53 protein-coding genes and 1 tRNA gene (1 of these 54 only partly in view) are annotated in these 56,937 nt (G+C 60.1%); 12 read left to right on the top strand and 42 right to left on the bottom strand.

Annotated features, from left to right (window positions below; translation table 11 throughout):
- Nucleotides 1–522: the 3' end of an arylsulfatase gene (locus tag GVL50_RS05010; protein ID WP_159811968.1), read on the top strand. 1,089 nt of this gene lie to the left of the window's left edge; only the last 522 of its 1,611 coding nucleotides appear in the window; its start codon lies beyond the left edge, outside the window; its stop codon occupies nucleotides 520–522.
- Nucleotides 523–721: 199 nt separating this feature from the next.
- Here GVL50_RS05010 and GVL50_RS05005 read toward each other — a convergent pair whose 3' ends face one another.
- Complete coding sequence (locus GVL50_RS05005) at nucleotides 722–1,792, bottom strand: fatty acid desaturase (protein WP_159811967.1); 1,071 nt, start codon at nucleotides 1,790–1,792, stop codon at nucleotides 722–724.
- Between the two features lie 100 nt (nucleotides 1,793–1,892).
- On the opposite strand from GVL50_RS05005, the gene GVL50_RS05000 reads away from it, so the two are divergent.
- Entirely contained in the window at nucleotides 1,893–2,897 is a 1,005-nt protein-coding gene (locus GVL50_RS05000) for an AraC family transcriptional regulator (RefSeq protein WP_159811966.1), read from the top strand.
- A 3-nt stretch (nucleotides 2,898–2,900) separates the two neighbouring features.
- On the opposite strand, the gene GVL50_RS04995 is transcribed toward GVL50_RS05000, so the two are convergent.
- The 4 genes from GVL50_RS04995 to GVL50_RS04980 form a co-directional block, all read right to left on the bottom strand.
- Nucleotides 2,901–4,124: a type II toxin-antitoxin system HipA family toxin gene (locus tag GVL50_RS04995; RefSeq protein WP_159811965.1), complete on the bottom strand. Its 1,224-nt coding sequence runs from the start codon at nucleotides 4,122–4,124 to the stop codon at nucleotides 2,901–2,903.
- Nucleotides 4,117–4,365: a helix-turn-helix domain-containing protein gene (locus GVL50_RS04990; RefSeq protein ID WP_159811964.1), complete on the bottom strand. Its 249-nt coding sequence runs from the start codon at nucleotides 4,363–4,365 to the stop codon at nucleotides 4,117–4,119. The genes GVL50_RS04995 and GVL50_RS04990 overlap by 8 nt, the downstream gene beginning before the upstream one ends.
- Nucleotides 4,366–4,475: 110 nt before the next feature.
- Nucleotides 4,476–5,864: a heavy metal sensor histidine kinase gene (locus GVL50_RS04985; protein WP_159811963.1), complete on the bottom strand. Its 1,389-nt coding sequence runs from the start codon at nucleotides 5,862–5,864 to the stop codon at nucleotides 4,476–4,478.
- Complete coding sequence (locus GVL50_RS04980; RefSeq protein WP_159811962.1) at nucleotides 5,854–6,534, bottom strand: heavy metal response regulator transcription factor; 681 nt, start codon at nucleotides 6,532–6,534, stop codon at nucleotides 5,854–5,856. Before GVL50_RS04980 ends, GVL50_RS04985 begins: the two co-directional genes overlap by 11 nt.
- Before the next feature lie 135 nt (nucleotides 6,535–6,669).
- Here GVL50_RS04980 and GVL50_RS04975 point away from each other — a divergent pair, with 135 nt between their 5' ends.
- Both GVL50_RS04975 and uraH read left to right on the top strand, forming a co-directional pair.
- Complete coding sequence (locus tag GVL50_RS04975; RefSeq protein WP_159811961.1) at nucleotides 6,670–7,155, top strand: heme-binding protein; 486 nt, start codon at nucleotides 6,670–6,672, stop codon at nucleotides 7,153–7,155.
- Nucleotides 7,156–7,167: 12 nt separating this feature from the next.
- Nucleotides 7,168–7,578 carry a hydroxyisourate hydrolase gene (gene uraH, locus GVL50_RS04970; protein ID WP_016987599.1) on the top strand — a complete coding sequence of 137 codons (411 nt, stop codon included), beginning with the start codon at nucleotides 7,168–7,170 and terminating at the stop codon, nucleotides 7,576–7,578.
- Between the two features lie 159 nt (nucleotides 7,579–7,737).
- Here uraH and GVL50_RS04965 read toward each other — a convergent pair whose 3' ends face one another.
- On the bottom strand, nucleotides 7,738–8,415 hold the full coding sequence (locus GVL50_RS04965; protein ID WP_159811960.1) for a Crp/Fnr family transcriptional regulator: 678 nt from the start codon (nucleotides 8,413–8,415) through the stop codon (nucleotides 7,738–7,740).
- Between the two features lie 84 nt (nucleotides 8,416–8,499).
- On the opposite strand from GVL50_RS04965, the gene GVL50_RS04960 reads away from it, so the two are divergent.
- Nucleotides 8,500–9,024, top strand: coding sequence for a DUF962 domain-containing protein (locus GVL50_RS04960; protein ID WP_159811959.1), 525 nt, complete (start codon nucleotides 8,500–8,502; stop codon nucleotides 9,022–9,024).
- A 153-nt stretch (nucleotides 9,025–9,177) separates the two neighbouring features.
- On the opposite strand, the gene GVL50_RS04955 is transcribed toward GVL50_RS04960, so the two are convergent.
- The 6 genes from GVL50_RS04955 to dibA form a co-directional block, all read right to left on the bottom strand.
- Nucleotides 9,178–10,167 (bottom strand): sulfate/molybdate ABC transporter ATP-binding protein, encoded by a 990-nt coding sequence (locus GVL50_RS04955; protein ID WP_159811958.1) that lies wholly within the window; start codon nucleotides 10,165–10,167, stop codon nucleotides 9,178–9,180.
- A 3-nt stretch (nucleotides 10,168–10,170) separates the two neighbouring features.
- Nucleotides 10,171–11,043 carry a sulfate ABC transporter permease subunit CysW gene (cysW, locus tag GVL50_RS04950; protein WP_108224225.1) on the bottom strand — a complete coding sequence of 291 codons (873 nt, stop codon included), beginning with the start codon at nucleotides 11,041–11,043 and terminating at the stop codon, nucleotides 10,171–10,173.
- Nucleotides 11,044–11,056: 13 nt separating this feature from the next.
- A complete protein-coding gene (cysT, locus tag GVL50_RS04945) occupies nucleotides 11,057–11,875 on the bottom strand; it encodes a sulfate ABC transporter permease subunit CysT (protein ID WP_008080019.1) in 819 nt (272 codons plus the stop codon).
- Nucleotides 11,876–12,124: 249 nt separating this feature from the next.
- Nucleotides 12,125–13,138: a sulfate ABC transporter substrate-binding protein gene (locus GVL50_RS04940; protein ID WP_008080017.1), complete on the bottom strand. Its 1,014-nt coding sequence runs from the start codon at nucleotides 13,136–13,138 to the stop codon at nucleotides 12,125–12,127.
- A gap of 145 nt (nucleotides 13,139–13,283) precedes the next feature.
- Nucleotides 13,284–13,466, bottom strand: a complete 183-nt coding sequence (gene oscA, locus GVL50_RS04935; protein WP_034151822.1) for a sulfur starvation response protein OscA — start codon at nucleotides 13,464–13,466, stop codon at nucleotides 13,284–13,286.
- Nucleotides 13,467–13,789: 323 nt separating this feature from the next.
- Nucleotides 13,790–15,709, bottom strand: coding sequence for a phosphodiesterase DibA (gene dibA / locus GVL50_RS04930; protein WP_159811957.1), 1,920 nt, complete (start codon nucleotides 15,707–15,709; stop codon nucleotides 13,790–13,792).
- A gap of 146 nt (nucleotides 15,710–15,855) precedes the next feature.
- Between dibA and desA the strand changes: the two genes are divergently transcribed.
- The 3 genes from desA to GVL50_RS04915 all read left to right on the top strand — a co-directional run bounded on the left by desA (nucleotide 15,856) and on the right by GVL50_RS04915 (nucleotide 18,591).
- A complete protein-coding gene (desA, locus tag GVL50_RS04925) occupies nucleotides 15,856–17,037 on the top strand; it encodes a delta-9 fatty acid desaturase DesA (protein WP_159811956.1) in 1,182 nt (393 codons plus the stop codon).
- 243 nt (nucleotides 17,038–17,280) lie between these two features.
- On the top strand, nucleotides 17,281–18,270 hold the full coding sequence (locus GVL50_RS04920; RefSeq protein ID WP_159811955.1) for a sensor domain-containing diguanylate cyclase: 990 nt from the start codon (nucleotides 17,281–17,283) through the stop codon (nucleotides 18,268–18,270).
- Nucleotides 18,271–18,387: 117 nt separating this feature from the next.
- Nucleotides 18,388–18,591, top strand: coding sequence for a hypothetical protein (locus GVL50_RS04915; protein WP_159811954.1), 204 nt, complete (start codon nucleotides 18,388–18,390; stop codon nucleotides 18,589–18,591).
- A 164-nt stretch (nucleotides 18,592–18,755) separates the two neighbouring features.
- On the opposite strand, the gene GVL50_RS04910 is transcribed toward GVL50_RS04915, so the two are convergent.
- The 3 genes from GVL50_RS04910 to gabD all read right to left on the bottom strand — a co-directional run bounded on the left by GVL50_RS04910 (nucleotide 18,756) and on the right by gabD (nucleotide 23,010).
- The gene (locus GVL50_RS04910; protein ID WP_053116467.1) at nucleotides 18,756–19,967 is read right to left on the bottom strand and encodes a response regulator; all 1,212 of its coding nucleotides are present in this window, start codon (nucleotides 19,965–19,967) and stop codon (nucleotides 18,756–18,758) included.
- Between the two features lie 137 nt (nucleotides 19,968–20,104).
- A complete protein-coding gene (gene gabT / locus GVL50_RS04905; RefSeq protein ID WP_159811953.1) occupies nucleotides 20,105–21,382 on the bottom strand; it encodes a 4-aminobutyrate--2-oxoglutarate transaminase in 1,278 nt (425 codons plus the stop codon).
- A 185-nt stretch (nucleotides 21,383–21,567) separates the two neighbouring features.
- A complete protein-coding gene (gene gabD, locus GVL50_RS04900; protein WP_053116466.1) occupies nucleotides 21,568–23,010 on the bottom strand; it encodes an NADP-dependent succinate-semialdehyde dehydrogenase in 1,443 nt (480 codons plus the stop codon).
- Between the two features lie 431 nt (nucleotides 23,011–23,441).
- Here gabD and GVL50_RS04895 point away from each other — a divergent pair.
- Nucleotides 23,442–23,518 (top strand) — tRNA-Arg (locus tag GVL50_RS04895).
- A gap of 69 nt (nucleotides 23,519–23,587) precedes the next feature.
- Here the strand turns inward: GVL50_RS04895 and GVL50_RS04890 are convergent.
- From GVL50_RS04890 to GVL50_RS04860, 7 genes are all read right to left on the bottom strand, one after another.
- Nucleotides 23,588–23,899: a type II toxin-antitoxin system RelE/ParE family toxin gene (locus GVL50_RS04890; protein ID WP_159811952.1), complete on the bottom strand. Its 312-nt coding sequence runs from the start codon at nucleotides 23,897–23,899 to the stop codon at nucleotides 23,588–23,590.
- Nucleotides 23,899–24,195: a type II toxin-antitoxin system Phd/YefM family antitoxin gene (locus GVL50_RS04885; RefSeq protein WP_159811951.1), complete on the bottom strand. Its 297-nt coding sequence runs from the start codon at nucleotides 24,193–24,195 to the stop codon at nucleotides 23,899–23,901. Before GVL50_RS04885 ends, GVL50_RS04890 begins: the two co-directional genes overlap by 1 nt.
- Nucleotides 24,196–24,334: 139 nt before the next feature.
- Nucleotides 24,335–24,601 (bottom strand): hypothetical protein, encoded by a 267-nt coding sequence (locus GVL50_RS04880; protein ID WP_256671822.1) that lies wholly within the window; start codon nucleotides 24,599–24,601, stop codon nucleotides 24,335–24,337.
- A gap of 19 nt (nucleotides 24,602–24,620) precedes the next feature.
- The gene (locus tag GVL50_RS04875) at nucleotides 24,621–25,217 is read right to left on the bottom strand and encodes a hypothetical protein (protein WP_159811950.1); all 597 of its coding nucleotides are present in this window, start codon (nucleotides 25,215–25,217) and stop codon (nucleotides 24,621–24,623) included.
- A complete protein-coding gene (locus GVL50_RS04870; protein WP_178124155.1) occupies nucleotides 25,214–25,795 on the bottom strand; it encodes an RNA polymerase sigma factor in 582 nt (193 codons plus the stop codon). Before GVL50_RS04870 ends, GVL50_RS04875 begins: the two co-directional genes overlap by 4 nt.
- A gap of 30 nt (nucleotides 25,796–25,825) precedes the next feature.
- Entirely contained in the window at nucleotides 25,826–27,511 is a 1,686-nt protein-coding gene (locus tag GVL50_RS04865) for a VWA domain-containing protein (protein WP_159811948.1), read from the bottom strand.
- An 88-nt stretch (nucleotides 27,512–27,599) separates the two neighbouring features.
- Entirely contained in the window at nucleotides 27,600–28,160 is a 561-nt protein-coding gene (locus tag GVL50_RS04860; RefSeq protein WP_159811947.1) for a YbhB/YbcL family Raf kinase inhibitor-like protein, read from the bottom strand.
- A 139-nt stretch (nucleotides 28,161–28,299) separates the two neighbouring features.
- On the opposite strand from GVL50_RS04860, the gene GVL50_RS04855 reads away from it, so the two are divergent.
- Nucleotides 28,300–29,823, top strand: a complete 1,524-nt coding sequence (locus GVL50_RS04855) for an apoptosis inducing factor family protein (protein ID WP_159811946.1) — start codon at nucleotides 28,300–28,302, stop codon at nucleotides 29,821–29,823.
- Between the two features lie 245 nt (nucleotides 29,824–30,068).
- Here GVL50_RS04855 and pgaD read toward each other — a convergent pair whose 3' ends face one another.
- The 15 genes from pgaD to GVL50_RS04780 all read right to left on the bottom strand — a co-directional run bounded on the left by pgaD (nucleotide 30,069) and on the right by GVL50_RS04780 (nucleotide 45,830).
- Entirely contained in the window at nucleotides 30,069–30,596 is a 528-nt protein-coding gene (pgaD, locus tag GVL50_RS04850) for a poly-beta-1,6-N-acetyl-D-glucosamine biosynthesis protein PgaD (protein ID WP_159811945.1), read from the bottom strand.
- Complete coding sequence (gene pgaC, locus GVL50_RS04845; RefSeq protein WP_159811944.1) at nucleotides 30,593–31,948, bottom strand: poly-beta-1,6-N-acetyl-D-glucosamine synthase; 1,356 nt, start codon at nucleotides 31,946–31,948, stop codon at nucleotides 30,593–30,595. Before pgaC ends, pgaD begins: the two co-directional genes overlap by 4 nt.
- Nucleotide 31,949: 1 nt before the next feature.
- Entirely contained in the window at nucleotides 31,950–33,947 is a 1,998-nt protein-coding gene (gene pgaB / locus GVL50_RS04840; RefSeq protein WP_159811943.1) for a poly-beta-1,6-N-acetyl-D-glucosamine N-deacetylase PgaB, read from the bottom strand.
- A gap of 12 nt (nucleotides 33,948–33,959) precedes the next feature.
- Nucleotides 33,960–36,440 carry a poly-beta-1,6 N-acetyl-D-glucosamine export porin PgaA gene (gene pgaA / locus GVL50_RS04835; protein WP_053116455.1) on the bottom strand — a complete coding sequence of 827 codons (2,481 nt, stop codon included), beginning with the start codon at nucleotides 36,438–36,440 and terminating at the stop codon, nucleotides 33,960–33,962.
- A 256-nt stretch (nucleotides 36,441–36,696) separates the two neighbouring features.
- Nucleotides 36,697–38,202, bottom strand: coding sequence for a YdgA family protein (locus GVL50_RS04830; protein ID WP_159811942.1), 1,506 nt, complete (start codon nucleotides 38,200–38,202; stop codon nucleotides 36,697–36,699).
- A gap of 248 nt (nucleotides 38,203–38,450) precedes the next feature.
- Nucleotides 38,451–39,086: a hypothetical protein gene (locus tag GVL50_RS04825; RefSeq protein ID WP_053116453.1), complete on the bottom strand. Its 636-nt coding sequence runs from the start codon at nucleotides 39,084–39,086 to the stop codon at nucleotides 38,451–38,453.
- 93 nt (nucleotides 39,087–39,179) lie between these two features.
- Nucleotides 39,180–40,622, bottom strand: a complete 1,443-nt coding sequence (locus GVL50_RS04820) for an efflux transporter outer membrane subunit (RefSeq protein WP_053116452.1) — start codon at nucleotides 40,620–40,622, stop codon at nucleotides 39,180–39,182.
- Nucleotides 40,619–41,521 carry an HlyD family secretion protein gene (locus GVL50_RS04815; protein ID WP_053116451.1) on the bottom strand — a complete coding sequence of 301 codons (903 nt, stop codon included), beginning with the start codon at nucleotides 41,519–41,521 and terminating at the stop codon, nucleotides 40,619–40,621. Before GVL50_RS04815 ends, GVL50_RS04820 begins: the two co-directional genes overlap by 4 nt.
- Entirely contained in the window at nucleotides 41,518–41,727 is a 210-nt protein-coding gene (locus GVL50_RS04810; protein WP_007917703.1) for a DUF1656 domain-containing protein, read from the bottom strand. Before GVL50_RS04810 ends, GVL50_RS04815 begins: the two co-directional genes overlap by 4 nt.
- Nucleotides 41,724–43,787, bottom strand: a complete 2,064-nt coding sequence (locus GVL50_RS04805) for an FUSC family protein (protein WP_159811941.1) — start codon at nucleotides 43,785–43,787, stop codon at nucleotides 41,724–41,726. Before GVL50_RS04805 ends, GVL50_RS04810 begins: the two co-directional genes overlap by 4 nt.
- On the bottom strand, nucleotides 43,784–44,212 hold the full coding sequence (locus GVL50_RS04800) for a MarR family winged helix-turn-helix transcriptional regulator (RefSeq protein WP_159812031.1): 429 nt from the start codon (nucleotides 44,210–44,212) through the stop codon (nucleotides 43,784–43,786). Before GVL50_RS04800 ends, GVL50_RS04805 begins: the two co-directional genes overlap by 4 nt.
- Before the next feature lie 144 nt (nucleotides 44,213–44,356).
- The gene (locus GVL50_RS04795; RefSeq protein WP_159811940.1) at nucleotides 44,357–44,638 is read right to left on the bottom strand and encodes a type II toxin-antitoxin system RelE/ParE family toxin; all 282 of its coding nucleotides are present in this window, start codon (nucleotides 44,636–44,638) and stop codon (nucleotides 44,357–44,359) included.
- Complete coding sequence (locus GVL50_RS04790; RefSeq protein WP_053116448.1) at nucleotides 44,628–44,873, bottom strand: type II toxin-antitoxin system Phd/YefM family antitoxin; 246 nt, start codon at nucleotides 44,871–44,873, stop codon at nucleotides 44,628–44,630. The genes GVL50_RS04795 and GVL50_RS04790 overlap by 11 nt, the downstream gene beginning before the upstream one ends.
- 92 nt (nucleotides 44,874–44,965) lie before the next feature.
- Nucleotides 44,966–45,211: a DUF2789 domain-containing protein gene (locus GVL50_RS04785; RefSeq protein WP_159811939.1), complete on the bottom strand. Its 246-nt coding sequence runs from the start codon at nucleotides 45,209–45,211 to the stop codon at nucleotides 44,966–44,968.
- A gap of 157 nt (nucleotides 45,212–45,368) precedes the next feature.
- Nucleotides 45,369–45,830 (bottom strand): aminoacyl-tRNA deacylase, encoded by a 462-nt coding sequence (locus tag GVL50_RS04780; RefSeq protein WP_159811938.1) that lies wholly within the window; start codon nucleotides 45,828–45,830, stop codon nucleotides 45,369–45,371.
- Between the two features lie 173 nt (nucleotides 45,831–46,003).
- On the opposite strand from GVL50_RS04780, the gene GVL50_RS04775 reads away from it, so the two are divergent.
- Nucleotides 46,004–46,534, top strand: coding sequence for an NfeD family protein (locus GVL50_RS04775; RefSeq protein WP_159811937.1), 531 nt, complete (start codon nucleotides 46,004–46,006; stop codon nucleotides 46,532–46,534).
- Between the two features lie 2 nt (nucleotides 46,535–46,536).
- A complete protein-coding gene (locus GVL50_RS04770) occupies nucleotides 46,537–47,295 on the top strand; it encodes a slipin family protein (RefSeq protein ID WP_007917711.1) in 759 nt (252 codons plus the stop codon).
- An 80-nt stretch (nucleotides 47,296–47,375) separates the two neighbouring features.
- On the opposite strand, the gene GVL50_RS04765 is transcribed toward GVL50_RS04770, so the two are convergent.
- From GVL50_RS04765 to GVL50_RS04745, 5 genes are all read right to left on the bottom strand, one after another.
- Entirely contained in the window at nucleotides 47,376–48,320 is a 945-nt protein-coding gene (locus GVL50_RS04765; protein ID WP_159812030.1) for a sulfotransferase family protein, read from the bottom strand.
- On the bottom strand, nucleotides 48,308–49,093 hold the full coding sequence (locus tag GVL50_RS04760; protein ID WP_159812029.1) for an aspartyl/asparaginyl beta-hydroxylase domain-containing protein: 786 nt from the start codon (nucleotides 49,091–49,093) through the stop codon (nucleotides 48,308–48,310). Before GVL50_RS04760 ends, GVL50_RS04765 begins: the two co-directional genes overlap by 13 nt.
- Nucleotides 49,090–49,695: an adenylyl-sulfate kinase gene (cysC, locus tag GVL50_RS04755; RefSeq protein WP_159811936.1), complete on the bottom strand. Its 606-nt coding sequence runs from the start codon at nucleotides 49,693–49,695 to the stop codon at nucleotides 49,090–49,092. The genes GVL50_RS04760 and cysC overlap by 4 nt, the downstream gene beginning before the upstream one ends.
- A complete protein-coding gene (locus tag GVL50_RS04750) occupies nucleotides 49,679–51,196 on the bottom strand; it encodes a TolC family protein (protein ID WP_158830274.1) in 1,518 nt (505 codons plus the stop codon). Before GVL50_RS04750 ends, cysC begins: the two co-directional genes overlap by 17 nt.
- Before the next feature lie 46 nt (nucleotides 51,197–51,242).
- On the bottom strand, nucleotides 51,243–56,937 hold a 5,695-nt coding region (locus GVL50_RS04745; protein WP_159811935.1), incomplete at its 5' end, for an S-layer family protein.

Raw genomic sequence — 56,937 nt, 5'->3', positions numbered from 1 at the left:
GCGCAGGTGGCGACCGCGCCGTCACGGCTGTTCAAAGCGTTTACCACCGAAGGCGGGATTCGCGTGCCGGCGCTGCTGCACTATCCGCAGCTGGCGATCAAAGGACAGATCAGCCATGGCTTCGGCACGGTGATGGACATCACGCCGACGATTCTCGATCTGGCCGGCGTGCGTCATCCGGGCAAGCTCTGGCACGGTAAACCGGTGGCGCCATTGCGTGGCAAATCGTGGCTGGGGTTCTTGTCGGGCGAGACCGCGCAGGTGCACGACGAGCACACGGTGACGGGTTGGGAATTATTTGGGCGAAGGGCGATTCGGCAGGGATCGTGGAAAGCGGTGTGGATCCCCGGGCCAGTGGGGCCGGCGACCTGGCAGCTTTATGATTTGAGCAGCGATCCGGGGGAGATTCATGATCTGGCGCTGAGTCAGCCGGAGAAGCTCAGCGCGTTGATCGGGCATTGGCAGCAGTATGTCGAGGAGACCGGGGTGATTTTGAGTGAGTCGCCGTTTCAGCCGGATTGAGGGCAAGATCAAAAGCCCCTCACCCCAGCCCTCTCCCGGAGGGAGAGGGAGCTGACCAAGGTGTCTTTCGCTAAACATCGACCTGTGAAAACCAGTCGATTATGGATTCGACAAAACTCTTTCACGTCGGCGTACTTCCCCAATATCCCCCAATCAGTCCCCTCTCCCTCCGGGAGAGGGCTAGGGTGAGGGCAATTCGTCAGGCCTCCACCACCTCCCCAGACACCGCGATTTCATCCCGACGAACAAACCGGTTCGCCCGCCCAAACGTCCCGAAATCATTAAACCTCACCCCCATCTCGCGCATCACCTTATGCGCCACCGGCACGGTCATCTGGCGGATATAAAACGGCTCCTTCACCACAAAATGATGAATCCCGTGGCTGCTGCCAAAGTTGAAGCAGAACGCCTGCAACGGCCACAACCACCAAGGGTTGAGCACCTGACACTGCTGCAACACATTGCCCAGTTCAACATCGCCGTAGTAATGCATGTTCGAGCTGATGAAGTGCAGGCAAAACGTACGCAAAACATTCGGGCCGATGATCACCACAGCGGCGATATCGATCACCTGCATCACCGACAACGTCGTCGCTGACCATTCAATCGGCGCGCCCAGCAGATACGCGATGCCATTGGCCGCATGAAAACCGAGAAACACATACCACACACCCCAATGCACCAGCGCCAGCGGCGCGTAGACCTTCAACGTGCGTTTGATGATGCTGAACTTGTGCGCCCAGGTCTTGGCTCGCAGCATGCGGATAAACGCCGACATCACGTTGTCGCCAACCATCAGCAAACGCGCAAAACCCCACGGCTCGCCGTTGGTGATCGCGCGCTCCTCCATGTCAGTTTCAGTGCCGGAAACCTTGTGGTGATTGAGGTGCAGATGCCGACGAATCCACGGGTTGATGGTGCTCGGCCGCGCCAGCCACACCAGGCCCATCATCAAATTGTGCGGCACGCGTTGCTTGCGGAAATACATGCTGTGGATCAGGTCGTGCTCCAGCTCATGGGTCAGCGAAGCGAAAAACGCATTGAGCAGCAGGCACGCCCACCACGCCATATGGCCGGTGATGTACAGCGTCGCCGAGCCGATCATCCCGATCAGGGCAAAGGCCAGAATCCCCGCCCCAAGCGCATCCTGATGCTTGAGAATCGGGTAGCGCTCACGCAATTCGACGCCTTTGGCCAGCACCACTTCGCGAATATGTGCTGATCGCTGGGCCGCATTGTGTCGCTGGGGACTTGCAGAAGTACCGTCCATGCTTCCATCCTCGGGTTTATGATGTTCGCATCGTGCCTCGCCAGTGCTTCAATTGCGGTAGCCGAGAACGCCAACCTGTTGACCGGAAGCGCCAATCAGCATGAAGGAACCGACCTCCCTCGCCAGCTGGACCCGTGCCTTGCGCAAACAACTCGATGCGCTGGGGCTGGACAGCATTGCCCTGTGCCAACAGGCCGGGCTTGATCCAAATTTGATGGACGACCCCAACGCGCGCTATCCACTGTCCGGCACCACGCGCCTCTGGGAAATCGCCGTGCAGGTCAGCGGCGACCCGGCGATTGGTTTGCGCGTGTCGCGGTTCGTCAGCCCGACTACTTTCCATGCGCTCGGTTATGCGCTGGTCGCCAGCGGCAGTTTGCGTGAAGTGTTTGAACGCATCGTGCGCTATCACCCGGTGGTCAGCGATGCTCTGGAACTGGAACTGAGCCGCAGCGACGACCGCTATCAATTCCGTCTGAAAATTCCGTCAGGCAATCCGGCGCCAGCCTTCGAAGCCATCGACGCGTTCACCGCGATCTACGTGCGCACTTGCCGCAATCGCCTCGGCCGCGAATATGCGCCACTCGCCGTGTATCTGCGCCGTCCGGAACCAACCGATGCACACCAATGGCACAAAGTCTTCCGCGCCCCGGTGCATTTTGGTTGTGCCGAGGATCGTCTGGAGTTCGCCCTCGTCGACTTCGACAGCCACCTCGACGACGCCAACCCGGAACTCGCTGAACACAATGAGGCAGTGCTCAAACGCACCATGGCCCAGCTCCAGCCGCTGACCTGGGAGCGCAAGGTGCGCGATGCCATCGAAGAACAATTGCCGGAAGGTGAGCCGAGCGCCGAGCGAATTGCTCAAGCGTTGCATTTGAGTTTGCGCAGTTTGCAACGGCATCTGGCGGATGAGGGTTGTCGCTTCGACACACTGCTCAACGAGAGCCGCGAGAACCTGGCGCTGCTGCACCTGCGGGATCCGCAGTGTTCGTTGAGTGAGGTGAGTTATTTGCTCGGGTTCGCCGACACCAGCAGCTTCAGCCGCGCGTTCAAGCGCTGGACGGGGATGACGCCGGGGCAGTTTCGCGATGGGTTGCGTTGATCGTCAGCCTTTAGCCAGACTGCGTTCCATACCGGATGACCATTGTTCGATCATCGCAGCACCCATCGCGGCGAACGCCGGATGACTGGCGCCGTACTCCGCCATTTCGCCCATTGCCACCTGCATACCGTTAGCGACTTGCTGCAGTAATTCATTGCAACGCGCCTCCGTCAGATTGCAGGCCGTACGACCGAACCGCATCAGCATTTTGTGCTTGGGCCAAGCCTTCGAGCCACCCAAGAGCAACGCCATACTGTCGTTCTTTATGTAGACCGATGTGGTGATGATGTCGTATGCGGGCGCGAGTCTGATTGTCGATTCCTCGCCGCAGCTTTCGTAAAGCACGCCGAAGTTTTTGAGATGAGCGTCGCCGTTTTTCACGCCTGCGGACAAAGCCACAATCTTGAAAAATGCTTCCAGCGCCAGATTGAGCAATGCAGGCGAAACAAACGCTTTGATCTGCCGGGCCGCGCCTTCGTAAGAGCCGTCGTATTTGGCTTTCGACGGCCAACCGTTGAGCACGCAGAAGTCCTCAAAACCCAGGTAGCCCGTAGCGCTCAAATCAAAGCGCTCGATAACCAGAAACCTGCCATGTTCGCTGAGCTCGAAGTTCGGCACGTCTAGCCCGCAGTGTTGCGCGGCACGCATGCAGAAGTATTCGTTGGTCGCCAAGTGCGGATATTCATCAGCCCGAAAAGCTTTGACCAAATGGGTCGATCCCCGATGCGTCAGACGATCAATCGCAGCCGCACTGTCACGTACCAGCACTTTAGGCTGCACCCCGGACACTCCGGAATACTGGCCATAGGTTTGCAACAGATCCTCGAACAGGCCTTGCGCACCATCGTGCACCAGCAGATCGGCCAGCGACGTTTCAGGCGGGCGATCCGTCATCGATGGGCTGGCAATGGATAACCGACCGAGCTGATAGGGCCCGACAATGGCCAGCAATGCAAAGTCATCGAAGCCGCGAACTGCTTTGCTGAAACGCCGAACCAGCTCATCACGAAGGGCGCCTTCGGGCAGATTCATCTCGAAAACCGGATGAATGCCATGCTCCCAACGATAACTCTCCAGGCGGGACGGCATTGTCAGTGACACGGCATTTTCAGCACTGATTTCTTCGCGGTAACTGAAGACGCTGTCGACTCGATCTTGCCCGCGCGCCAACGTTCCCACCGCTTGCCCGCCGACACAGACGTTTAATCTATCCGACAACTCAGTCATGGAAATTAACCTGTTGCAGCGTATCGAGTGTCGGTCGACGAGACTGACGTAGAACCGCAGTCAGCTCATAGCCAAACCCGTTGAGGATCGCTTCGACTTTGCGTAGGCCGATTTCCGAAATGGTGTTGTTTTCGATCCCCGAAATCGTCGCGCGGCTCATTCCGTATTGCTGAGCCAGTGCCTGCTGGGTCATTTTGTTCGCCTTGCGCAGGGCTTTGATCAACTCGCCAAGCTGTTCCATACGGTATCCTGCATCAAATACGGTGCAAATTTAGATATATGTTTAATTTGCATCGCATTTGATGCACTCACTGAACAAGATTAGCCTAGTTCCCAGTGATCACGAAGCAATTACTTGCTCACCACAAATCCCAGCTCAAAAACAGTGCCGTCAGCATCACTGCTTACCCGCACCTGTCCCCCATGCAACTGCATGATCGACTGCACGATCGCCAACCCCAACCCACCCGAATCCCCCGGTTCTGCCCGTGAAGGATCGACGCGGTAGAAGCGGTCGAACAGTTTGCTCAGATGCGCCTGCGCAATCGCCGGGCCATGGTTGTGCACTTGCAACCAGCACTCACCCGGCTCGTCGCGGCGACGCAGACTGATCACCGATCCTTGATCGGCATGACGCACGGCATTTGCCAGCAGATTGCCGAGCGCCCGTTGCAACAGTTGCTGATCGGCAAGCAGTTCACCGTGCAGTTGATTGTCGAGCCGCACGTCACGGTCATCCGCCAAGGCTTCAAAGTAATCACACAGCTCACCGCCAACGCTGTGCAAATCCAGGGTTTGCAGATTCAGCGCGCGTTCGGCCTGTTCTGCCCGGGCGAGGAACATCAGGTTTTCCGCCATGCGTTTGAGCCGTTCGAACTCTTCCATGTTCGAGGCCAGCACTTCCTGATATTCCTCGGCGCTGCGCGGATGATTCAGCGCCTGGCCGTTACTGGCGAGCAAGGTGTGCAACGGCGTGCGGATTTCGTGGGCGAGGTCGGCGGAGAACTGCGACAGGCGCTGCACGCTGTCGTCCAGTCGCGCGAGCATGCCGTTGAGCGCTTGCACCGGTTCAAGCAATTCTGCCGGCGTGCCATTGGCAGGCAGGCGTTGATCAAGGCTCCGCAGATCGATGCCGCGCACCGCTTCGCTCAACTGCCGCAACGGTTGCAGGCCCCGGCGCAGCAAGAGCAAGCCCAAGGCAAAAGCGAGCAACGCACCGAGGCCAACCGACAGGTACAAGCGCATGCGATAACTGCCGAGCATCTGCTCACGCTCGCTCAGCACTTTGCCGGCAATGACCGTCAGCGGCTCGCCGTTCGGCCCCTGCGCTTCGCCGGACAACAGCGCCAGTTCAGCACCGTCCGGCGCTTGCCACGTGAGTACATCGGGACGCTGCGGCGTTTGCTCGCGGGGGATGGCGTTCAGTGCGGGCAACTCGCGTTGCCGTGGATTGATCGCGATCACGCTCGATCCGTCGGCGCGGCGCACCAGCAACAGGCTGTCGAGATTGCCGAGCATGTTCTGATACAGCCGAGGCCGCGCCTGCAAAGCGCCGAGGCTGTCGCTGTCGGCGAGCAAGGCGCGCACTTGCTCCAGTCGACCGAGCAACGCGAGGTCGTCGCGGTAGGCGATTTCCGAGGCCAGCGAGCGGTAGAGAAACACGCCAATCGCGCTCAGCACCAAGGCGCAAACAATCGCGAACGCCAGCGCCAGTCGCCAGGCGATCGACTTAGAGCGCATCGTCCAGCGCTTCCAGTTGATAACCGACACCGCGCACGGTGTGGATGAGTTTGGGCATGTACGGATCATCGACTTTCGAGCGCAAACGCCGCACGGCGACTTCGACCATGTTGGTGTCGCTGTCAAAATTCAGGTTCCACACCTGCGAGGCGATCAGCGTGCGCGACAGCACTTCGCCCTGGCGACTGGCGAGCAATTGCAGCAGGGCGAACTCCTTGTTGGTCAGGGCGATGCGCTGGCCATTGCGGCTGACGCGGCGGCGCAGCACATCGATTTCCAGATCGGCGATGCTGTACGACTCGGCTTCGCGCATCGGCCCGCGTCGCAGCAAGGTGCGCACGCGCGCGAGCAGTTCGGCGAAGGCGAAGGGTTTCAGCAAGTAATCGTCGGCGCCCAGTTCGAGGCCGCGCACACGGTCTTCGATGGCGTCCTTGGCGGTGAGGAACAGCACCGGCGTGGCGCCGCGCTGGCGGATCAGCTGCAGCAATTGCCAGCCATTGAGGCCGGGCAGCATCACGTCGAGGATGATCAGGTCATATTCCTGCTGCTCGATAAAGTAGCGCCCATCGAGGCCATTGAGCGCCACGTCCACGGCAAAACCCGACTCGCCCAGGCCCTTGGCGAGGAAATTTGCGGTTTTGGCTTCATCTTCTACGACCAGCAAACGCATGGCACACCTCGATTGATAGGCACACAGGCTAGGCGCCTTCGGCGACGTTGCCCATTACAAACTTGTAATCCAACTGACGAGGTTCTGACGAAGACCGCCGATTAAGGTGACGGCCTTCGCTTCTGGAGCTTGTCCATGACCCTGAAATTCTTGCTCGCCAGCCTGACCCTCGGCCTCAGCGCCGGGGTTTACGCCAGCCCGGAACTGCCGCGTCACGCTGACCTCGACCTGAAAACCGCACGTCTGCTCGCCGACACCGCCGTGGCCAATTGCACCGGCACGGTGTCGGTGTTCGATCGCGGCGGCAACTTGCTGGTGACCTTGCGCGGCGACGGCGTCGGCCCGCATAACACCATTGCCAGCCAACGCAAGGCGTACACCGCGCTGTCGACCAAAACCGCCACTCGACTGTTCGCCGAGCGCGCTCGCAGCAATCCGGAAACCGCCAACCTCAACACCCTCGACGAATTGTTGTTGCTCGGCGGCGGTATTCCGCTGTTCCTCGGCACTGAACTAGTGGGCGCCATGGGCGTGGCCGGTTCCGGCGGCGGTGAGCAAGACGAAAAATGTGCGATCAAGGCTGCCGAGAAAACCGGCCTGGCCACCACCCGTTCCCAATAAGGAGATGCATCGATGAATACTTTGCGCATGACTTTCGCCGCGCTCGGCCTGAGTGCTTTCTCAAGCCTGGCGCTGGCCGCTGGCAACCCGTTGAGCGTGCACGTGCTCAATCTGGAGAACGGCCTGCCGTCGCCGGGCATCAACGTGACTTTGGAGAAGCACGTTGGTCAGGACTGGCAGCCGCTGGCTCAGGGCACCACCAATGAACAAGGACGCATCGCCGAGCTGTTCCCGGCCAAGCAGCCTTTTGAGGCGGGTGAATACCGCGTGGTGTTCAAGACTGGCGAGTACTTCAAGAAGGTCAAGCACGACACGTTCTTCCCGGAGATTCCGGTGATCTTCGAGGTAAAACAGACCGATCAGCATTACCACATCCCGCTGCTGCTCAGCCCGTACGGTTTCTCGACCTATCGCGGCTCGTAAAATAAACACAGATCCTTTGTTGGAACTGGCAACTGTGGCGAGGGGATTTATCCCCGATGGACTGCGCAGCAGTCCCATTTTCAGGGCCGCTGCGCGCCCCAGCGGGGATAAATCCCCTCGCCACAAGTATGGGTTTCCACTGTGGATAATGTGGCGCCGTTAGATTGTGGCCAGGGCGCGCAATCGCGTGGCATCAAGGATTTCGATCTCGCCGTACCCGAGCCCGATAATTCCTTGCCCCTGCAAATCCTTGAGGATCTGGTTGGTGGTCTGCCGCGACAGCGACAGCATCGACGCCAACTGCTCTTGCGGCAGTTGCAGCACCCGGCGTGGCGCGTCGAGTTCGCCGTAGCCTTCGGCGATCATCAGCAAGCGATGCGCCAGACGCGCCGGGGCTGGCAGCAGGCTCAGTTGTTCCAGGTTGATAAAGGTCAGACGCAGTTTGTGGCTCATCAGCAGCGCCAGATGTCGCCAGTACACCGGGTTCTCATCCAGCAATTTCAGCAACGTCGCCTGCGGAATATTCAGCAGCAGGCACGGCCCCACAGCATAAGCATCATGGGTACGCGGCTGCCCGTCGAACAGGCAGATTTCGCCAAACCAATGCGGCGCCTCCACCAGACTCAACAGCGCCTCTTTGCCCTGCTCACTCACCGCACCAATGCGCACCGCGCCTTCGAGCACCGCGTACAAACCGCACGGCGCATCGCCACGCTGGAACAAGCGCTGTCCCGCCGTCAGCCGCCGCTCCCGGGCAGCCGCCAGCAAGCTATCCTGAAAGGACACCGGCAGATGACTGAACCACTGGCCGTTCATCAGCCGTGAACGAATTTGCATAAACACTCCTGGATTGTCGCCTGCCTGACAGAGCGAACCCTGATCCCGAGGGATGATGCGATCAACCCTACCGGAGGAACAACAATGAAAAGCCTCGTCGACCATCTCAGTCAATACGCCGCCTACCACCGTGATCCGCGCAACATCGCCAGCCACTTTATCGGCATTCCGCTGATTGTGGTGGCTGTGGCGGTTTTGTTGTCGCGGCCGGAATGGTCGCTTGGCGGGTTGTGGATATCTCCAGCCGTTATCGTGGCGCTGGCCTCGGCGTGGTTTTACCTGAGACTGGAAGTGAAGCTCGGCGTATTGATGACCGCGCTGATGGGCCTGTCGGTCTGGGCCGGGCACGTCTTGGCGCAGCAGAGCACCGTGGTCTGGCTGAGCAGCGGGCTGGCGATGTTTGTGGTGGGCTGGGTGATCCAGTTTGTCGGCCATCACTATGAAGGGCGCAAACCGGCGTTTGTCGATGATGTGTCGGGGCTGATTGTCGGGCCGTTGTTTGTGGTGGCCGAGTTGGCGTTCATGCTCGGGATGCGGCATGAGTTGAAAGAGCAGATCGAGGCGCGGGCGGGGGTTGTGCGAGTCAATCCGAATCGTGCGGCTGTCTAGACCGCATTCGCGAGCAGGCTCGCTCCCACAGAGATTTTGGTTGTTCCGATCGTTCCCACGCTCTGCGTGGGAATGGCGCCATGGACGCTCCGCGTCCACTGTGACGCGGAGCGTCACGGGATGCGTTCCCACGCAGAGCGTGGGAACGATCAGTTAAAGGCTGGCGATTTTCTGCCAGACCTTCGGCTTGAAGAACAGGGTTTCACCCTTGGCCAAGCCGATCAGGCTGTCGTGGTCTTTCACCACTTCAGCCTCGATCAAATCAGTCTGCCCCTCAACCTTCAACGTCACCCGCGTGGTCGCGCCCAACGGCCGGATATCACGCACCTCTGCCGCGTGGTGATCTTCCAGTTCGTGTTTGGACAGCGACACTTCATGCGGACGGAATAGCACGTGATTGTCGTCGCTCAACAGCAAGCGGTTCGAATCGCCGAGGAAGTGATAAACGAAATCGCTGGCCGGGTTTTCGTAGACGTCACCCGGTGAGCCGATCTGCTCGATCACGCCTTTGTTCATCACCACGATGCGGTCGGCGACTTCCATCGCCTCTTCCTGGTCGTGGGTCACGAACACCGAGGTCAGGTTGATGTCTTCGTGCAGACGCGCCAACCAGCGGCGCAATTCCTTACGCACCTTGGCATCAAGGGCGCCGAACGGCTCATCCAGCAGCAACACTTTCGGCTCCACCGCCAAGGCGCGGGCCAGGGCGATACGCTGACGCTGACCACCGGACAACTGCTCCGGATAACGATCCGACAGCCAATCCAGCTGCACCATGTTCAGCAGTTCGTGAACCTTGACCGCGATCTGGCTTTCGCTCGGGCGCTGGTTTTTCGGTTTCATGCGCAGGCCGAACGCGACGTTGTCGAACACGGTCATGTGGCGGAACAACGCGTAATGCTGGAACACGAAACCGACGTTACGATCACGCACGTCGTGGCCGGAAACGTCTTCACCGTGGAAAACGATGTTGCCGTTATCCGGGGTTTCCAGACCGGCAATGATCCGCAGCAGCGTGGTCTTGCCGCAGCCCGACGGGCCGAGCAGCGCGACCAGTTCACCGCTGTGAATGTCCAGGCTGATGTTGTCCAGCGCCTTGAACGCATTGAAATTCTTGCTGACGTTACGCACTTCGATCGACATGAATTATTCCTCCGCGGCGCTGGCGCGCAGGCGGTTGATACGGTTTTCGCTCCACTGCTTGAGCAGCAGGATGAAGAGCGCCAGGATCAGCAACAGGCTCGCCACCGCGAACGCGGCCACGTGGTTGTATTCGTTGTAGAGGATCTCGACGTGCAGCGGCAAGGTGTTGGTCACCCCGCGAATGTGCCCGGAAACCACCGACACCGCACCGAATTCCCCCATGGCCCGCGCGGTACACAGCACCACGCCATAGATCAGGCCCCACTTGATGTTCGGCACGGTGACATGCCAGAACATCTGCCAGCCATTGGCGCCGAGCAGTCGCGCGGCTTCTTCTTCCTGCGTGCCTTGTTCCTGCATCAGCGGGATCAGCTCACGGGCCACAAACGGCACGGTGACGAAGATCGTCGCCAGCACGATGCCCGGCAAGGCGAAGACGATCTGGATGTCGTGATCCTGCAGCCATGGCCCGAACAGGCCCTGCGCGCCGAACATCAGCACGTAGACCAGACCGGCGATCACCGGCGACACCGAGAACGGCAGGTCGATCAGCGTCACCAGCATGCTCTTGCCGCGGAACGAGTATTTGCTCACGCACCACGCGGCGCTGACGCCGAACACCAGGTTCAGCGGCACCGAAATCAGCACGGCGAACACGGTGAGTTTCAGTGCCGACAGTGCATCCGGTTCAAAGATCGCGGTGAAAAATGCGCCGAGGCCATTCTTCAAACCCTGCGATACGACGATGAACAACGGCAGCAGCAGAAACAGGAAAAAGACCAGCCAGCCAAGGCCGATCAGGACTCTGCGCGAAGTGGCACTGCCACGGCGTGCAGCGTTGGCCGAAGAGGCGGCCGCAATAGACGATTGGGACATTGTTCGCGCCTCCTTATGGGGTTTCGATGCGCCGCTGCAGCAAGTTGATCAGCAGCAACAGGACGAAGGAAACCACCAGCATCAACACGCCGATAGCGGTGGCGCCGGTGTAATCGTATTGGTCGAGTTTGACCATGATCAGCAGCGGCAGGATCTCGGTTTTCATCGGCATGTTGCCGGCGATGAAAATCACCGAACCGTACTCGCCAACGCCACGCGCGAACGCCAGGGCAAAACCGGTGAGCCAGGCAGGCAGCAGCGCGGGAACGAGGATGTGGCGGAACACCTGCAAAGGCTTCGCACCGAGGCACGCGGCGGCTTCTTCGACTTCACGAGGGATGTCGGCCAGTACCGGCTGCACCGTGCGCACCACGAATGGCAGTGTGACGAAGGTCAGCGCGAGGGTGATACCGAGCGGGGTGTAAGCGATTTTGAAACCGAGGTCAGCGGCGAATTGCCCGACCAGGCCGGCCGGCGCGTACAGCGCGGTCAACGCAATACCGGCAACAGCGGTCGGCAGCGCGAAGGGCAGATCGATCATCGCGTCGATCACCTTGCGCCCCGGGAACGTGTAACGCACCAGCACCCAAGCCAGCAGCGTGCCGATGATGCCGTTGATGATCGCGGCACACAGCGCGGTGCCGAAGCTCAGCTTCAATGCCGCCAGCACGCGCGGTGCGGAGATGATCGCCCAGAACTGATCCCAGGTGAGTTGAGCGGCGTGGACGAACATCGCCGCCAGCGGGATAAGCACAATCAGGCTGAGGTACACCAAGGTGTAACCCAGCGTCAGCCCGAAGCCGGGTATGACGGGGGAGATACGACGCGACATAAAAGTCCTTGGTTAAAAAGCGATCCGCTGAACGCATCAATGTGGGAGCAAGCCCTGTGGTGAGGGGATTTATCCCCCATGGGCAGCGAAGCTGCCCCAAAACCAGAAAATGCGGTGTATCAAATACACCGCATACCAGGGTTTTGCGACTGCTTCGCAGCCGGTCGGGGATAAATCCCCTCACCACAAAAGCCCGCTCCCACATTTACCGCGCCTGAGCATCAGGCTCGTGGTGTGGCTGAAGTCAGATTACTGCGCCTGATAAATCTGGTCGAACACGCCACCGTCGTTGAAGAATTTCGGTTGCGCAGTTTTCCAGCCGCCGAAGTCTTTGTCGATGGTCACCAGATCCAGTTTCGGGAACTGCTGGGCGTATTTGGCGGCGACTTCTTTGTCACGCGGACGGTAGAAGTTTTTCGCGGCGATTTCCTGACCGGCCGGGCTGTACAGGTGTTTCAGATACGCTTCGGCGATCTGCTCGTTGCCTTTTTTCTCGGCATTCTTGTCGACCACGGCCACTGGTGGCTCAGCGAGGATCGACAGCGAAGGCACGACGATGTCGAACTTGTCGGCACCGCCGTCTTCTTTCAGGGCCAGAAACGCTTCGTTTTCCCAGGCCAGCAACACGTCGCCCTGACCGTTGTTGACGAAAGTAATGGTCGAACCGCGCGCACCGGTGTCGAGGATCGGCACGTGCTTGAACAGGGTCTGTACGTATTCTTTAGCTTTGGCTTCGTCACCGCCGTTGGCTTTCAGGCCGTAGGCCCACGCGGCGAGGAAGTTCCAGCGCGCACCGCCGGAGGTTTTCGGGTTCGGCGTGATTACCGAGACGTCGTTCTTGACCAGATCGCCCCAGTCCTTGATGCCTTTCGGGTTGCCCTTGCGTACCAGGAAGACGATGGTCGAGGTGTACGGCGTGCTCGCTTCCGGCAGACGCTTCTGCCAATCGGCCGGCAGGGTCTTGCCGAGTTTGGCGATTTCATCAATGTCGCCGGCCAGAGCCAGAGTCACCACGTCAGCGCGCAGACCGTCGATCACCGCGCGGCCCTGCTTGCCCGAACCACCATGGGATTGCTGGATTTTCACGGTGTCGCCGGCATGATCTTTCTGCCAGAACTTGATGAACTCGGCGTTGTAGTCCTGATACAGCTCGCGCGTCGGGTCATACGACACGTTGAGCAGCTCGTAATCCTTGGCAACGGCAGAACCGGCAAACACAGCGCTGGCCAGAGCGGCCAAAGCGTAACGGCGAATCGACGACATGGTGAAAGCTCCTGGAATTCGGGTGGTGGCTTTTTCTTATGACTATCTGGAATCGGGTGTGCCGGCTAAATATCGCAGCCTTCGGCAGCTCCTACACACAGCCCCCTGTAGGAGCTGCCGCAGGCTGCGATCTTTTGATCTTCACTCAGCCCGGTTGCTTACCCGGTTGCTGCAAACGGAATTTCTCTTTGCGTTCGATCTGCACGACTTGCGCGTTGTGCACAGTGATCTCCACCGCGCCAAATCGCAGATCGCGCAGAGCGCTCTGGATTTCACGCAAAATGGTGGTTTCGTCCTGACCGTCAACGCTGCGAAGGGATGCGCTCATGGTGCTGCTCCTTTGAATGGGATATGCCTGGCAGTGGGCGGCACTGCGTTCGGCGTGGGAGCAATATAAGAGAGGCGCGGATATTCTTAAAAAGACTATTTAAGAATGTTTATATAACTGAAAAACATTATGTGGCGGGGCAAGGGTTTGCACCGATCTGTGAGCGACAGATAACCCTGTGGCGAGGGGATTTATCCCCGTTGGGTTGCGAAGCGACCCTGAAAATTTGGGGACTGCTGCGCAGTCCAACGGGGATAAATCCCCTCACCTCAGGTTTTGTATTCACCTCAGGTTTTGTGTGCACCCAGGTTTTTTGTCAGCTGTCAGCCAATAACAGGTGCTTTCATCCAATCAATCTCCAACGCCGGCACCGGCCGCCCAAACCAATACCCCTGCCCCAGATCACATGCCTGCTCCAGCAAAAACACGGCCTGTTCCGCCTGCTCGATCCCTTCCGCATGCACCTGCATGCCCATGCTCCGCGCCAGCGCGATAATCACCCGGACAATCGCCGCGTCGTCCTCATCCCACGGCAAACCTGCAACAAATCCCTGATCGATCTTCAATTTCTGCACCGGCAAACGCTTGAGCCGCAACAGCGACGAATAACCGGTACCGAAATCATCAATCGCCAGACGAATCCCCAACTCACGCAAGCGGTGCATCTGCTCCAGCGCCACTTCCGGATCGTCCATCACCGCGCTCTCTGTAACTTCCAGCTCCAGATACGCCGGATCCAGCCCAGTATCGCGCAGCACCTGTGCCACTTGTTGATACAGCTCACGCCGCGCAAACAATCGTGACGAAACATTTACCGCGACAAACGACAGCACCACCCCGGCCCGCTGCCACTCGCACATTTGCTGGCAAGCCTGCTGCATCACCCAGGCATCGATTTCGGCGATCAACCCGGTGCGCTCGGCAATCGGAATGAATTCCGCCGGCGACACCAGTCCACGCTGCGGATGCTGCCAGCGCACCAGCGCTTCTACGCCGATCAGGCGACTGCTTTTCAGGTCATGCACCGGTTGGTAGTAGACGCGCAGCTCTTGCAGTTCCAGCGCGCGGCGCAGTTCGAAAGCGATTTCGACCCGTTGCTGAGCGTGAGCGGTGAGTTCTTCGGTGTACAAGGCGTAACCGTTGCGCCCGCTGTTCTTGGCTTTGAACAGTGCGGCATCGGCGTTGCGCAGCAGTTGTTCCGCGCTCAAGGCATCGCTGGGGAACAGGCTGATGCCGATGCTGGCATTGATGAACAGTTCGTGGCCGTCGATGCAGAACGGTTCTTTGCAGCCATCGAGAACGCGCTGGGCCAGCGCCGCCGCTTGCGCAGGCTGTGGACAACTTTCCGCGAGCACCGCGAACTCGTCACCACCGAGCCGCGCCAGGGTGATGCCGGGGCCGAACAGTTCCTGCAACCGCGCCGCCACCGCTTTGAGTAGCCGATCACCGACGTTATGCCCGAGGCTGTCGTTGATCATCTTGAAGAAATCCAGATCGATCAGCAGCAGCGCACAGCCACGTTTGTGGGTCTGCGCAGAGGTCAGCGCTTGCTCTGCGCGGTCGCTGAACAGCAGGCGATTGGGCAGATCAGTCAATGGGTCGTGGTGGGCGAGGCGTTTGAGTTCGTGCTCGGAATCCTTGATCGCGGTGATGTCGGAGAACACCGCCACGTAATGGCTGACCTCACCGCGATCATCGTGAATGACGCGGATGGTTTGCCATTGTGGATAAATCTCGCCGCTCTTACGGCGGTTCCAGATTTCGCCGCTCCACTCTTCCTGCGATGCCAACGTGGCGAACATCGCCTGATAGAAGCCCGGCGGATGGTGGCCGGACTTGAACAGGCTCGGGCGCTGACCGATAACTTCTTCACGCTGATAACCGGTGATCTCGATGAAGGCGCGGTTAACGTGGACGATCAGCCCCTGACGATCAGTGACCAGCACGCCTTCGCGTGTGCAATCGAACACGGCCGCCGCCTGCCGCAGACGCTCGCGATCAGCGTGCCGTTCGCGCAACCGCGCTCCGATACCGAGAAACTCACACAAACGTGCGCGCGCCAGAAAAATCAGCCCGGCGCTGACCGCCGCAAACAGATAACCGTTGATCAGTTGCCAACGAGCAAGATCGACGGAGTTATCGAAGAAATTGTTTAATAAATAATCAGAACCTTGCAACCAGACAGCGGCAAGCACGAGATAGAGCAGCGCTGCACGCAAGGCATCGCGATAAGTGGCAGACATTCGGCTGTCCATGTCCCTACAAAAAGGTTGGAATTATAGGCCAAGTAACATCCAGCGACTCTTATCTGAAAGGGCGACTGGTTTTATCTGTGTGCTTAGTGATAATGCAACGGCTGTTTTTATCTTTATCGAGGGCCCTATAGCCTATGTGGTACGAAGGTTTTCTTGGCTTGTCGGCCTGGTCTCTGGTCGCGGTCACCCTGCTGATGACCCACGTGACGATTGTAGCCGTCACCGTCTATCTGCACCGTTATTCGGCCCATCGCTCGCTGGAGCTGAATGCTGGCCTGAAACATTTCTTCCGTTTCTGGCTGTGGCTGACCACGGCGCAGAACACCCGCGAGTGGACAGCCATCCACCGTAAACACCATGCCAAGTGCGAAACCGAAGACGACCCGCACAGCCCGGTCATCAAGGGTCTTTCCACCGTGTTGCGTACCGGCGCCGAGTTGTACCGCGCCGAAGCGCAGAACCCGGAAACCCTGCGCATCTACGGCAAGAACTGCCCGGAAGACTGGATCGAACGCAATGTCTACAGCCGTTATCCGCTGCTGGGCGTGGCGATCATGGGCGTTATCGACCTGATGCTGTTCGGCACCATCGGCATCACCATCTGGGCGATCCAGATGATGTGGATCCCGGTGTGGGCCGCTGGCGTCATCAACGGTCTGGGCCACGCTGTCGGCTATCGCAACTTCGAATGCCGCGACGCGGCGACCAATCTGGTGCCGTGGGGCATCCTGATCGGCGGCGAAGAACTGCATAACAACCATCACACCTACCCGAACTCGGCCAAGCTGTCGGTGAAGAAGTGGGAGTTCGACCTCGGTTGGGCGTGGATCAAAGTCTTCAGCTTCTTCCGTCTGGCCAAGGTTCAGCGCGTTGCACCGATCGCCCACCGTGTCGAAGGCAAGGGCAATCTGGACATGGACACCGCGATGGCGATCCTCAACAACCGCTTCCAGATCATGGCCCAGTACCGCAAATTGGTGATCGGCCCACTGGTTCAGCAAGAACTGGCCAAGGTCGATCACTCGGTGCGTCACCAGTTCCACCGGGCCAAGCGCCTGCTGTCGCGGGAAACCAGCCTGCTGGAAGACCGTCACCACTTGCGCATCCAGAACATGCTCGAGCACAGCCAGGCACTGAAGGTGATTTACGAAAAACGCCTGGCCCTGCAGCAGATCTGGGTCAAGACCAGCTCCAATGGACACGACATGCTCGCCGCCATCAAAGAGTGGGTTCACGAAGCGGAAGCCAGCGGCATCCAGTCTCTGCGCGACTTCGCCGGCCAGTTGAAAACCTACTCCCTGCGCCCTACTGCCTAAACACCGGCCCCAAGTAGGAGCTGCCGCAGGCTGCGATCTTTTGATTCTGTTTGTTGAAATCAAAAGATCGCAGCCTCGTTTCACTCGACAGCTCCTACAGGTGTGCCGCGATGGCCACTTGGCAGGATCCGGTAAAAACCGGGAACTTCGCCCAAAATCCCCTATCTCAAAGACACTTCGCCATCCCGGCGGGCTGTTCTGTGGCCGTTGTCGATTGCGGCACGCCCTTTGAGACTTGTGCCGATGGTCAATAACAACCAAAAAGACTCATCTTTCCCGCAGTGGCCCGAAGCCGCGCAAACCCTCATGGCCTTGATGCACGCCCAAGGCGAAGTCGCCCGCTTAAGCGAACGCGAACAGCTGTTCAGCTCGCTGCTGGTCAGTGTCAACGCGGTGCTTTGGGCGTTTAACTGGGAAACCCGTCAGGTGCTGTACGTCAGCCCCGCGTATGAACGGATTTTCGGCCGCTCCGCCGGCCTTCTCCTCGCCGACTACAACCAGTGGCGCGACAGCATCTACCCCGACGACCTCGAATACGCTGAACGCAGCCTCGCCGAAGTCCTGCACAAGGGCGCGGTGGAAGATCGCGAATACCGCATCATCGCCGCCGATGGCCAGATCCGCTGGCTCAGCGACAAATGCTTTATCAACCGTCAGGACGATAGCGGACAACCGGTGATCATCGTCGGCATTGCCGAAGACATCACCGAAAAGAAGCAGATGGAAACCGAGCTGCATCGTCTGGCGACCACCGACGTGCTGACACAAAGCAGCAACCGCCGACACTTCTTCGAATGCGCCCACCGCGAGTTTGAAGAGGCGCGGCTGCAAGGTTCGCCGATGGCGTTTCTGTTGCTGGACATTGATGACTTCAAAGTGATCAACGACAGCTACGGGCATCCGGAAGGCGACAACGTGTTGCAGCGAGTCGCCGAGTGCGGGCGCGGCTCGCTACGACGCGGCGATCTGTTCGGGCGGATTGGCGGGGAGGAATTTGCGGCTGTGTTTCCAGGGTGCGCGCCGGACATGGCGATGCAGGTCGCGGAACGCTTGCAACAGGAGATTCAACGTCTGAGTTTCAACCACGATGGCCAGACCTTCAGCATCACCGTGAGCCAGGGCCTGACCAGCCTCACCGACGAAGATGACAGCCTCGACAGCCTGTTCGCCCGCGCGGATGCAGCGATGTACGAAGCCAAGCGCCAAGGCAAGAACCGCATTATCTCTGCCTGAACACGAACTCCAATATCAACACAAAACCCTGTGGGAGCGGGCTTGCTCGCGAAAGCGGTGTGTCATTTAACGATGATGTAACTGACACCACGCCTTCGCGAGCAAGCCCGCTCCCACATGAATTTCGCGGTGTATCAAAGTTACTTACGCATCCGCATCAGCTCCGGCAAGCCGATCTTGAGCAGCCGTGCCGCGCGGCTTTTCGCCAGCTCTTCGATGCCTTCATGCTCAGTCAGAAGCCTCGACAGCCTGTTCGCCCGTGCGGATGCAGCGATGTACGAAGCCAAGCACCAAGGCAAGAACCGCATTATCTCTGCCTGAATATTCGATTTGAAATGCGAACCTGTGGCGAGGGGATTTATCCCCGATGGGGTGCGAAGCGCCCCCTTTTTTGATTTAAAAAGAGGGGGGACTGCTGCGCAGTCCATCGGGGATAAATCCCCTCGCCACAAAGGCCCGACTCTTACAAGTATGGTGTGGGCGGGTTACTTACGCATCCGCATCAGCTCCGGCAAGCCGATCTTGAGCAGCCGTGCCGTGCGGCTTTTCGCCAATTCTTCTATGCCTTCATGCTCAGTCAGGTGCGCCATCTGCGCCGCCATGTTCATCACCAGCGCTTCACGGGAATACACCCCGCCACCGAGTTGATACACCGCCGCAATCAGCTCACGCAGCTCCAGTGGCAAGCGCCAACGCGTGCGCAGTGCCGATCCATACGCCGCACCAAATTCCGCCAGCGCCTCACCAACCTCCTCCAGCTCATCCAGCGCCCCACCGGCCTGCTGCCATTCCTGCAAACAACGCAGCAACGCCAGATCACCCAACCGATGCAGCATCCCCGCGCAGTAGCAGCGCTCCTGATCCAGATCGAGCAAACGCGCCAACGTGCGCGCGTATTCAGCGGTGTGCAACGACAGCCCCCAATAACGCTCGGCATAATCCGCCAGACACGGATCGCTGAGCCTGGCGCTACGCTTGAGCGCCAGCCCCAGAATCAAATTCATGCTCTGCCCGGTACCGAGCCGGTGCAGTGCCTGCGCCAATGTCTGCACTGGCGCGCCATGGTGTTGCGCGGCGCTGTTGGCGGCAGCGATCAACACGGCAGTGATCTGCGGATCGGTTTTTATCTCATCTTCGAGCACCTTCAGATCCAGCCCGCCAGGGTTGAGGCTGCGCTTCACCGCCACTTGCACATCGGTCATCAGCGGCGCGCCGTCAGCCTGCTCACGGCGTCGCTCGAGAAACACCGACAGCGTCATACCCGGCGCCAGCGCCGGCACTTCGCAGAACACCTCTTCCCCGGCATTGAGCAGCAACCCCTGCAAACGCTGGGTCAGGCTTTCCATGTTCAGCGGTTTGGTCAGATACGCTGTCGGCGCCAGCGGAATCGCTTCGCGCACGCTGGCGCTGTCGTTGCGGCTGCTCATCAGAATGAACGGCAGCGGCGGATTGCGTTTGCGCTGCCGCACGCTGCGCAGCACATTCAGACCATCGACGCCGGGCAGCTCCCAGTCGACGATCGCGAGGTCATACGGCACTTCGCTGAGCAACGACATCGCTTGTTGACCATCGGCGCACAGATCCAGCCGCGCATCGCAACGCACGTTCAGCAGCACTTGTTTGAGCAGGTCGCGCGACCACGGGTCGGCCTCGGCAATCAGCACTCGGGGTACGGCGGGTAAATCAACGGCGGTCATGCGCGCTCTCCCTTGCAATGCCTGAACCTTAGCCAATGCTGGCCTTTCGATACAGTGCTAAAGCCCCCGATGTGTTTCAAGGGGCGAAAAAAAACCCGCCGAAGCGGGTTTTTTGTCGATCAGGTCACACTGGGTGATCAGAGCTCGGAGAAGCACTCTTCAATGATCGCCAGACCTTTGTCCAGTTGCTCGTCCGGCGAGGTCAGCGGTACGAGGACGCGCAGAACGTTGCCGTAGGTGCCGCAAGACAGCAGGATCAGACCCTTGTCGCGTGCCTTGGCCACAACCGATGCCACTGCTGCAGCGTTCGGCTTGTGGCTGTCGCCGTTTTCGAACAGCTCGACCGCGATCATCGCGCCCAGCGCACGGACTTCACCGATCACCGGGTACTTGGCCTGGATAGCCTTCAGGCCAGTCACCAGACGCTCGCCGACTGCTTTGCAGCGATCAAGCAGGTTCTCTTCTTCGAACACTTCCATCACGGCCAGCGCAGCGGCGCAAGCGATCGGGCTACCGGCGTAGGTGCCGCCCAGGCCGCCTGGAGCAATGGCGTCCATGTATTCGGCCTTGCCGCAGACACCGGCCAGCGGGAAGCCGCCAGCGATGGATTTGGCGAAGGTGGTCAGGTCGGCTGCTACGCCCATCTGTTCCATGGCGAAGAAGGTACCGGTACGGCCAGCGCCAGTCTGTACTTCGTCAGCGATCAGCAGGATGCCGTGCTGGTCGCACAGCGCACGCAGGCGCTTCATGAATTCCTTCGGCGCGACGTAGAAACCACCTTCACCCTGTACAGGCTCGATGATGATTGCGGCGATGTCTTTCGGCTCGGCGTCGTTCTTGAAGATGCGTTCGATGGAAGCGATCGAATCGTCGATGCTCACGCCGTGCAGTTCGTTCGGGTACAGCGCGCGGAAGATGCCGCCTGGCATCAGGCCCATGCCGGCCGAGTAAGGCACGACTTTACCGGTCAGGCCCAGGGTCATCATGGTGCGACCGTGGTAGGCGCCGGTGAAGGCGATCACGCCGGCACGGCCAGTGGCGGCACGCGCGATTTTCACGGCGTTTTCTACCGCTTCGGAACCGGTGGTGACCAGCAGGGTTTTCTTGGCGAAATCACCCGGGACCTTCGCGTTGATTTTTTCGCACACTTCTACGTACGGCTCGTAAGCCAGAACCTGGAAGCAAGTGTGGGTCAGCTTGTTCAGCTGTTCGGTCACGGCGGCGATGATTTTCGGGTGCACGTGGCCGGTGTTCAGTACAGCGATACCGCCGGCGAAGTCGATGAACTCACGACCTTCAACGTCAGTCACGGTAGCGTTTTTTGCCGACTCAGCGAAGATCGGGTGAATCTGGCCAACACCACGTGGAACAGCTGCGGTACGGCGGGCCATCAGTTCAGCGTTAGTCTTGCTCATTACAGTCCTCATTCGCCGCTCATCGGGCGGCGTTGTTCAAGGATTAAGCGGGAGGAAGCGACGGTGGCAGCATGCGATGATCGACTGCCACGGCGTTCCCGGCCGCAGAGAAAATTCCGGTTTGAAACGACGCAAAGGGACAGCGCTCTCGTGCCCTTTGCGTTTGCAGCGATCTTTGACCGGGCTTAGATGCCCAGGCAGAGGTATTTGATTTCCAGGTAATCTTCGATGCCGTACTTGGAGCCTTCACGGCCCAGGCCCGAGGCCTTGATGCCGCCGAACGGCGCGACTTCGTTGGAGATCAGCCCGGTGTTGACGCCAACCATGCCGTATTCCAGCGCTTCCGCGACACGGAACACACGACCCAGGTCGCGAGCATAGAAGTACGAAGCCAGACCGAACTCGGTGTCGTTGGACATCGCGATCACTTCGGCTTCGTCTTTGAAGCGGAACAGCGGCGCCAGCGGACCAAAGGTTTCTTCCTTGGCCACAGCAGCATTTTTCGGCACGTTGGTGAGGATGGTCGGTTCGAAGAAGTTGCCTTCCATCGCCTTGCCACCGGCCAGCACGGTCGCGCCTTTGGCCACGGCGTCAGCAATGTGTTCTTTGACCTTGGCCACGGCTTTTTCGTCGATCAGCGGGCCAGTGGTGGTGCCGTCTTCCAGACCGTTGCCGATCTTCAGTTTAGCCACAGCCACTTTCAGCTTCTCGGCGAACGCGTCGTAGACCGAATCCTGAATGTACAGACGGTTGGCGCAGACGCAGGTCTGGCCGTTGTTGCGGTATTTGGAAATGATCGCGCCTTCGACGGCCTTATCCAGATCCGCGTCGTCGAACACGATGAACGGCGCGTTACCGCCCAGTTCCAGCGAGACTTTCTTGATGTCCTTGGCGCATTCAGCCATCAGCTGACGACCAATTTCGGTCGAACCGGTGAAGGACAATTTGCGCACGATCGGGTTGCTGGTCAGCTCGCTGCCGATGTCGCCGGCGCTGCCGGACACCACGCTGAACACGCCCGCAGGAATGCCGGCGCGCTGAGCCAGTTCGGCCAGGGCGAAAGCGGAAAACGGTGTTTGCGAAGCAGGCTTGAGCACCATGGTGCAACCGGCAGCCAGTGCCGGGCCGGCTTTACGGGTGATCATCGCGGCCGGGAAGTTCCACGGGGTGATCGCGGCGGTCACGCCGATTGGCTGCTTGATCACGATCAGACGCTTGTCTGGCTGATGACCCGGAATCACGTCACCGTAGATGCGCTTGGCTTCTTCGGCGAACCACTCGATGAACGAAGCGGCGTAAACGATTTCGCCCTTGGCTTCGGCCAGCGGCTTGCCCTGCTCGAGGGTCATCAAGCGCGCGAGGTCGTCCTGATTCTCGATCATCAGTTCGAACCAGCGACGCAGCTTGCCTGCGCGCTCTTTGGCGGTCAGTGCACGCCAGGCTGGCAGCGCTTTGTCAGCGGCTTCGATGGCACGGCGGGTTTCGGCGGCGCCCATTTTTGGCACGGTACCGAGGATTTCGCCGGTGGCCGGGTTGTTAACCTTGATCGTCTGACCGTTGTCCGCATCGACCCAAGCGCCATCAATAAAGGCTTGCTGGCGGAACAACTGGGTGTCTTTAAGCTGCATGTCGGCTTTCCTTAACAGCACCGCGGCCTGCGCGGAGCAAATTATGATTGTAGAAAGGCGCCTCGCAAGGCTGCCGTCAGGGAAATCAGTGACCGGGTGTGGCGCATCAACCGTGGACGATTCGAACCACCGGCGCTTCAACACCCGCTCAACGAGCGTTTGAAATCTCAAACGGATCGTAGGATCAAAGGGGTTAAAGGACAATAGGTCGTTCGAAAAAAAGAACAAAAACGCCGCTTTTGCCGGATTTTTCAGATCAACGAGCCAAACCCGGTGCCGAAGCAAAACCATAGATCAACCCCGGGAAAGCGCCAAGCGAGGGTTTTGCAGGACGTTACAGCTTTAAGGAATACAGCGATTTCAACCGACACGCGCACTGACAAACCCCAGCATGGACGCCCCGAGCCGACCTAGGTATGATGTCGCCCGCTGCACCAGTAGCTCAGCTGGATAGAGTACTGCCCTCCGAAGGCAGGGGTCGTGGGTTCGAATCCCGCCTGGTGCACCATTGATCTAAACGAGAAAGCCCCGGACTGATGAAGTCCGGGGCTTTTTTGTGGGCGATTGCATTTCAATTCTACTGAGGCTCACCACCTACAGCTTCAAACAATCGGGCAAGATCTCGCGCACTGTGCAAAACCCGCTCTATCTGAACGTCTCCCTCTACGATCGAGTAAAAAATCAAATAACGAGCATGAGTAATCATTTTCAGCCCCTTGGCACAATCTTCTCGCGAAATGCCTTGATTAGGCTGAGCGATCAAGTGATCGCACCGTACGCGCAACTCGCCAACGAAAGAACGTGCGCGCTTGGGATTATCGCGAGCGATAAAGCGGGCAATCTGCTGCAAATCCTCCCGTGAAAGCGCGGAAAAAAACAACCGCCTCATCAACGACTTTGCTCAGCTTCAACACCATCTATAAGCGCTTCAAGCTCATCGAATACAGTGTCAGCGGCGATTGCCGGACGGGGATCATTGCGGCTGGCCACAATCGCCTCGCGTAACTCGGCAGCTCGAAGGCGATCCAGCAACTCCTGGTAAGTCGCATGCGCCAAGAGATAAGCGGCGGGACGATTATGATTGAGAACGGCAATGGGTTCTGAACCCGCCTGCTCAATCACCGTACTCGGGCTCCGTTTCAGTTCAGTAATACTCACCGAACGACTCGCAAGCAACTGCTCCATGGCGACTCCAAAAGGTACATAAAAAAGTACCTTATAGTGCTCTTTTTAGAGAAGGAGGGTCAATGCTTATGAGTCTGTATAAAGAAACCGGGAAAAGGAGAGTGTTTACAACTTGAAGCCAGAATCCGCCAAAGCGGCTTTACTCCGTCGTCCAATCAAACTCATCATATTCTTCGTCATCCTCTTCCCCCTCAACCTCCTCAAAAACCTCGTCCTCATCAACGACGTTTTCTTCCGGCTGGTTCAGCAGAAATTCCTTACGTGCCTCGGTAATAGCGCGCCGCATCTCTTCGCCCTTTTGCGGGCAGTTGAGCAGTTGGGCAATGCGGTCAATTTTCGATGCCACGTTGTCCTCCGGCGTATTGGCAATGCCCCGATAGTGCGCGTTTTTGCGGGGCATTGCCAAATGGCTGAGGTTTACAGGGTCATTTTTCTTGCAACTGTTCGAGTCGGGCGTCGAGATCGACGTTCGGGTAGCGCTTATGCAGGTTATTGAACAGGCTATCGGCGGCTTGCGATTGGCCGGATTCGCGCAGACGCAGGACTTCGCGCAGTTGTTCGTCGAGGCCATTGGGTGGGGCGGCGGCGCGCTTGCTGACCTTGGCTTCATCGGCGCTGATCGCCTGGCTTTGCATAGGCGCGGCCATTTCCATCATCGGCGCGGGCGCGGCTCGGGGCGCTGCCGGGGCGGACAATCTGTGCAGTTGCGCGGAGTCCGCTTCGGCCATCGGCACAGCGAGTTTCGGCGCCGGGGCGTAGTCGTAATGGCGCAGCGGTTCGGGCGTGCGCTGCACCAGCGACAACATCAACGCGACGCCGACGAGGCTGGCGAATGCGACTTGCCAGCGCGGTTTGCGGCAGGCCCGCAACCAGCGTTGCCACAGGCTCGGTTGCACCGCAGGCGTTTCGCGGCGCGCGGTATTGAGGATGAATGCGTCGAGATGCGCGGGCGGTTCAGCGTTGTGCTGTTCGCGCACGTGTTTGATCAGCGGATCTTCGGGTGTCTGGCGGGCGTCAGTCATGTGAGTACCTCCTCGGCCAGCAGCCGACGCAGTTTTTGCTGGGCGTAGCGCAAGCGGCTTTTGACGGTTTCCAGCGGTGTTTCGGTGAGGCTGGCGATTTGCGCCAGGTCGAGGTCGCCGTGGGCGCGCAGCAAGAACACTTCGCGCTGGTCGGCGGGCAAGGTTTGCAGGGCGCTTTCGAGGCGCTGGCTGTCGCGGCTGAGGCTCAGCAGTTGCTCGGGATCGCTCGCTTCATCGCTGACCGCGTGAGTTTGTTCGTCATAGCTGTCGTGCAGCGGTTGTTGCGCGCCATGTTTGCGCCAGTGATCGATCAGGCGATTGCGCGCAATCTGGAACAGCCACGTACGAAATGTCGCGCGACCTTGTGGCTGACTGGCGCTGCGGATCAGGCTGAGCCAGGTTTCCTGAAACACCTCATCGGCCAATTCCGGTTTACTGCTCAACCCAAGCAGAAACCGGTACAAACCCTGTCGATGACGGGCGTATAAGATCTCGAACGCCGCGCCGTCGCCCTCGCGATAACGCGCCAGCAGCGATTCATCGCTGCTGGCGGTCGGGCTGTCTGCCGAAGCAAACAGCTGGCTGATAAAACCCTTCAGACGATTCACTTATTCAATCCGTCGTTCAGTGGCCTGCGCATTCGATGCGGTAGAAGTGCGCAGACTCTGCGTCAGCTGCACCAGTTGCACGAACTCGTTGCGCAAGCCGAAACGGTCGTCGCCGCGAGCGCCACGGGCCAGCGTTTCGGTGTCTTTCAGGCTGAAATCGCCGGTGTAACGAGCGTCCTTGAGTTGCTGGGAAAACGCGGCGACCGCAGCGGCAAAGCGTAGATCCTCACTGGCGCTTTTCACCTGATTGGCAATCGGCCGCTCGATCAGCAGACTTTTCCCACCTTCGGGCTGTTGATATCGCACACGCAGCATCGCCAATTCCCCGTTCGCCTCAGAAACCGCTGGCGTCGATTTGCCGTATCGCAACGGCTCCAACCAACCCTTCTCGCCTGCCGGAACAATTTCGTACAGCGCGGTCACCGTATGGCCTGCACCGATTTCGCCGGCATCGACCTTGTCATTGCTGAAATCCTCACGCTTCAGCGCGCGGTTTTCGTAGCCGAGCAGGCGATATTCGCTGACCTGCGCCGGGTTGAACTCCACCTGCAACTTAACGTTTTTCGCGACCACGGCGAGGGTCGAACCGAGTTGATCGACTAGAACCTTGCGCGCCTCGCGCAGGTTGTCGATGTAGGCATAGTTGCCATCGCCCGCATCGGCCAACTGCTCCATCAAATGTTCATTGTAGTTATCCACACCAAAACCCAGAGTGGTCAGCGAGATTCCGGATTTGCGTTTATCCACAGCCATTTGCTTGAGGCTGTCGAAGTCGCTGACCCCGACGTTGAAATCACCGTCGGTGGCCAAGAGGATGCGATTGATGCCTTTGCCGATGAAGGCCTGCTGCGCCAATGAATAAGCCAGTTCGATGCCTGAAGCGCCTGCGGTCGAGCCACCAGCGGTCAATTGCTCAATAGCTGTACGAATTTTCGTTTTTTCCCTTCCGGAAGTCGGCTCGAGCACCACTCTGGATTCTCCGGCATACACCACCAGCGACACGCGATCCTGATCGCGCAATTGATCGACCAGCAATTTCAGCGTGCTTTTGACCATCGGCAAACCTTCACGGCGATCCATCGAGCCGGACACATCGACCAGAAACACCAGATTGGCCGGAGGCAATTCCGCCACCGCGCGATCGGAAGCCTTGATGCCGATGCGCAGCAAGCGCGTGTGCGGGTTCCACGGTGAAGCGACCAGCTCGGTGGTCACGCCAAACGGCGAGCCATCGCTCGGCAGCGCATAGTCATAAGGGAAGTAATTGACCATTTCCTCGAGCCGCACCGCGCCTTCTGGTGGCAGGCGTCCTTGATTGAGCAAACGGCGGACGTTGGCATAAGCGCCGGTATCGACGTCGGCGCTGAAGGTTGAAACCGGGGATTCGGCGACGCTGTGGACCGGGTTATCGGCCAAGGCCTGATATTGCTCGCGCTGCTCGTCGCGATAGCCTTGTGGATAACTTTCGCTCTGCGGCATCGGCGCGCTGCCCGCGTTGGGCATTTTGTACAACGCGCGTTTAGCCATTGTGCTGTCGGCCATCAGCGCTTCCTGCTGGATCAATTGCGCAGGCTGAGCGGGCGCCGGCACGGCATCGGATTCCGGGTTGGAGGAAACGCCGCAACCGGCCACCGCCAGCAACACACCAACAGCAACGGGCCGCAAGAAATACACAGGACGGGACATGGGGGCTGACCTCGGGGATGAAATTGATCATTCATCCACTGAGACGGGCCGCCCCTTCAGTTCGGGTTAAACGCCGCTGAAAATATTTTCAGCGGTGATAACGCCGTACCGCACTGCTGTTGCGCAGGACGTGACCTTTGATTTTTTCCATCAGTTCAGCGCGGGTCAGACCGGCCGGCAAGGCATCCGGGGCCAGATCAAGTGCGTAGATCTGAATGATGTAGTGGTGCGCGCTATCGCCCACTGGTGGGCACGGGCCCATGTAATGGGTGTTGCCCTTGCTGTTGGTGCCGCCGACGCCTTCGAACGCGGATTTCGCACCGACACCGGCGGCAATCTGGTGCGTAGTGGCTTTGATGCCGTAGTGAATCCAGTGATCGACGCCCAGGCCTTTCTGGCCGTCCGGATCGTGCATGACGATCGCGTAGCTCTGGGTACCCGACGGGCCGGCGTTCCAGCTCAATGCCGGCGACTGATTCTTGCCACCGCAACCGGCCGCATCGCTGGCCGCTGCCGAGGTGAACAGACGGTTGTCGGAAACACCCGGGATGCTCAGGGTGAAACGCTCCTGGGCCTGCGCCGGAAACTGCACGCAAAGGGCGACGGCAATGGCCGCCAGCCAAGGGTTGAGAGAGGTCAATCGGGTCATTCCGGGAGCACCTTGTGCAGTTGGGCCGTCGTCGGCTTGCAGACTATAGCTGTACCGTTCGTGCCGTGGCACCAGGAAATCGCTGAACCTCGCACCACGGCGCAAACTCGTAAGAGAAATGCCCGTGAGGAAGCCGATCATGTCCCTGCACCGTGTCGCCCGCTTCGCCGATGTCCCTGAAGACCGTGGCCTGCAAGTTGAAATCGGCGACTGCAAGATCGTTTTGCTGCGAGCGGGAGTCCAGCTACGTGCATTTCAGGGCGAATGCCCACACGCCGGCGCGCCGCTGGCTGACGGCGCGTTGTGTCACGGACGGCTGATTTGCCCGTGGCACAAGGCTGCTTTTCGCGCGGAGGACGGCGCGTTGTGCGAGCCACCAGCGCTCGACAGTCTCAAGCGTTATCCATTGGAATTGCGTGGCGATGAGGTTTGGGTCGATGACCAAGCGCTGGCGGATCCGCACACGCCGCCGGCCGACGATTCACGCACTTTCGTGATTGTCGGCGCGGGGGCAGCAGGCATTGCGTGTGCGGCGGCTCTAAGGGAAAAGGGTTTTGGTGGCCGCATCGTGATGATCGACCGCGAACCCGACGCCGGTTACGACCGCACCGTGCTGAGCAAATTTGTCCTCGCCGGGGACATGCCGCCGGCAGAAACACCGCCGCTGCGTGATGAAAGTTTCTATAAAGAGCAGCGCATCGAACGCCTGCAAAGCGAAATTACTGACATCAATGCCGGGACTAAAACCCTGCACCTCAATGACGGCCAAACGTTGAGTTACGACGCCGCAGTATTGGCCACTGGCGGCGAACCCAATCCACTGGAATTGCCCGGCGCCGACCTGCCGCAAGTTTTCGTCCTGCGCTCAAAAGCCCAGGCCGAACAGATCATGAAAGCGGCCAGCCCCGATCAACGCGCAGTGATCATCGGCGACAGCTTTATCGCCCTCGAATGCGCGTCAGCCCTGCGTCAGCACGGTCTCGACGTCACGGTGCTGGCGCGCCACGAGATACCTTTCGCGGCGCAATTCGGCGAGGCGGTGGGCAAAGCGATCCGCGCGCTGCATGAAGAAAAAGGCGTGAAATTCATCACCGATCATGAGGCGACAGAGATTATTGGCGACGGCAAAGTCGAGGCGGTGCTGCTGGACAACGGCCTGCGCATTTCAGCCGATCTGGTACTGGCGGGGATCGGCGTACACCCGGCGACCGAGGCGTTCGCGTCACTGCCGAGGGAAAAGGATCAATCTTTGCGCGTTGATGACGGCATGCGCGTCACTGAAGGGTTGTGGGCGATTGGCGACATCGCCACGTTCCCGCTGCACGGCCAGCCACAACGCATCGAACACTGGCGCCTGGCTCAGCAACATGCGCGCATCGCGGCGGCCAATATGCTTGGCGGCGAGGAGCATTATCTGGACGTGCCGTTTTTCTGGACGTGGCATTTCGGCAAGAATTACGACTACCTCGGACACGCCGAGCATTGGGATGAAGTCGAGTTTCTTGGCGAGCCGGAGCATCCGCCGTTTATTGGGTTGTTCGGCAGAAACGGCATTCTGGTCGCCGCGGTGGCCTGCGAAAAGGAACGAGCGATGGCAATGCTCGCCGAACGCATGAAACAACCGCTGATGATGGAAGAAGCCTGGGCCCTCATCCGCGACTGACGCCCCCCCTGTGGGAGCCGAGCTTGCTCGCGAAAGCGTCGGGTCAGCCACTAACGATCTCGGCTGTGCTGACGTCTTCGCGAGCAAGCTCGGCTCCTACAGTGGATCGTGTGGTTCGCGAATTTTTGATCGTTCCCACGCTCCAGCGTGGGAATGCAGCCCGTGACGCTCCGCGTCACTGGACGCGGAGCGTCCCAAGAGGCATTCCCACGCTCCAGCGTGGGAACGATCGGTCAAGCACTGGGTTACCGGGTCAAAGGCTCGCGATTTTCGTCATCTTCGGCATGCAGAAAGATCACCCGGGGGTGCTCCAACGGTGCCAGCGGCGCTGGCAGTTCCGCCTGTTTGACTGGCCAGAAATGCGTCACCACATGGCTGATGTCGCCATCCTGATCGTTGTGAATGGTCATCACGCCCGGCGTGCGCAGCTTTTGGAAACGGTCATCGCACAGCTTGAAGCTCTTGCTCAGCCCTTCATCGTCAATCACCGGCGACGGCAATCGACGCTGGGCAAAGCTGCGACTTTTGCGCTGTTGATAGCGCGCCCAGGAAATCAGCACCACCGCGTTGACCAAGGCAATCCACATGTAGATCTGCAACGTGCCCAGCGCATCGAACGCCGAGTTGTCGATACGCGGCGCGCCCGCATGCGTCTCGATCAACGGCCACAATCCGCGAATCAGCAGATACAGCAGGCCAACCCACGCCAACACGGTGAGGATCACGTCGATCACTACCAGGAATGGCCGCTGGCGAGTCCGGATGATTTTCATTTGATGACCTCTTCTTCGTCGTCGCCGAGCGGTTTGATGCCCCGGTCAGGGCTGACCCAACGCGCACGTTTCTGATGTTGGCCGAACAGCACTTTCGGAAAACTGACCAGCGTGGTCAGCAGGCTGATGAGCCAGAATACCAATGGATACCAGACCACCCAGAACATGGTCTTGCCCAGGCCGGGCTCATAGCGGCGGTCGATGATGATGCTGACCGCGAACTGCACCAGGCAGACGAAAGCCAACAGCAAACCGGTGAAGGCCGGCGGCATCAGGTGATCCACCGCAATCGCTTCCGGCATGACCACGAATTTGCCGACGCCCCAGAAAATCACCGACAACAGGAAGGTGAACGCCCAACCGGTCGACAGGCAGTATTCGAACAGCAGCGGCCACAGGTAACGATGGCGGTACTGCCAGATGCCGCGAATGTTTTTGAACAGCACTTCGGCGCCGCCCTGAGCCCAACGCAGACGTTGCTTCCACAAGCCGCCGAGGGTTTCCGGCATCAGAATCCAGCACAGCGCGCGCGGCTCGTAAAAGATGCTCCAGTGATCGAGTTGCAGCTTCCAGCTGATGTCGATGTCTTCGGTGATCATGTCCGGGCTCCAGTAGCCCACCCGGTTCAGCGCGGTACGGCGGAACGCGACGATCACACCGGACACGGTGAAGATCCGCCCGAACACCCGTTGCGTGCGTTTGATCAAACCGATGATCGAGGAGAACTCGCCAACCTGAACCCGCCCGACCAGCGTCGAACGCGTTCGGATCCGAGGATTGCCGGTGACCGCGCCAAGGCGTGCGTTGTCCAGCATCGGCGCAACCAGATAGGCCGCGGTGTTCGGCGCCAGCAGCGCGTCACCGTCGATGCACACCAGATATTCACTGCGCGCGGCAATTGCGCCCATGCGCAGGGCCACAGCCTTGCCCTGGTTTTCCGCCAGGTGAAGAACACGCAGGCGCGGATCTTCCTTGGCCAACGCGTCGAGTACTTGCGCGGTGTTGTCCTTGGAGCCGTCGTTGATCGCGATGACTTCGATGTTCGGGTAATGCTGAGCCAACGCCGCGTGGATCGTATCGGCAGCGTTGTCACCTTCGTTGTAGCAAGGGATCAGGATCGAGATCAGCGGTTCGCCTTCCAGTGGCGGCGGCAGCGTGTCGTCTTTCCAAGGCCAGTGCCGTTCCCAGTGCAGCCAGAAATACAGGCCACCGGCAATCCACAACCCGGACATGAACAGCGGGTAGAAGAACACGAAGTCCATCAGGAACTGCCCGGTCACCAGGAAGATCAGCCCCAGCGGAACGCCGAGGACGATCGCCAGAACAAGCAGGGCTAACAGTCTATCCAGCATGTTATGGATTCCATTTGTTGGAGAGTGCAGGCCTTACGATTTTCAGGTCTGGCAGGTTGTCGAGGAAGTTGTCCGGGTAGTAACCGAAACTGGTCGCGCCCTGACGCTTGAGACGGCCCATCCAGTCCGCCATCACCGCTGCGTCAATGTCGGCCTGGTCTTTTTTCGTCCAGTCCCGCGCCTGCAATTCGAACACGGTGCGATCCAGTGCCCCGGGACGTTTTTTGACGATTTCGACCAGCGCTTCCAGCCACGGGCCGGACTGCGCCTGCGTCTGTTTTTCCATCAACGGCATGGCCATTGGCGCGGTCCAGTCGTAAGTCGCGAGGAAGTCGTCGAGGTTCTGCGCGAACCACGCTTCGCTGGCCGGATTGATCATCGGCTCGGCGAAAATATTGCGCGCGGTCTGCACCTGCGGGCCACGAATAGCGCGGACTTTGGCAGTCAGCTCGTTGGTGAAATCGATGAGGTATTTGCTCTTGAAACGCGTCCAGCGCTGCATCGCCGCCGGATCATCGCGAAGTGCGGCGATCGAACCCGGCAAACCATTGGCGGCGTAGACCTTCAGCGCCTGCGGGCCGGCGTCTTCGAAATCCGAGAGCACCGCATCGTCGTGATAAATAATGCCGTCGACCGAGGTCAGTCGCGCCACGTCTTCGTAGATTTCACCGATGATCCGCCGCACTTCCGGATCGAACGGCGACAGGCGTTTGTACTGATCCGGATCGACCGACGTGGTGCCGGTTTTCGGATCCCAGCGCGTCACCCGCGGCAGCTTCGAATCGAGGCCGAAACTCAGCACTGGCATCCACGCGAAGACTTTCACGTGAGCGCGAGTACGCAGTTGCCAGGCGACGCGGTCGAACAGGTCGGCGCGCACTGGCAAATGACGGTTGGGGAAGTACAGCGAATGCACCAGGCCATCGCCCTTCGGATCGGCAAAGGCTTGCAGGAACACCGTGTTGGCCCCGAGGTCAGCCATGCGCTGCACCAGTTTGCCGAGGTTGATGTCCTGTTGCGCCGGATCCGGGTCGTAGACGTTGTCCAGATCGACGTGCACCACGCGCATGGCGAAATCGGACTGCACCGCGACGACGCTGTTGGCGAAATGCTCGCCGTCAGGATCGGAGGCGACGAGGAAGCGCGGGCTGCTCATCAGGTTGTCGAGGGTATCGAGGCCGTCATCGAGGGTCAGGGCCATTTCATAGCCCTGCTCACCGACCACGGTCAGCGAAGTACCGTCCGCCGTGCCGTACGGCCAGACCCAGACCCGTGGTTTCTTGCCGGTGACCTTGCGGATTTTCTCCGAGATGTTGTTCACGTCAGTGCGGATCCGCGCCTGAAAATCGGCCTCGGATTCATAACGTTTGGTCACCGGATCGTAGCGACGGGTCGCGGCGGCAGGCTGCATGTTGCCCTGCGGGTTGGCCAGAATGCCTTTGTGGTTGGCGTCGGTGTGCGCAGCGATTTCCACCAGACCGGATTTCGAGATTTCGCGCACCTGATCCCAAGTGAGGAAATCAGAACGCGCACGCGGCGTGCCGGCGAAATCCACCGGCTGATTCAGCGGCGTGTCGATCCAGCTGCCGACTGGCGCCAGCAGCGCATGCCAGTTATAGGCGCGCAACACCGGCAGCACGCGGGTGTAGAAGCTCGAATAACCATCGTCGAAGCTGAGCAGAATCGCTTTCGCCGGCAGCTCCGGGCCGCCCTTGCGCGCGGCCATGATCTGGTCGACCGTGACCGGTTTGTAGCCGTTCTCACGCAGCCAGGCGAGTTGCTCGATCATGCGCTCGGTGCGCACCGCTACCACGGCCTGATCGGGATCGCGATCCTCGATATCGTGGTAGGCGATACCGAGTACGTGGTTTTTCGGCCACGGTTTTTCGCTGGCCGCGACCGGACGCTCGGACGGCGGCGCGAAGGCCGGAGCTTGCTGGGCGCAAGCGCTGATCAACAGCACTCCCAGCAGAAGGATGAAACGCGAAATCAAAGGCATCTTCAAACTCTTCTAGAAGCGGAAAGTGAGGTCGACGAGCAGACGCAGATCGGTCTCCCGATCACCGTCGTAAGGCCGGTTGATCACACTGAACAAACCGCCCACCTCGAACACGTCGTTCCAGGCATAGCGTTGGCCGTAGCCGAGCAAGGCCATGCCGCCGGTGCCGTGATCACGCTGGCTATACGTCCCCGCGCCGGCCTGGAATTGCTGACTCCAGGACGTTTCGTAGCGGTGGTAGAGGACGTGATTGACGTTGACCAGCGGCATCACGCTGAAGTCAGATTTCGGGTTGAAGTACGGCACGTCATCGGATTTCGAGTTGTGGCTGGTGCCGACTTCCAGACCGGCATCGACCTGAATGTTCGGCGCGCTGTAAACGCCCTCGCGGCCGGTGAGCAAGGCCTCGACGCGGTCGTTGCCGTCGCTGAAGTGCGACGGGCTCACCGACAGACGCCACTCGCGGCTTTCGTTGGCGCGCCAGCGGATGAAACCGCTGCCGCCGTTGGCCTTGATGTCGCTGTTGAGCGCGCGCAGCGGTGTTTCCGCCGAGAGGTATTCAAGGCTGCCGCCGTACTGCCAGTGGTCGTTGATGTCGCGGGCGATCGCCAGACGCGCGCCCTGTTTGTCGCCGTAGCCGTAATCGTGATTGGAGACTTCGGCTTCGAGGGTCATGTCGCGGGTGCGCCGTTCCAGACCGACACGCTGGAAGCGATGGTTGCCGGTGCCTTCGGCAAAATCACCGGTGGCGTAACCGACGCCCGCAAACACACGCCAATCCTCATCAATCGGCGGGCTGTAAATCGTGCTTTGAATACCGAAATCGCGGCTGCCACTGACCGCACCGGCACCGCTGCTGCCGCCACCGTTGGCCTTGCCGCCGTAGGCTTCGACACGCAGTTCGGACATGTCGTGAACTTCACGCTCACGGGCCAGACGCTGCACCTGGCGGTTGTCCGGATAACGTGCGACGACGTCATCGGTCAGCGCATCCATCTGCCGCCATTCCTGCAATTCCATCGCGGTGTGCGCCTGACCGATTTCCAGGCCCATGTCGCGCGGCACCATGCTCTCGGTTTCCTTGAGCTGCATTTCTGCGCGGCGTGGCCAGTTGCGGGCCAGGTACAAATCGGCCTGGGCCAGACGCAAACCGGTATTGCCCGGCGCCTGATCGACCAACGTCTGCAGGCTTTGTTCGCCGTGGGGCAGATCGGAACTGTAGGTGCCGGCCTGCGCTGCGAGTTGTTGCGCGTCCATCCATTCATCGTTCGGGTTGCCGACTGGCAAGCCCTTTAGCTCGATGCGCGGACGCTGCGATTTGGCGGCGTCTTCGGCGACTTTGCGCGCCTCGTCGGCACGGTCACTTTCCAGCAACGCGTAATACAGCGCGGTGCTGTCTTCGAGGCGGTTGCCGACGTCGGCGTCCGGCGCGGCGAGCACTTGGCGATACAGGTCGGTGGCGATTTCCGGCTCACGCTGATCGAGATAAGACGCCGCGACCCAACGCAATGCGTAGGTCGGAATCTGCACGCCTTCGGCTTGCAGTTTCTGATATTCGGCGATGACGTCGGCGGTGCGCGCGCGGGCCTTGAGCGCGCCCATGCGGTCGATGCGCCAGCGGGTCACGTCTTCCTTGGCGCTGGCGTCCGGCGTCCAGGTGGCGAGGAGTTTGTCGTAGTCAGCCAGCGCACGATCGGCGATGACATAGCGTTCCTTTTCGCTGCGACTGGCCATTTCGGCGAGACGCACACGCTCAGCGGCCAGATCACCTTCGAGGCGACGCAGCGTGACCGGATCAATCAGTCCCGGACGTTGATTGGCCAGGCGCAGCGCGGGCTCTGGCAGACGGGCCTTTTGCAGCGCGACCACATATTCACGGGCAACTTCCGGTTTGTTGCCGGCGCGAATAAAAGCCTGATCGTATTCGAACAGCGCGTCGTACTGTTTGCCCGCGCGATTGAGTGCGTAGCCCAGCGCGAGGCGGCGTGCAGGGTCATCGGGTTTGGCAGCCACCAGCGCTTGGGCGCGCGTCACGGCTTGGTCGGGTTTACCGCCATCCGCTTGCGTCAGGGCCAGGCCCAGTTGCAGGTCGGCGTTATCCGGCTCCAGCGCGAGGGCCTTGTTGTAGACCTGAGTCGCCTGATCCCAACGCTTGAGGTTGCGATAAGCACGCGCGGTGGCGGTCAGTGCCTGCACCGGCAGCACGCGGTCGCGGCCCTGGGTTTCATAGACTTGCACAACTTCAGCGTCGAGCCCGGCCCAACTGGCGATTTGCAGGTGATCGCTGATCTGCCCGGTGGTCGACTGACCCGGCGGTACCTGACGCAACACCGTCAGCGCAGGCGTGTACTGCCCGGCACGGGCATCGCGCACCATCTGATCATAGGGTGTGTCGGCAAACGCCATGACCGGCCAAAGCAATTGGCTGCACAGCGCGACACGGAACAACGGGCGTAAACCACGATGCAATACGGGAACATCAATACGCGGCATTCGTCAGCATCCTTACATGGCCAGCCGGGTCGCAATGCCCTCCTTGCCCATTCGTAACGGTGGCCGAAACTGACAGCCTCGGCCAAGCTTAGTCAGGCAGTCTTGCATGCAAGCGTAGACCAATATCGAGAACACAATAATTGTTCAGAATCGCCATGGCGGTTCTGCCGAAAAGTCAAAAACCCAAACCCCAGACAGCAAAACGCCCGGCGTCTGTGCGGTACAGAGGCCGGGCGTTGCTATTAAGCGCGCAGAATTACTGCACTTGCGTGACGCCGGCGAACTTGCTCATCAGGAAGCCGACAAACTGCTCAACGGTCATCTTCTGGCCGTTGAATTCGACCTGATTGGCCGCGTAATGCAGCTTGGTCACGACGTTGCTGCCGTCGACGACGGCCAACTGCGAACCGACCGCCATGCCGGCGAACATGTCGGCCGCTTCCTTGGACTGATCAACGATCGCTTTAGCATCGGTCTGGCCGTCGAGTTGCGCCTGCACGCTGAGCAGATCGATCAGCATCGGCTTCGACACCTGAATGTTCAGGTCGAGCAGCGCGATCAGTTGTTTGGCCAGTTGATCCGGTGGCAGATCCATCGATTGCGGCTTGGTCAGGTCGATGACCAGATTGGCCTTGCTCTCACCGTTGGCGGTGTTGAACGAGAGGTTTTCCAGCGCAAATTGCGGGCCGGCAGCCAGCAGTTTTTGCAGATCGGCTTTGACTTGCGCGTCTTCCGCTTCGGTCAGGTTCAGCTCTGGCGCTGGCAAGCCTTGCGCGGCAGCCTCGGCGGCGGCTTTTTCGTACGGCTGCAGCTTGGTCTGGTAGATCTGCATCAACGACAGGGTCGACGGGATGTCGAGGTTTTTCAGGCTCATGGCCAGGTTCGCCGAGCCGATTTTCTTGTCGTTGAACGACACTTCGCCAATCTTGTAGTCGGCGCGGCCGGAGGCGTTGCTGCCGTTTTCTTCGGTGAGGTTCTTCATTTCGAAGTTCTTCACGCCGAGCACCGACTGCTTCGGCCCGAAGGTCGATTTGCTGCTGGTCAGCTCGATGGTGTTTTCGCCGGTGTAGTAGCCGTAGGTGCTTTTGGCGAGGTTGCTGGCCAGGGTCAGACCGTTGAGCTCGATCTGTACCGGCGCCTGATCTTCAGCCACGGTCACCAGTTTCAGGTTGTCCATGTAGCCGTTGGCCTTGACCTTCTGCGCCTTGGCGTTGGCGGCGATGTCCATGTTCAGGCCGGAGAATTTCAGGCTCGATTTGTCGTCCAGCGCGGTTTCAAACGGCACCAGTTCGAGGGTGCTGTTGGTCGATTCGTCGTAGCCGATGCTGGTCACGCCTTTGAGCGGCGCGGCGCCTTTGGTCGCGGCAAACCATTTTTCGGTGGCGGCGTTCTTTTCCAGCTCGTAGTTGCTGGTGGCCATGACCGGCAGCCATTTCAGCGACAGCAGACGCGAGAACGGCAGCGGGCCGTGTTCGATGTGGTCAACGAAGAGCAGCTCGACCGGCGCGTCGCCGAACATCTCGCCTTCACCTTTCAGGCGATAGTGCGCGGTGCTGGTGAAGGTGTGGCGATCCAGCGACACCAGTTCCAGCGACGCGGTGCCGTTGGAGCCGGCCATGGCGGTTTGCAGTTCTTTGTTGGCGTTGCTGACGGCGTCGTTCAACACGCCTTCGATTTTGGTCCCGGTGTACCAGGCCCCGCCCACGCTGATCGCACCGATGGCAACAACAATTCCGAGAAGCACGCCTGCTGATTTATTCATGAATGACCTGATCGATTTCCGTGGCTGTGAGTGTGGTCGTCTTCCCTGAACCCGTGACCGGGTTGCGGCTCGACTCCGCTTAATTCAGCGGTGGAGATTAGCACCGGGCGCGGGAAGTGACCCAATGATTAAAGGTGAAAGAGTGTCTATGGACACTCGGGCAAGCAAAAAGATCGCAGCCTGCGGCAGCTCCTACAGGGAAACGCGTTCCAATGTAGGAGCTGCCGCAGGCTGCGATCTTTTGCTGTTCAGGAATACTGAACCTCAATCTCATCCAACTGATGATCAAAGCTCTTCAGCCGCGCAGTCCAAGTATAAACAAGCACTTCAAAATCCCGATCAATCACCGCCCCACCCGGCCCATCGGCCCGGGGGTCGCAGAAATCCAGCTGATAACGCTCACGGGCCATGGCCGTGGCGACATCGGAGAGTTCGCGGGCGTTGTTGAGCCAGTGCCAGCCCTCGCCATCAATCTGTTTGTCGAGTTCCAGGCACTGTTTTTTCAGCGCTTCGAGGCTTTTTTCCAGCGGCGTGCCGGTGAGTTCGCCCATGACTTCGGCGAACGTTCGGCCCGGTTGCCAGTAGCTGCCCCAGAAATACCGGTCGAACACGGTTTCGACCCGGCGCAGGGCGACTTTGGTGTCCCAGATCAGCACCCGCGTCTTGCCCTGTTCGAGCTGGCGCTTTTTCACCCGCTGAACCTGGATCGACGCCCACGCCACACCGACGATCGCCATGACCGCGATCAGCGCCGTCACGCTGTCGAGAAAGATCATGGCCTTGTCGATCTGGTGGGCCAGCATGATGCCGTAGAAATAGGTGGCCGACAGCAGCACCAGCGCTGCGAGGGCGCACCAGAAGCCGAGAGCGTAAGGGTTTTTCATTATTGGTTTCCCCTAGACCAGCGCTAGCAATGTGCGCTGGAAGGGTGCTTTGCACGGGGCGCCCTTCCAACACTTCAAAGCATAGCAACGGCCTCAGGGTTTGCCGGGGCTTGGAGCGTGCGTTCGTCCGCTTTCCCAACCGCCGCCGAGGGCGAGGAACAAATCGATCTGGCTCATGGCAACTTGAGTGTTGGCGGCGGCCAGTTGCGCGGTGACATCGGTGTAGGTGCGGGTCGCTTGCAGATCCGCCAGGAACGACTCGCGGCCGGCCTGGAAGAAGCGGTGCGTCTGGTCGGCGGCGAGTTTCGCCGACTGCTCGGCATCGGCCAGTGCATCGCGGCGTTGCAGCAGCGCGCTGTACTGCGCGAGGCCGGTCTGGGTTTCGCGAATGGCGTTGAGCACCACACCGTCGAAGTGCGCCAGCGCGCCTTGGGTGGTCGCTTCGGCTTCACGGATGCGCGCACGGGCGCCGTTGGTCGGCACTTTCCAGCTCAGCGACGGGCCGAAACCCCAGCGATTGGTCGACGGATCACCGAGGTCGTCGATGATGCCGACGGTGCCGATGGTCGCGCCGATGCTGATGTCCGGGTACAACTCGCCAGTGGCGACGCCGATTCCGGCAGTCGCGGCGGCCAGACGTCGTTCAGCCTGACGAATGTCCGGACGACGTTTGAGCAGTGCGGCACCGTCACCGACCGGCACCAGTTGAGCGATTTTCGGCAGCTCGGCGCAGGTCGCGGTGCCTGCTGGCAATTGATCGACCGGTTTCGCCAGCAGCATCGACAGTCGGAACAACCCGGCCTGACGCGCCGCTTCATAGCGCGGCATGTCAGCGCGCAGGGATTTGAATTGGGTTTGCGAACGGGTGACCTGGGTTTCGTCGCCACGGCCGGCGTCGCGCAGACGCTGGATCAGCGTGGTGCCTTGCGATTGCAGGTCGAGGGAATGCTGAGCGATTTCGCGTTCTTCGTTGGCCGCGCAGACCTGTGTGTAAGCGCGAACCACGTCCGCGACCAAGGTGATGCGTGCGGTGTCAGCGGCGGCTTGAGTGGCATCGGCGTTGGCCTTGGCGCCTTCGATGCCGCGCTGCAAGGTGCCCCACAGATCGAATTGGTAAGAAGCGCTGATGCCGATGTCACCGATATTGGCCACCGGGACTTTTTCCGGCAGCAAAAACGCCTGTCCGGATTCCTGCAAACGCTCGGCGCCCATTTTCACGCCAGCGCTCCAGCCACCGGCCGCTTCGGCTTCATCGACCTGAGCGCGGGCGCGTTGCAAATTAGCCGCCGCAACACGCAGATCGGTGTTGGACGCCATCGCTTGCTGCACCAGTTGATCGAGGCGCGGGTCTTTATACAGTCGCCACCAATCCGCCGGCACCGGCGCCGAGACCACAGGCTTACCGTCGACGGCCAGTTCGCCCTGAAAGTCCTTGCGCTGAACCGCCGAATTCTCAGGCACGTGATAGTCCGGCCCGACCATCTGGCACGCCGACAACATCACGCCCAACCCGGCGATCATCAGGGCCCTGCTCATTGCGCGGGCTCCTGCTTTTTATCGTCGACCTTTGAGTCTTCGATGATCGATACCGTGGCAGTGCGCCCGGCGATCATGCGGAAATCTTCCGGCACGTCATCAAAGGCAATCCGCACTGGAATCCGCTGCGCCAGCCGTACCCAACTGAAGGCCGGGTTGACGTTCGGCAGCAGGTTGCTGCCGCTGGTGCGGTCGCGGTCTTCGATGCCCGCGACGATGCTTTCGACATGTCCGCGCAATTTCGCACGGTCGCCGATCACACGGATATCCACCGACTGGCCGACATGAATGCCGTCGAGTTTGGTCTCTTCGAAATAACCGTCGATGTGGAACGAGTTGCTGTCGACCACCGACAACACCGGGCGCCCGGCGGTGACGAATTCCTGCGGACGCGGCGCGCGGTCGTTGACGTAACCGTCGACCGGGCTGCGAATCACCGAACGGTCGAGGTTGAGCTGAGCGCTGTCCACCGCAACTGTGGCTTCGGCCAGTGCCGATTGCGCACGGGCCACACGCGACTGGCTTTCTTCCAGTTGCTCGGCCGGCACCAGGTTACCGAGGCCACGGTTACGTTTGGCTTCGCGCTGAGCCTGAGCGAGGGTTTCTTCGCGATCAGCCACAGCCGCTTTGGCCTGACGCAGGGCCAGTTTGAAGCGATCCTGGTCGATGCTGAACAGCACCTGGCCGCGCTTGATCAACTGGTTGTCTTTCACTTCAACCTGCTGGATCAGCCCGGACACGTCCGGGGCGATCTGGATGATGTCGGCGCGAATGTGGCCGTCACGGGTCCACGGCGCGAACATGTAATACATCACCATGCGCCAGACGAGGACAACGGCAAAAGTCACGATCAGCAGGGTCAGTACCACGCGACCGATGGTCAAAAACGGTTTTTTCATGTCATCAGGTATCGACTGAGTGAGTCCACGCCGTACAGAAGTACCGCGTAGAGCGCCACGTTGAACAATGCCCGGTGCCAGACCAGACGGTAAAAGTGCACGCGCGTAAGCACGGCATGCACCAACAAAAACAGCACATAAGTGATGCCCATCAACACCAGCAAGGTCGGCAGGAAAATGCCGCTGATGTCCAGATCACCGATCATAGGGGCGCTCCATCGGGCAGCGGTTCTTCGGGCTCGGCGCTGGAAACGAATTCGACGCCGGGCAGCAACGCCAGACGCAAACCGCTCAAGGCGTGCAACAGGTTTAGCCGGGTTTCATCATCGCCGTGGCCATTGAGTGCGCGGCGGGTGCGATCCAGAGTCATCAGCAAAGGCGCAGGCGCCGGCAAGCGTTCGCCGGCCTTGAGGCAAGCGCGGAAATACTCACCGACTTCACTGACCACTTGCTGCAACAAAGCGTTCGGCGCGCCAGTCGCCCGTGGCGTGTAGGCGAGCAAATCGAGCAGGTTCAGACCGACGCGCACTTCGCGCATGGCGATGCCGGTGTCCTGGCCGGTGAGGGCCAGACGCGGCAGGTGCTGCATCAGCCGATCGAGCAACTGCACACCCAATTTGCGGTGCTCGGCAAGGTTGGCCGGCTCGGTCATGTGCACGATGTCTTTCCAGCTGAAACGGGTCAGGCGTTTCGCTGCCAATTCGGCACCGAACGGGCGCGCCACCAGCGTCCAGATAAACGCGAACAGCAGACCGATCGGCCCCGCCAGGTTGGAGTTCACGAAGGCGAAAAAGTCCGCGTCGTAAGCCCCCTGAATACTGATGAACGACGAGGTGTTGACCAGCGTCAGCAGCATGCCGAGGTAGAAGCGCGGCTGCACCGTCAACGTGCCGACGCAGATAAAAGGGATGGAAAACGCCAGCACCAGCATCGGGAAGTCGTGCAGGTTGGGCAGAATCAAAAACAGATAAAGGCTGGCGAACAACACCGACATGCCGGTCCAGAAAAAGAACCGGTAAATCTGCGGCGCCGGGTCGTCCATCGAGGCGAAGAAACTGCACGCCACCGCCGCCAGAATCACCGCGCTGCCGCCGTCCGGCCAGCCGAGCAGAATCCACAGCACCGAGGCGGTGATGATCGCCAGAATGGTCGAGGCCACCGAGTAGAGCATCAGCCCACGGTCGATAAACGGCGTCAGCCGACCCAGTCGCCAATGGCGGTAAACCGCGCGCCAGTTGTCTTGGCGCTCGCAGACAATCGCGTCCTGCAGGCTGCGGCAGTCCTGCCACAAATCGATGAATTCACCGAGCCGGTAGATCGAGTTGGAGAACAACAGTTGCCGGCGATCTTCCAGTGCTTCGGCACTCGGTTGCAGGGCTTCGAGCTGATCTTTCAGCGCTTGCCAGCGGTCGAGATCGGCGTCTTCATGACCGAGCCATTCGCGGGTCGCGACGAGCAGCGGTTCGAATTTTTCCACCAGCTCAGGCGTGCGCCGTTCGAGGGCGTAGAGCGAATCTTCCAGCGCATCGATCACCGGTAATAGATGAATCATCCGCCCGCGCAATTCTTTGGTGTTGCGCACGGTTTGCGGTCGCGAGCCTTCGTGGGGCAACTGGCCGATCATCAATTCGAGGCTGTTGAAGTTGGCGACCATGGCCATGCGCAGCGCGGTGACTTCTTCGGGCTGCACGTCGCGACTGAGGAATTTCAGGCTGTAGGTGGTTGCGTCGGCGAACCACTTGCTCACGGCGTCGTTGAACACCGGCGCCAAGCGTCGCGGCCAGAACATCGCACCGACCACGGCGGCGACGGCGATGCCGAGGAAAATTTCCTCAGTACGCGCCTCGGCCACGTCCCACACCGCCAGCGGGTTATCCACCACCGGCAAGGCAATCAGCGGCAACGTGTAACCGGCGAGCATCAATGCGTAGCTGTTGGCGGTGCGCAAATGCAGGGACATGAACAACAGAATCCCCGTCCACAGCGCGATGACCACCACCAATACATACGGGCTCTGCACGAACATCGGCACGAAAAACACCGCCGCCGCAGCGCCGAGAAAGGTGCCAATCGCACGGTATAACGCTTTCGAGCTGGTCGGGCCGAGGAACGGGCTGGAGACGATGTACACCGTTGCCATCGCCCAATACGGACGCGGCATTTGCATAAGCAAGGCGATGTACAGCGCGATCATCGACGCTGCAAAAGTCCGCACCCCGTAGAACCAGTCCCGGGCCGGCGGAATGCCGGAGAAAAAACCGTTCAAGAATTAACCACCAATGGCGGGTTGGCCGCCTCAAAAGCTCTGAGTACCCGAAGCGTAGCTTCCAGATCGCTCTGGTCGATGCCCTCAAGCACTTCATGACGCAGACGCACCAGTTCGATCTCCACCGCTTGCACCAGTTCACGACCGGAGTCGGTCAGGCTCAAGCACTTGGCGCGGCGATCGTGGGCATCTTCGGTACGGCAGACGTAACCCGAATGACACAACTGATCGAGCAGACGCACCAGCGACGGACTCTCCATCCCGGCCGCCTGCGCCACCTGCACCTGCCGCACACCCTCGCCCAAACGCCCGATCATCAAGAGCGGCACGGCGCAGGCTTCGGAGATTCCATAGTTGACCAGCGTGGTCTGGCAGATCTTCCGCCAATGCCTGGCGGCCACCACCATGGCACTGCTGATGTTCATCTGGAGAGCGTCGAGGGAATCGGGCACGGAGAAATGCACACTGTTAGCTTGCTAACTATCAATATCGCATTGGAGGGGAATTTCAGTCAAGTTTTGAAACAAATTGCCTATTCGGGCGGAGAAAATCTCTCCGAAAAAAATCACTCAGCGTTTTTTAGCATTCTCATAAACGCTACTGCGTTCCCGTTTGCCGACCGCAACAACGGAAACGACCACGCGCTCGTCGATCACTGGATAAACCAAGCGATAGCCGGAAGCCTTCAATTTGATTTTGTAACAGTCCGGCATCCCATGCAGCGCATCGGCAGGGACTCTAGGCAGATTCAAGCGTTCGCCCAGCTTCTTTTTGAATTGCTCTCGTAGCGTATGACCCAACTTGTTCCATTCTTTGTGAGCAGATGGCAGAAATTCGAGCTTATAAGTCATCCAGGCTTACCGAAATAGGCGTCTCGTGACTGCGGGCGCGAACGATTTCAGCAAGCTCCAGATCATCAAGCCGCTCCATCATTGCTTCGTACACATCCGCTGGAACCATGTAGCCCATAACGCGATTGTGGTTGAGAACCGCCACAGCTCCGCCATGCGCGCCGTTCAGAACGGCAGAAGGGTTTTTCTTTAACTCGGAAACACTGACAGCCATGTCGGCGAGAACACTTTGCATAATAAAAGACCTCAATTGAGGTCGTGATTTTGGTCTATTTTTTTAACTGCAACAACCATGGCTTTGTGTTGAATGACCAGAGGTCACCGGTACTAGCCCTGGCGCCCCTTGCGCAACATCACATTCAACTGATCCACCACCTCCGCCCAATCGGCATCCTCCAGAATCTCGTTCCGTAAAAACTGCGACTGGCTCTCCGTCCAGAAGAACGCATCGGCCAAGTGCAGCTCGGGTTTAAGCGGGGAATGGGTGGCGATGAATTGGTCGATGCTGACCGGGTCGTTGTCCAGGCCCAGCTGTTTGAACAGGGATGGGAGGCTGTGGTTTGGGTTTTCCATTGCAGTGATCCTTGGAATTAGCGGTGATTGGAAGATCATTCGCGGGCAAGCCTTGCTCCTACAAAGGCTGTGGCGGCCACACAATCACTGGACACCCAAAAACCATTGTAGGAGCAAGGCTTGCCCGCGAAGGCGTCAATGAAAACGCCACAAAATCCTAATGACTCAACTCCCGCACCTCAGCATGCGGCACCATTTTCAGAAACTCCGGCATGCTCATGTGCAGCAGATAATTGTGGTTGCCCGCCTCCAGATAAATATCTTTCTGCCGCGTCAGCAACGGGTCGATGACCATGTCCAGCCCGTACGAGTCACCCAGCGGCGGTACCGCGCCGCGTTCGCAGTCGTCGAAGATGTGCGCCAGGTTGCTTTCGCGGGTCAGTTGCCATTCGCCGCTGTTGCGCACTTTGCTCAAGTCCAGATGACGACTGGCCGGCAGCACGGCCATCAGGTAATGCCCGTGGCGGTCGTCGAGGATGATCGATTTGGCCACCCGTTCCGCTGGCACGCCGGCGACGCGCGCGGTTTCCAGGCTGCTCGATGAATGTCGATGAGCAACGACGTCATATTCGCAATGCGCCCGGGTCAGGCTGCTTTGCACCTTTTTTGCCATTCGCATGATGCACCTCGGTGTCGCGCGGAAGGTGGTTGCTGTGTTTTGAGTCTAGTTCGACGGGCCGCTGACGAAGGGAAATCCGCTCACCGGACACATCCGCACATTGATCAAAATTCATCCAGAGCAACCCTCAACTAGACTGAAAGAACCCGCCACTGACGCTCATGGAGAGTCACGTGAACAGCCGATGTTGTGCCTTCGCCTTGCTCCTGCTGACAAGCGCATCCGCCCTCGCCGCCGACACCTCATTGTCAGCGATGAGCCCGGTCGGTCTGTGGCTGATCACGCTGGGGATCGTGCTCCTGATCGCCGAAGCCGCGCTGCCCAACTACGGGGTGATCGGTCTGGGCGGGATCATCATGTTCGTCATCGGCGCGCTGATTCTGAGCAACGCCGAACTGCCGGTGCCGATGATGATCGGCCTCGGATTGATCAGCGCTCTCCTGTTGATCGCTTTAGTAATCCGCGCCCTGAAAACCCGCCCGCGCCACGCCGTCAGTGGCGATGCCGGATTGCTTGGCAGCGTGACTGCGATCACCACCGTACAACCGGGCGATGCGCGTAACGGCTGGATTCAACTGCAAGGCGAACGCTGGCAAGTGCTCAGCGCGACTCCGCTGCACACCGGGCAATCGGTGCGTGTGGTGGGTCGCAAGGGATTGATGCTGGAAGTGGCCGCGACTGACGCGGCGCCGCTCGGAGAGTGATCATGGGTCTGCAAATCGGTTTTGTTGCGCTGCTGTTGTTAGTCATTGCCCTCGCCGGCTCGACGTTCCGCATCCTGCGTGAATACGAGCGCGGTGTGGTGTTCCAGCTCGGACGTTTCTGGCAGGTCAAAGGCCCGGGGCTGATCCTGCTGATTCCGGTGGTGCAGCAAATGGTTCGGGTTGACCTGCGCACCGTTGTGCTCGACGTACCGCCGCAGGACGTGATCACTCGCGACAACGTGTCGGTGAAGGTCAACGCGGTGTTGTATTTCCGCGTACTCGATCCGCAGAAAGCGATTATTCAGGTTGAGGATTATCTGTCGGCCACCAGCCAATTGGCGCAGACCACTTTGCGCGCGGTGCTCGGTAAACATGAACTGGATGAATTGCTGGCCGAACGTGAGCAATTGAACATCGACATCCAGCAAGTGCTCGATGCGCAGACCGATGCCTGGGGAATCAAGGTCGCCAACGTCGAGATCAAACATGTCGACCTTAATGAATCGATGGTGCGCGCCATCGCCAAACAGGCCGAAGCCGAGCGGGAACGGCGGGCCAAGGTGATCCACGCTGAAGGTGAGTTGCAGGCGTCGGAAAAACTGATGCAGGCTGCGGAAATGCTCGGGCGTCAGCCTGGGGCGATGCAGTTGCGGTATATGCAGACGCTGAGTTCGATTGCCGGCGACAAGAGTTCGACGATTGTCTTTCCGTTGCCGATCGAGTTGCTCAAGGGCATGGCGGATTTGTCCGGCAAGTCCTGAGGAGCAAAAGATCGCAGCCTGCGGCAGCTCCTACAGGGGATCACGTTCCAATGTAGGAGCTGCCGAAGGCTGCGATCTTTTCAGGCACCACGCAATTTTTCCAAAGCTTCGTAGGGCGCTCGCGCACACGTTTGCACACGCGCCTGCAACAGCGCCGAAGCCTCGCGGCGTTTGTCTTCAGCATCGGCAACAAACACTTGCGAAGGCTGTTTCGCATGCTGCGCGGCAGCGGCAAACACCTGCTGAGTCTGCACATCATTCAATCGAAAGAACCGCACCAAGCGCCCAGCCATCGCATCAGGCAACTCACTGTAATTAACCGCCAAACCGCCGGAACCACGGCAATGCAGCAACCCCGCCTCCAACAACCGCCCCAAACGCCGCGCGATAAAATCTTCACGGCCCTCGAACTGCAACCCATCCTCCAATACGCAATCACCGAGCATGCCCGGCACCATGTGCATGCCCGGACGGCGCAGATGGGAAACAGCAATTTCCAGCGGATCACGATAGAGAAAAAGCCACGGCGTGTCCGGGAAACAGGTCTGCAACAGCGGCCATTCACCGATGTTCCAGGCATCAAGTTTGACCACTAAACGCTGTTCAACACCGCGTCGGCGCTGACCATACGCCGAGAGCAAGCCGACGATGGCGGCCCGGCGTTCGGCATCAGGCAAATCACCGCGCAGCAACGCATCCAGCGGTGGCGGTTCCGACACCACGATGTAATCGTCGAGTTGCGCGAGCATCTGACTGAGCAAGGTCGAACCGCAGCGCGAAGCGTGCAGAATGAATGCACTCGGGGCGATTCCCGGGCTCTGCGCTTGCCATTCGGTGAGTGCCGCCAATGACGTCTGCCGCCGAAACGCCTGATTGAACGGCAGCCGCAACGCGTCATCGACCGCCTCGCGAAAAAACGGCTGATGCAACGGCGTGTCACCGAACCAGCACCAATCCACCCGCCACTGCCCGTCGACCGGCCAGACACGAATCGGCAACCAGCCGTCGAAGCTCAAGCACTCCATTGTTCGTGCCATTGCCGACGACCATTGCGCATCGCCGCAAGCAGTTCCTCGCGAGAAAACCTCAAGCCACGTTCAGCAGCGAGTGCCCGTGCCTGACTGATGAATACCTCAGGATCGTCCAGCGTGCGCAAGGCCAGAGCCAGCGCGACGTCCTCGCTCACCAGCCGCTGAAAACGTTGCAACGCGGTATCCGCCACACCGGGTTGAGGCGTGCTCGACAGGCCTTGGTCGATCATCTGATCAAGCCAGGCACCCGGCCGGCAATCAATGACCAGATGCACCCGCGCCGACGTGTCACGGTTATCCACACGGTGCCGACGGGCAAGGTCGAGAAACCAGCATTCGCCCGCCTGCATGGGCATGCGCTGACCGTCGAGCCAGAAATCGACATGCGGCGGGCTGAGCAATGGGATGTGCAGGCGCCGATCGGCGTCGGGGCCATCGAGGTCATAATCGCGATGCTCGTGAATCTGTCCACCGGGGCCTAGGCGCAGCAAGCGCGCGCTGACGATCTCCAGCGGCAAATCGCGCAGGCCCTGGCGCCAGCGATCATCGTCCAGCCACGGCGCGCGTTGCTGCGGAGCACCGCGCCCGGGCGACAGTTCGGTCAACGCATCGGCTGCCGAAATCAGCGCGACGCCACTCCAGTCACCCGAAAAATACTCGGTGTTGAAGTGACTGCGCCAGGCGTCGTCGGCAATCGCCGCCAGCGCTTGCAGCAACAGCGGCAAATCCACCGTCACCGGCAAACGCGAGAACGCCGGCCGGCTCATGTCCTGGGCAACACCGCGCACTCGCCGAGCCAGGTCAGCAATCGATCAAGGCAGGCTTCGACCGTTTGCGCACCGGTGTCGAGCACCAGCGACGCCTGCGTTGGCGGCTGATACGGTGCCGACACTCCGGTAAATCCAGCGAGGTCACCGCGTCGCGCCCGTGCGTAATATCCTTTCGGGTCGCGCTGTTCGCAAACAGCCAGAGAGGCGCTGCACCAAACGTCGCGATAGTCCTCACCTAACCGTTGCGCGAACACCTCACGTAGCTCAACCAGTGGCGCAATCATCGCCAAAATCACGATTTGCCCGTTTTCCACCAGCAACGCGGCGAGCTCGCTGGCGCGACGAATATTTTCCTGGCGATCAGCGTCGGTGAATCGCAGATCCCGATTGAGCCCGATGCGCAAACCGTCACCATCCAGTACCACGCTTTGCAAACCTCGCCCGAACAACTCGGCGTGCAGCGCCTGCGCCAATGTCGACTTGCCCGCCGCCGGCAGGCCGGTCAACAGAATCGCTGCACCGCGATGCCCATTTCGAACCTCGCGTTGGGTGCGGCTGACACTGGCGCTCGGCGCCAGCACATCACTGTGCCGGAGCATGCGCCACCACTGGCGTCGAGATATCCCCCGCCGCCCATGCCGATTCACGGTTGGCCAGCGCGGTGGCAATCGACTGCACTTCGGTCGACTGCACTTGATCCGGCAGCGGATCGAGGCCGGCACTGGCGAAGATCTGGCCATAAGCATTGCGCAGATCAGCGTACGACAGGTCGCGGCGCAGATCCGCTTGCAGGTTGTTCAGCTCGCCCTGAATCAGTTCCAGCTCACCGATCCCTGCTGCCTGATGACGGTTGCGCAACTGGCCGACGATTTGTCCGTCGATGTCCGACAATTGCTGATTGGTCTTGAACTGGCGCAACGCTTCTTGATAGTTGGCGTTGGCCACATAGAGCTGCGCGAGCACCGCGATCGACATCGCCTGACGCCGCGCGGTGGCGACTTCTTCACCGGCCTTGGCGACGTTGATTGCAGCGGGTGCGGAGATCACGTTGAACAGGTTCCAGGTGATTTTCACGCCGTAATCGGCCCAGCCCTGTTCGACGAGGAACGAGTTGCTGTCGTAATGGCCACCGGCGGAAAACTCCAGGCCTGGCAGCAGGCGCAGCATGGCCTTGCGGGTTTCGGCAGCGCTGATGCGCGTCTGGTAGTCCTGCTCGCGCAGTTCCGGGCGACTGGTCAGGGCTTCCTGCTCCAGTTTCGCCAGATCGACCTTGAGCTCGGGAATCTGATAACCGTCATCAGTGGCCAAGGTCAGGTTGGTGCCCAGCGGCAGGTTGATCAGGGTGGCCAGTTCGGTTTTCGCCAGCGACAACGCGCGGCGCTGCTCTTCCAGTTGGCGGGTCGCTTCGATCAGCGAACGCTGATAACCGAGCGATTGCACCGGATCACCAATACGCTGATCACTCAGGGTCTGGCTGTTGTCGCGGGCGGTCTGCACACGCGCCATCAGGCTGTCGATTTGTTTGAGCAGACGCTCGGCGGCCATCGCTCGCCAATAGGCCGAACGTACGTCCTGGACGATGGTGTTGATCACCTTGCGGCGCCGTTCCTGAACGATCAGGCGCTGGTCACCCTGCTGCTTGGCGCTGATGTAGCTGACGCCGAAGTCGAGGACGTTCCAGACCATGGTCAGGTCGGCAACGTCGCGGTCACGGTCCTGCGAGGTCGATGGTTCAAGAGACTGGGTGCCGGTGCGCACACTCTGGCTGCTGGAGGCGTTGACGTTGTTGCGCCCGACGTACCCGGCGTCCAGCGCCATGCGCGGCAGCATGTCGAAACTGGCGAGGTCGAGCTGCCGCTTGGCCAGCGCTTCCTCCATGATCTTCAAGCGACCTTCGAGGTTGTATTTCACCGCGCGGGCCATGGCCTGGTGCAGGGTCAACGGGCCGCGCAGCGGTTCCTGATCCTTGTACATGCCTTGCAGATCGCTTTTGGCGCGCTGCTCGCTGACGCTGCGTTCAATCGGGTCACTGGTCACTGCACATCCGCTGATCGCCAGCGCCAGCAGGCTGGCGCCGAACAACTTCTGACTTTTCTTCATCCCTGGATCGCCCCTAGGTCCTGCACAGTGTTGAGTAATGGTGAGTTCAGGCCGACATTTCGCTGATGCCGACCTGTTGCAGCGCTGCCGCCAGGTTGTCGACCCGGTGCTGCTCGGTGTCTTTGAGTTGTTGTAGTTGTTGCCCCAGTGTCGGCGCGCCAAACACACCGCGCAGGCCTTGGGAAATATCGCCGGCCTTGAGCGACTGGCTGCCGAATGCGTTCAGCGCATCCCTCTCGGCAGCACGGTCCTGACTGAACAGGCTCGCCAGTGTGCTGCTGGCGAATACGCCGCCATCACCACCGCCAAAACCGAGGAACCCGTGGCCGGAGCCATCGCCGCTGCTGTCACTGCTGCTGAACACTTGCGCGATGTAACTGCGGCTGAGGGCACCGTGATTGATGAAAATATCGCCAAGCGGACGAATGCCGTTGCCGATCACCCGTTGTTCGAACAGCGGCGCAAAGGTCAGCGGTGAACCGAGCTCGCCGGTTGGTGGAGTGAAGATGAACGGCTGCAGCGGCACGTTCGGTGGCGGTGCCGGCACCACCGGGTCGCTGCTGCGAACCAACGGATCCGGGATCACGACACTAGTCGGCGTGGTCGGCACAGTTGGCACGGTGGGCGGCACGACCACCGGCACCGTATTGATCGCGTAGTTGTTGGAACTGCTGACACCGCTGCCGCTGTTGCCGGACGCATCACTGACCCCGGCACTGTTGACGCTGATCGCGTTGTTCGCACTGTTGACGTTGGCGTTTGGTGTCAGGGTGGCGGTCCAGGTCTTGCCGCCGTCGCTGCTGCTCAGGTTGGACAAGGTGCCGTTCGCCACCGCGATGTCTGACAGATCGAAACCGCTGACCGCCTCATTGAAAGTAATGGTCACCTGCGAGGTCTGACCGATGCCGATGTTCGGGTTGGCAATGACGACCGTCGCACTCGGCCGCTCGCTGTCGAGCGCGTAGTTGTTCGACACCGCCACTGTGCTGCCGACGTTGCCGGCCAGATCGGTGACATTGCTGGTGTCGAGCGCAATGAAATTGCTCGGGTCGGTGACATTGGCCGTCGGCGTGAAGGTCGCGGTCCAGGTCTTGCCGCCATCGCTGCTGCTCAGGTTGCTCAAATCGCCATTGGTCACGCTCAGGTCGGACAGGTCGAAGTTGCTCACCGCCTCGCTGAAGGTGAACGTCACCGTGGTGGTCTGGCCGATGCCCAAGTGGGGATTGGCGACCACGATATTCACCGTCGGCCGGGTCGCGTCGAGCGCGTAGTTGTTGGAAATCGCAATGCTCGCGCCGAGGTTGCCGGCCAGATCCTGCACACCGGCCGTGTCGACGATGATCAGGTTGGTCGTGTCGTTGACGTTGGCCGTCGGTGTCAGCGTGGCGGTCCAGGTGATGCCGCCATCGCTGCTGGTCAGGTTCGCCAGCGTGCCGTTGGCGACGCTGATGTCCGACAGGTCAAAACCGCTGACCGCTTCACTGAAGGTGATGGTCACCGTGGTGGTTGCACCGATGCCCAGGCGATTGTCGGCGACCACGATGGTCGCGGTCGGCAGCGCCGTGTCGATGGCGAAATTGTTCGAAGCGGTGGTGCCGACGCCGCTGTTGCCGGAGGCGTTGGTCACGCCACTGTTGTCGAGGGTAATCAGGTTGGTGGTGTCGGTGATGTTGGCGGTCGGCGTGAGTGTCGCCGCCCAGGTGATGCCGCCGTCACTGGAGGTGACGTTACTCAGGGTGCCATTGGCGATGGTCAGGTCCGCATTGGTGAAACCGCTGACGGCCTCGCTGAAGGTGATGGTCACCGTCGAGGTTTCGCCGGCCTTGAGCGCGGTATCCGCGACGACGATGGTCGCGGTCGGCACTTCGGTCTGCACCGCATAGTTGGCCGAGTTGGTGATGCCGCTGCCGGCATTGCCCGCCAGATCGCTGATGCCAGCGTTGTTCAGCACGATCAGGTTGGTGGCGTCACTGACGCCGATGGTCGGCGTGAAGGTGGCCATCCAGGTGATGCCGCCGTCGCTCGACGAGACATTGCTCAGCGTACCGTTGGCAACGCTCAGGTCGCTGTTGTCGAATCCGCTGACCGCCTCACTGAAAGTAATGGTGACGAGTGCGGTTTCACCGGGACGCAGATCGGTATCACTGATGACGATGGTGGCGGTCGGGCGCTGACTGTCGATCACGTAGTTGGCCGAATCGGTGGTGCCGCTGCCGGAATTGCCCGCGATGTCAGTGATGCCGGTGTTGTCCAGGGTGATGATGTTGCTGGTGTCGGTGATGCCCGCCGATGGAGTGAACGTCGCCGTGTAAGTGATGTTGTCCGAGGTGCTCAGCCCGGAGAGCGTGCCGTTGGCCACGGTCAGGTCGGCCAGGGTCAAACCGCTGACGGCCTCGCTGAAGGTGATGGTCACGGTGGTGGTCTGGCCGACGCCCAGCGCTGAATCGGCGAGCACCACGGTGGCGGTCGGGCGCTGGGTGTCGATGGCGTAATTGTTGGAGTTGGTGGTGCCATTGCCGGCGTTGCCAACGGCGTTCTGCACACCGCTGTTGTCGAGGGTGATCAGGTTGCTCGCGTCCGTGCTGTTGCTGGTCGGGGTGAAAGTCGCCGTCCAGGTGATACCGCCGTCGCTGCTGCTCACCGCCGTCAGCGTGCCGTTGGCAATCGTCAGGTCGGCGTTGTTGAAACCAGTGACGGCTTCGCTGAAGGTAATGGTCACCAGCGACGTTTCGCCGATGGTCAGGCTGTTGTCCGCGACGACGATGGTCGCGGTTGGCACTTCGGTCTGCACCGCATAGTTGGCCGAGTTGGTGATGCCGCTGCCGGCATTGCCCGCCAGATCGCTGATGCCAGCGTTGTTCAGCACGATCAGGTTGGTGGCGTCACTGACGCCGATGGTCGGCGTGAAGGTGGCCGTCCAGGTGATGCCGCCGTCGCTCGACGAGACATTGCTCAGCGTACCGTTGGCAACGCTCAGGTCGCTGTTGTCGAATCCGCTGACCGCCTCACTGAAAGTAATGGTGACGAGCGCGGTTTCACCGGGACGCAGATCGGTATCACTGATGACGATGGTGGCGGTCGGGCGCTGACTGTCGATCACGTAGTTGGCCGAATCGGTGGTGCCGCTGCCGGAATTGCCCGCGATGTCAGTGATGCCGGTGTTGTCCAGGGTGATGATGTTGCTGGTGTCGGTGATGCCCGCCGATGGAGTGAACGTCGCCGTGTAAGTGATGTTGTCCGAGGTGCTCAGCCCGGAGAGCGTGCCGTTGGCCACGGTCAGGTCGGCCAGGGTAAAACCGCTGACGGCCTCGCTGAAGGTGATGGTCACGGTAGTGGTCTGGCCGACGCCCAGCGCTGAATCGGCGAGCACCACGGTGGCGGTCGGGCGCTGGGTGTCGATGGCGTAATTGTTGGAGTTGGTGGTGCCATTGCCGGCGTTGCCAACGGCGTTCTGCACACCGCTGTTGTCGAGGGTGATCAGGTTGCTCGCGTCCGTGCTGTTGCTGGTCGGGGTGAAAGTCGCCGTCCAGGTGATACCGCCGTCGCTGCTGCTCACCGCCGTCAGCGTGCCGTTGGCAATCGTCAGGTCGGCGTTGTTGAAACCAGTGACGGCTTCGCTGAAGGTAATGGTCACCAGCGACGTTTCGCCGATGGTCAGGCTGTTGTCCGCGACGACGATGGTCGCGGTTGGCGCCACGGTGTTGATGGTGAAGTTGCCGGAGTTGGTCGTGCCCGTGCCGGCGTTCCCGGCCAGGTCAGCGATACCGGTGTTGGCCAGGGTGATGATGTTGCTGGTGTCGTTGATCCCGCCGGTCGGCGTGAAGGTCGCCGTCCAGGTGATACCGCCATCGGCGCTGCTGACCGGCGTGAGCGTGCCGTTGGGGACGGTCAGGTCGGCGTTGGTGAAACCACTGACCGCTTCGCTGAAGGTAATGGTCACCAGTGTCGTTTCGCCGGCGCTCAGCGCGGGATCGGCGACGACGATGGTCGCGGTCGGCCGCTGGGTGTCGATGCTGTAGTTGTTCGAATCGGTGGTGCCACTGCCGGCATTGCCGGCCAGGTCGGCGACGCCGGTGTTGTCCAGTGTCACCAGGTTGGTGGCGTCGGTGATGTTCGCGCTCGGTGTGAACGTTGCCGTCCAGGTGATGCCGCCGTCCACGCTGCTGACCGCCGTCAGGGAGCCGTTGGCGATGGTCAGGTCGGCATTGGTAAAACCGCTGACCGCTTCGCTGAAGGTGATGGTCACCAGCGAGGTGTCGCCGATTTTCAAGGTACTCTGCGTGAACACCACGGTGGCGGTCGGCCGCACGGTGTCGACCGCGTAATTGTTGGAATCAGTGGTGCCGCTGCCGGCATTGCCCGCCAGATCCGCGACCCCGGTGTTATTGAGGGTGATCAGGTTGGTAGCGTCAGTGATGCTGCTGGTCGGCGTGAACGTCGCCGTCCAGGTGATGCCGCCATCCGCACTGCTGACTGCGCTCAACGTGCCGTTGGCAATGCTCAGGTCGGCGTTGGTGAAGCCGCTGACCGCTTCACTGAAAGTAATGGTCACCAGCGAGGTTTCACCGATTTTCAGCGCGGTATCGGCGACCACGATGGTCGCCGTCGGCCGTGCGGTGTCGATCGCGTAGTTGTTGGAGTTGGTGCTGCCAGTGCCGGCGTTGCCGGACAGGTCATTGACCCCGGTATTGTTCAGAGTGATCAGGTTGGTGGTGTCGGTGACGCTCGTGGTTGGCGTCAGCGTGGCGGTCCAGGTGATGCCGCCGTCGCTGCTGCTCAGTCCGGTCAAGGTGCCGTTGACCACCGTCAGGTCGGCGGCGGTGAAGCCGCTCACCGCTTCGCTGAAGGTGATGGTCACCACAGAGGTTTCGCCTGCCGCCAGATTGGTGTCGGCAACGACAATGGTCGCTGTCGGTCGTACGGTGTCGACCACATAATTGGCCGAATCGGTGGTGCCACTGCCGGCGTTGCCGGCCAGATCCGCCACCCCGGTGTTGTCCAGGGTAATCAGGTTGGTGGCATCGGTAATGCTCGCGTTCGGGGTGAACGTCGCCGTCCAGGTGATGCCGCCGTCGGCGCTGCTGACGTTGGTCAGCGTACCGTTGGCAATGGTCAGGTCGGCGTTGGTGAAACCGCTCACCGCCTCGCTGAACGTGATGGTCACCAGCGAGGTGTCGCCGATTTTCAGGGCAGTGTCTGCCATCACGATGGTTGCGGTCGGACGTTGGGTATCGATCGCGTAATTGTTGGAATTGGTGGTGCCGACGCCAGCCACGCTGTCGGACACCGCCGTCACCCCGGTGTTGTCGAGGGTGATGAGGTTGGTGGTGTCGGTAATGTTGTTGGTAGGCGTAAAGGTTGCCGTCCAGGTGATACCGCCGTCGGCGCTGGACACATTGGTCAGCGTGCCGTTGGCAATGGTCAGGTCGGCGTTGGTAAAACCTTTTACTGCGCGGCTGAAGGTGATGGTCACCAGCGAGGTTTCGCCGATTTTCAACGCGGTGTCGGCGACCACGATGGTGGCAGTCGGTGGTTCCACGTAAGCGGTGTTCAGCGTACCGCCGTTGTTGTAGATGCCCACCAGCGCACTCGGCGTTGTACCCGTCGAGCCTCCGTTCGACAGACCGCCGCCACCGCTGGCAGCGCCGTTGCCACTGATCGCGGCAAAGTTGCTCGCGGTGATCAGCACCACGCCGCCGTTGTTCCAGATCGCGCCGACGCCGCGACCGCCAGCCCCGCCA

Source organism: Pseudomonas sp. 18058 (genome assembly GCF_902706155.1).
Taxonomy (GTDB): Bacteria; Pseudomonadota; Gammaproteobacteria; order Pseudomonadales; family Pseudomonadaceae; genus Aquipseudomonas; species Aquipseudomonas rustica.
Note: the sequence above shows the minus strand (reverse complement) of the source record. Positions and strands in the feature narration are given on the sequence as shown.

Coding starts and splice junctions, on each gene's coding strand:
- GVL50_RS05005 (WP_159811967.1), bottom strand. CDS start 1,792: ATGGACGGTACTTCTGCAAGTCCCCAGCGACACAATGCGGCCCAGCGA.
- GVL50_RS05000 (WP_159811966.1), top strand. CDS start 1,893: ATGAAGGAACCGACCTCCCTCGCCAGCTGGACCCGTGCCTTGCGCAAA.
- GVL50_RS04995 (WP_159811965.1), bottom strand. CDS start 4,124: ATGACTGAGTTGTCGGATAGATTAAACGTCTGTGTCGGCGGGCAAGCG.
- GVL50_RS04990 (WP_159811964.1), bottom strand. CDS start 4,365: ATGGAACAGCTTGGCGAGTTGATCAAAGCCCTGCGCAAGGCGAACAAA.
- GVL50_RS04985 (WP_159811963.1), bottom strand. CDS start 5,864: ATGCGCTCTAAGTCGATCGCCTGGCGACTGGCGCTGGCGTTCGCGATT.
- GVL50_RS04980 (WP_159811962.1), bottom strand. CDS start 6,534: ATGCGTTTGCTGGTCGTAGAAGATGAAGCCAAAACCGCAAATTTCCTC.
- GVL50_RS04975 (WP_159811961.1), top strand. CDS start 6,670: ATGACCCTGAAATTCTTGCTCGCCAGCCTGACCCTCGGCCTCAGCGCC.
- uraH (WP_016987599.1), top strand. CDS start 7,168: ATGAATACTTTGCGCATGACTTTCGCCGCGCTCGGCCTGAGTGCTTTC.
- GVL50_RS04965 (WP_159811960.1), bottom strand. CDS start 8,415: ATGCAAATTCGTTCACGGCTGATGAACGGCCAGTGGTTCAGTCATCTG.
- GVL50_RS04960 (WP_159811959.1), top strand. CDS start 8,500: ATGAAAAGCCTCGTCGACCATCTCAGTCAATACGCCGCCTACCACCGT.
- GVL50_RS04955 (WP_159811958.1), bottom strand. CDS start 10,167: ATGTCGATCGAAGTGCGTAACGTCAGCAAGAATTTCAATGCGTTCAAG.
- cysW (WP_108224225.1), bottom strand. CDS start 11,043: ATGTCCCAATCGTCTATTGCGGCCGCCTCTTCGGCCAACGCTGCACGC.
- cysT (WP_008080019.1), bottom strand. CDS start 11,875: ATGTCGCGTCGTATCTCCCCCGTCATACCCGGCTTCGGGCTGACGCTG.
- GVL50_RS04940 (WP_008080017.1), bottom strand. CDS start 13,138: ATGTCGTCGATTCGCCGTTACGCTTTGGCCGCTCTGGCCAGCGCTGTG.
- oscA (WP_034151822.1), bottom strand. CDS start 13,466: ATGAGCGCATCCCTTCGCAGCGTTGACGGTCAGGACGAAACCACCATT.
- dibA (WP_159811957.1), bottom strand. CDS start 15,709: ATGTCTGCCACTTATCGCGATGCCTTGCGTGCAGCGCTGCTCTATCTC.
- desA (WP_159811956.1), top strand. CDS start 15,856: ATGTGGTACGAAGGTTTTCTTGGCTTGTCGGCCTGGTCTCTGGTCGCG.
- GVL50_RS04920 (WP_159811955.1), top strand. CDS start 17,281: ATGGTCAATAACAACCAAAAAGACTCATCTTTCCCGCAGTGGCCCGAA.
- GVL50_RS04915 (WP_159811954.1), top strand. CDS start 18,388: ATGAATTTCGCGGTGTATCAAAGTTACTTACGCATCCGCATCAGCTCC.
- GVL50_RS04910 (WP_053116467.1), bottom strand. CDS start 19,967: ATGACCGCCGTTGATTTACCCGCCGTACCCCGAGTGCTGATTGCCGAG.
- gabT (WP_159811953.1), bottom strand. CDS start 21,382: ATGAGCAAGACTAACGCTGAACTGATGGCCCGCCGTACCGCAGCTGTT.
- gabD (WP_053116466.1), bottom strand. CDS start 23,010: ATGCAGCTTAAAGACACCCAGTTGTTCCGCCAGCAAGCCTTTATTGAT.
- GVL50_RS04890 (WP_159811952.1), bottom strand. CDS start 23,899: ATGAGGCGGTTGTTTTTTTCCGCGCTTTCACGGGAGGATTTGCAGCAG.
- GVL50_RS04885 (WP_159811951.1), bottom strand. CDS start 24,195: ATGGAGCAGTTGCTTGCGAGTCGTTCGGTGAGTATTACTGAACTGAAA.
- GVL50_RS04875 (WP_159811950.1), bottom strand. CDS start 25,217: ATGACTGACGCCCGCCAGACACCCGAAGATCCGCTGATCAAACACGTG.
- GVL50_RS04865 (WP_159811948.1), bottom strand. CDS start 27,511: ATGTCCCGTCCTGTGTATTTCTTGCGGCCCGTTGCTGTTGGTGTGTTG.
- GVL50_RS04860 (WP_159811947.1), bottom strand. CDS start 28,160: ATGACCCGATTGACCTCTCTCAACCCTTGGCTGGCGGCCATTGCCGTC.
- GVL50_RS04855 (WP_159811946.1), top strand. CDS start 28,300: ATGTCCCTGCACCGTGTCGCCCGCTTCGCCGATGTCCCTGAAGACCGT.
- pgaD (WP_159811945.1), bottom strand. CDS start 30,596: ATGAAAATCATCCGGACTCGCCAGCGGCCATTCCTGGTAGTGATCGAC.
- pgaC (WP_159811944.1), bottom strand. CDS start 31,948: ATGCTGGATAGACTGTTAGCCCTGCTTGTTCTGGCGATCGTCCTCGGC.
- pgaB (WP_159811943.1), bottom strand. CDS start 33,947: ATGCCTTTGATTTCGCGTTTCATCCTTCTGCTGGGAGTGCTGTTGATC.
- pgaA (WP_053116455.1), bottom strand. CDS start 36,440: ATGCCGCGTATTGATGTTCCCGTATTGCATCGTGGTTTACGCCCGTTG.
- GVL50_RS04830 (WP_159811942.1), bottom strand. CDS start 38,202: ATGAATAAATCAGCAGGCGTGCTTCTCGGAATTGTTGTTGCCATCGGT.
- GVL50_RS04825 (WP_053116453.1), bottom strand. CDS start 39,086: ATGAAAAACCCTTACGCTCTCGGCTTCTGGTGCGCCCTCGCAGCGCTG.
- GVL50_RS04820 (WP_053116452.1), bottom strand. CDS start 40,622: ATGAGCAGGGCCCTGATGATCGCCGGGTTGGGCGTGATGTTGTCGGCG.
- GVL50_RS04815 (WP_053116451.1), bottom strand. CDS start 41,521: ATGAAAAAACCGTTTTTGACCATCGGTCGCGTGGTACTGACCCTGCTG.
- GVL50_RS04810 (WP_007917703.1), bottom strand. CDS start 41,727: ATGATCGGTGATCTGGACATCAGCGGCATTTTCCTGCCGACCTTGCTG.
- GVL50_RS04800 (WP_159812031.1), bottom strand. CDS start 44,212: ATGAACATCAGCAGTGCCATGGTGGTGGCCGCCAGGCATTGGCGGAAG.
- GVL50_RS04795 (WP_159811940.1), bottom strand. CDS start 44,638: ATGACTTATAAGCTCGAATTTCTGCCATCTGCTCACAAAGAATGGAAC.
- GVL50_RS04790 (WP_053116448.1), bottom strand. CDS start 44,873: ATGCAAAGTGTTCTCGCCGACATGGCTGTCAGTGTTTCCGAGTTAAAG.
- GVL50_RS04785 (WP_159811939.1), bottom strand. CDS start 45,211: ATGGAAAACCCAAACCACAGCCTCCCATCCCTGTTCAAACAGCTGGGC.
- GVL50_RS04780 (WP_159811938.1), bottom strand. CDS start 45,830: ATGCGAATGGCAAAAAAGGTGCAAAGCAGCCTGACCCGGGCGCATTGC.
- GVL50_RS04770 (WP_007917711.1), top strand. CDS start 46,537: ATGGGTCTGCAAATCGGTTTTGTTGCGCTGCTGTTGTTAGTCATTGCC.
- GVL50_RS04765 (WP_159812030.1), bottom strand. CDS start 48,320: ATGGAGTGCTTGAGCTTCGACGGCTGGTTGCCGATTCGTGTCTGGCCG.
- GVL50_RS04760 (WP_159812029.1), bottom strand. CDS start 49,093: ATGAGCCGGCCGGCGTTCTCGCGTTTGCCGGTGACGGTGGATTTGCCG.
- cysC (WP_159811936.1), bottom strand. CDS start 49,695: ATGCTCCGGCACAGTGATGTGCTGGCGCCGAGCGCCAGTGTCAGCCGC.
- GVL50_RS04750 (WP_158830274.1), bottom strand. CDS start 51,196: ATGAAGAAAAGTCAGAAGTTGTTCGGCGCCAGCCTGCTGGCGCTGGCG.